The organism is Enterobacter sp. PTB (genome assembly GCF_051130085.1).
In the GTDB taxonomy this organism is placed as follows: Bacteria; Pseudomonadota; Gammaproteobacteria; order Enterobacterales; family Enterobacteriaceae; genus Enterobacter; species Enterobacter ludwigii.
The window spans coordinates 1-57671 of record NZ_JBDKEE010000023.1; the positions used below are offsets into that span (position 1 = coordinate 1).

48 protein-coding genes and 2 pseudogenes are annotated in these 57671 nt (G+C 52.6%); 29 read left to right on the forward strand and 21 right to left on the reverse strand.

Annotation, left to right across the window (positions count from 1 at the left end; translation table 11 throughout):
- From AAIR21_RS21770 to AAIR21_RS21795, 6 genes are all read left to right on the forward strand, one after another.
- The coding region (locus tag AAIR21_RS21770; protein ID WP_434682326.1) for an Ig-like domain-containing protein at positions 1–1271 on the forward strand (1271 nt) is incomplete at its 5' end.
- Between the two features lie 46 nt (positions 1272–1317).
- The gene (locus AAIR21_RS21775; RefSeq protein WP_160890636.1) at positions 1318–2226 is read left to right on the forward strand and encodes an OmpA family protein; all 909 of its coding nucleotides are present in this window, start codon (positions 1318–1320) and stop codon (positions 2224–2226) included.
- A gap of 216 nt (positions 2227–2442) precedes the next feature.
- Positions 2443–4725, forward strand: a complete 2283-nt coding sequence (locus tag AAIR21_RS21780) for a type I secretion system permease/ATPase (protein ID WP_196087665.1) — start codon at positions 2443–2445, stop codon at positions 4723–4725.
- On the forward strand, positions 4722–5957 hold the full coding sequence (locus AAIR21_RS21785; protein WP_020885110.1) for an HlyD family type I secretion periplasmic adaptor subunit: 1236 nt from the start codon (positions 4722–4724) through the stop codon (positions 5955–5957). Before AAIR21_RS21780 ends, AAIR21_RS21785 begins: the two co-directional genes overlap by 4 nt.
- A gap of 6 nt (positions 5958–5963) precedes the next feature.
- Positions 5964–7463, forward strand: coding sequence for a TolC family protein (locus AAIR21_RS21790; protein WP_183516575.1), 1500 nt, complete (start codon positions 5964–5966; stop codon positions 7461–7463).
- A 47-nt stretch (positions 7464–7510) separates the two neighbouring features.
- The gene (locus AAIR21_RS21795; protein WP_183516574.1) at positions 7511–8209 is read left to right on the forward strand and encodes a response regulator transcription factor; all 699 of its coding nucleotides are present in this window, start codon (positions 7511–7513) and stop codon (positions 8207–8209) included.
- A 66-nt stretch (positions 8210–8275) separates the two neighbouring features.
- Here AAIR21_RS21795 and AAIR21_RS21800 read toward each other — a convergent pair whose 3' ends face one another.
- A complete protein-coding gene (locus AAIR21_RS21800; RefSeq protein WP_183516573.1) occupies positions 8276–11221 on the reverse strand; it encodes a transporter substrate-binding domain-containing protein in 2946 nt (981 codons plus the stop codon).
- 481 nt (positions 11222–11702) lie between these two features.
- On the opposite strand from AAIR21_RS21800, the pseudogene AAIR21_RS21805 reads away from it, so the two are divergent.
- Positions 11703–12976 (forward strand): annotated as a pseudogene (locus AAIR21_RS21805) (tetratricopeptide repeat protein).
- Between the two features lie 66 nt (positions 12977–13042).
- On the opposite strand, the gene AAIR21_RS21810 reads toward AAIR21_RS21805, so the two are convergent.
- Positions 13043–13393 (reverse strand): Biofilm associated protein A, encoded by a 351-nt coding sequence (locus tag AAIR21_RS21810; protein ID WP_086532839.1) that lies wholly within the window; start codon positions 13391–13393, stop codon positions 13043–13045.
- 226 nt (positions 13394–13619) lie between these two features.
- Between AAIR21_RS21810 and AAIR21_RS21815 the strand changes: the two genes are divergently transcribed.
- The 3 genes from AAIR21_RS21815 (at position 13620) to AAIR21_RS21825 (ending at position 18259) form a co-directional block, all read left to right on the forward strand.
- Entirely contained in the window at positions 13620–17168 is a 3549-nt protein-coding gene (locus AAIR21_RS21815) for a response regulator (protein WP_183516571.1), read from the forward strand.
- A 201-nt stretch (positions 17169–17369) separates the two neighbouring features.
- Positions 17370–17819, forward strand: a complete 450-nt coding sequence (lysM, locus tag AAIR21_RS21820) for a peptidoglycan-binding protein LysM (protein ID WP_020885103.1) — start codon at positions 17370–17372, stop codon at positions 17817–17819.
- 44 nt (positions 17820–17863) lie between these two features.
- On the forward strand, positions 17864–18259 hold the full coding sequence (locus AAIR21_RS21825; protein WP_183516570.1) for a YidB family protein: 396 nt from the start codon (positions 17864–17866) through the stop codon (positions 18257–18259).
- A gap of 70 nt (positions 18260–18329) precedes the next feature.
- Here the strand turns inward: AAIR21_RS21825 and AAIR21_RS21830 are convergent, their stop codons facing one another.
- Positions 18330–19250 carry an AraC family transcriptional regulator gene (locus tag AAIR21_RS21830; RefSeq protein WP_040016856.1) on the reverse strand — a complete coding sequence of 307 codons (921 nt, stop codon included), beginning with the start codon at positions 19248–19250 and terminating at the stop codon, positions 18330–18332.
- A gap of 103 nt (positions 19251–19353) precedes the next feature.
- Here AAIR21_RS21830 and AAIR21_RS21835 point away from each other — a divergent pair, with 103 nt between their 5' ends.
- The gene (locus AAIR21_RS21835; protein WP_078774915.1) at positions 19354–20187 is read left to right on the forward strand and encodes an oxidoreductase; all 834 of its coding nucleotides are present in this window, start codon (positions 19354–19356) and stop codon (positions 20185–20187) included.
- Between the two features lie 73 nt (positions 20188–20260).
- On the opposite strand, the gene AAIR21_RS21840 is transcribed toward AAIR21_RS21835, so the two are convergent.
- The gene (locus AAIR21_RS21840) at positions 20261–20611 is read right to left on the reverse strand and encodes a helix-turn-helix domain-containing protein (RefSeq protein WP_032670748.1); all 351 of its coding nucleotides are present in this window, start codon (positions 20609–20611) and stop codon (positions 20261–20263) included.
- A gap of 332 nt (positions 20612–20943) precedes the next feature.
- Between AAIR21_RS21840 and AAIR21_RS21845 the strand changes: the two genes are divergently transcribed.
- Positions 20944–22119, forward strand: a complete 1176-nt coding sequence (locus tag AAIR21_RS21845) for an efflux RND transporter periplasmic adaptor subunit (protein ID WP_434682330.1) — start codon at positions 20944–20946, stop codon at positions 22117–22119.
- Between the two features lie 23 nt (positions 22120–22142).
- Entirely contained in the window at positions 22143–25295 is a 3153-nt protein-coding gene (oqxB, locus tag AAIR21_RS21850; RefSeq protein ID WP_020885098.1) for a multidrug efflux RND transporter permease subunit OqxB, read from the forward strand.
- Between the two features lie 69 nt (positions 25296–25364).
- Here the strand turns inward: oqxB and AAIR21_RS21855 are convergent, their stop codons facing one another.
- Both AAIR21_RS21855 and AAIR21_RS21860 read right to left on the reverse strand, forming a co-directional pair.
- A complete protein-coding gene (locus AAIR21_RS21855) occupies positions 25365–25841 on the reverse strand; it encodes an RrF2 family transcriptional regulator (protein WP_020885097.1) in 477 nt (158 codons plus the stop codon).
- A gap of 330 nt (positions 25842–26171) precedes the next feature.
- Positions 26172–27551: a PLP-dependent aminotransferase family protein gene (locus AAIR21_RS21860; protein ID WP_025204751.1), complete on the reverse strand. Its 1380-nt coding sequence runs from the start codon at positions 27549–27551 to the stop codon at positions 26172–26174.
- 102 nt (positions 27552–27653) lie between these two features.
- Here AAIR21_RS21860 and AAIR21_RS21865 point away from each other — a divergent pair, with 102 nt between their 5' ends.
- From AAIR21_RS21865 to AAIR21_RS21880, 4 genes are all read left to right on the forward strand, one after another.
- Positions 27654–28409, forward strand: coding sequence for an AzlC family ABC transporter permease (locus AAIR21_RS21865; protein ID WP_032677597.1), 756 nt, complete (start codon positions 27654–27656; stop codon positions 28407–28409).
- Complete coding sequence (locus AAIR21_RS21870) at positions 28402–28701, forward strand: AzlD family protein (protein WP_014168994.1); 300 nt, start codon at positions 28402–28404, stop codon at positions 28699–28701. Before AAIR21_RS21865 ends, AAIR21_RS21870 begins: the two co-directional genes overlap by 8 nt.
- A gap of 117 nt (positions 28702–28818) precedes the next feature.
- The gene (locus tag AAIR21_RS21875; RefSeq protein WP_047955182.1) at positions 28819–29301 is read left to right on the forward strand and encodes a glutathione peroxidase; all 483 of its coding nucleotides are present in this window, start codon (positions 28819–28821) and stop codon (positions 29299–29301) included.
- A 171-nt stretch (positions 29302–29472) separates the two neighbouring features.
- Positions 29473–30216 (forward strand): SDR family oxidoreductase, encoded by a 744-nt coding sequence (locus AAIR21_RS21880; RefSeq protein ID WP_183516662.1) that lies wholly within the window; start codon positions 29473–29475, stop codon positions 30214–30216.
- A 150-nt stretch (positions 30217–30366) separates the two neighbouring features.
- On the opposite strand, the gene AAIR21_RS21885 is transcribed toward AAIR21_RS21880, so the two are convergent.
- Positions 30367–30678, reverse strand: a complete 312-nt coding sequence (locus tag AAIR21_RS21885; RefSeq protein WP_025204747.1) for a hypothetical protein — start codon at positions 30676–30678, stop codon at positions 30367–30369.
- Positions 30679–31025: 347 nt separating this feature from the next.
- Between AAIR21_RS21885 and AAIR21_RS21890 the strand changes: the two genes are divergently transcribed.
- Positions 31026–31703, forward strand: a complete 678-nt coding sequence (locus AAIR21_RS21890) for a DUF1963 domain-containing protein (RefSeq protein ID WP_183516569.1) — start codon at positions 31026–31028, stop codon at positions 31701–31703.
- Positions 31704–31779: 76 nt separating this feature from the next.
- Here the strand turns inward: AAIR21_RS21890 and AAIR21_RS21895 are convergent, their stop codons facing one another.
- Both AAIR21_RS21895 and AAIR21_RS21900 read right to left on the reverse strand, forming a co-directional pair.
- Positions 31780–32286, reverse strand: a complete 507-nt coding sequence (locus tag AAIR21_RS21895; RefSeq protein WP_183516568.1) for an AAA family ATPase — start codon at positions 32284–32286, stop codon at positions 31780–31782.
- Between the two features lie 269 nt (positions 32287–32555).
- A pseudogene (locus tag AAIR21_RS21900) lies at positions 32556–33431 on the reverse strand (LysR family transcriptional regulator).
- A 128-nt stretch (positions 33432–33559) separates the two neighbouring features.
- Here AAIR21_RS21900 and gstA point away from each other — a divergent pair.
- On the forward strand, positions 33560–34165 hold the full coding sequence (gene gstA / locus AAIR21_RS21905) for a glutathione transferase GstA (RefSeq protein WP_183516567.1): 606 nt from the start codon (positions 33560–33562) through the stop codon (positions 34163–34165).
- A 332-nt stretch (positions 34166–34497) separates the two neighbouring features.
- Here the strand turns inward: gstA and AAIR21_RS21910 are convergent, their stop codons facing one another.
- Both AAIR21_RS21910 and AAIR21_RS21915 read right to left on the reverse strand, forming a co-directional pair.
- Entirely contained in the window at positions 34498–35277 is a 780-nt protein-coding gene (locus AAIR21_RS21910; protein WP_047955189.1) for an SDR family oxidoreductase, read from the reverse strand.
- On the reverse strand, positions 35277–35603 hold the full coding sequence (locus AAIR21_RS21915; protein ID WP_032681485.1) for a nuclear transport factor 2 family protein: 327 nt from the start codon (positions 35601–35603) through the stop codon (positions 35277–35279). Before AAIR21_RS21915 ends, AAIR21_RS21910 begins: the two co-directional genes overlap by 1 nt.
- An 89-nt stretch (positions 35604–35692) precedes the next feature.
- On the opposite strand from AAIR21_RS21915, the gene AAIR21_RS21920 reads away from it, so the two are divergent.
- Both AAIR21_RS21920 and AAIR21_RS21925 read left to right on the forward strand, forming a co-directional pair.
- Positions 35693–36019, forward strand: coding sequence for a winged helix-turn-helix transcriptional regulator (locus AAIR21_RS21920; RefSeq protein WP_014169010.1), 327 nt, complete (start codon positions 35693–35695; stop codon positions 36017–36019).
- Positions 36020–36600: 581 nt separating this feature from the next.
- Positions 36601–38181, forward strand: coding sequence for a phosphoethanolamine transferase (locus AAIR21_RS21925; RefSeq protein WP_183516566.1), 1581 nt, complete (start codon positions 36601–36603; stop codon positions 38179–38181).
- A 201-nt stretch (positions 38182–38382) separates the two neighbouring features.
- Here the strand turns inward: AAIR21_RS21925 and AAIR21_RS21930 are convergent, their stop codons facing one another.
- The 4 genes from AAIR21_RS21930 to AAIR21_RS21945 all read right to left on the reverse strand — a co-directional run bounded on the left by AAIR21_RS21930 (position 38383) and on the right by AAIR21_RS21945 (position 43672).
- Complete coding sequence (locus tag AAIR21_RS21930) at positions 38383–39279, reverse strand: PhzF family phenazine biosynthesis protein (RefSeq protein WP_068795188.1); 897 nt, start codon at positions 39277–39279, stop codon at positions 38383–38385.
- A 137-nt stretch (positions 39280–39416) separates the two neighbouring features.
- Positions 39417–39953, reverse strand: a complete 537-nt coding sequence (locus AAIR21_RS21935; RefSeq protein WP_044868879.1) for a GNAT family N-acetyltransferase — start codon at positions 39951–39953, stop codon at positions 39417–39419.
- Positions 39954–40208: 255 nt separating this feature from the next.
- Complete coding sequence (locus AAIR21_RS21940; protein WP_183516565.1) at positions 40209–43241, reverse strand: autotransporter outer membrane beta-barrel domain-containing protein; 3033 nt, start codon at positions 43239–43241, stop codon at positions 40209–40211.
- 116 nt (positions 43242–43357) lie between these two features.
- The gene (locus AAIR21_RS21945) at positions 43358–43672 is read right to left on the reverse strand and encodes a lipoprotein (RefSeq protein ID WP_014169014.1); all 315 of its coding nucleotides are present in this window, start codon (positions 43670–43672) and stop codon (positions 43358–43360) included.
- A 175-nt stretch (positions 43673–43847) separates the two neighbouring features.
- Here AAIR21_RS21945 and AAIR21_RS21950 point away from each other — a divergent pair, with 175 nt between their 5' ends.
- The 3 genes from AAIR21_RS21950 (at position 43848) to AAIR21_RS21960 (ending at position 46658) form a co-directional block, all read left to right on the forward strand.
- A complete protein-coding gene (locus AAIR21_RS21950) occupies positions 43848–44480 on the forward strand; it encodes a LuxR C-terminal-related transcriptional regulator (protein ID WP_040016872.1) in 633 nt (210 codons plus the stop codon).
- The gene (locus AAIR21_RS21955) at positions 44477–46264 is read left to right on the forward strand and encodes a hybrid sensor histidine kinase/response regulator (protein ID WP_025204730.1); all 1788 of its coding nucleotides are present in this window, start codon (positions 44477–44479) and stop codon (positions 46262–46264) included. Before AAIR21_RS21950 ends, AAIR21_RS21955 begins: the two co-directional genes overlap by 4 nt.
- Before the next feature lie 76 nt (positions 46265–46340).
- On the forward strand, positions 46341–46658 hold the full coding sequence (locus AAIR21_RS21960) for a YebG family protein (protein ID WP_014169017.1): 318 nt from the start codon (positions 46341–46343) through the stop codon (positions 46656–46658).
- Positions 46659–46810: 152 nt separating this feature from the next.
- On the opposite strand, the gene AAIR21_RS21965 is transcribed toward AAIR21_RS21960, so the two are convergent.
- Positions 46811–47647: a MipA/OmpV family protein gene (locus AAIR21_RS21965; RefSeq protein ID WP_183516564.1), complete on the reverse strand. Its 837-nt coding sequence runs from the start codon at positions 47645–47647 to the stop codon at positions 46811–46813.
- Between the two features lie 205 nt (positions 47648–47852).
- Between AAIR21_RS21965 and AAIR21_RS21970 the strand changes: the two genes are divergently transcribed.
- A complete protein-coding gene (locus tag AAIR21_RS21970; RefSeq protein WP_020885069.1) occupies positions 47853–48530 on the forward strand; it encodes a response regulator in 678 nt (225 codons plus the stop codon).
- Positions 48530–49924, forward strand: coding sequence for a sensor histidine kinase (locus tag AAIR21_RS21975; protein ID WP_068795127.1), 1395 nt, complete (start codon positions 48530–48532; stop codon positions 49922–49924). Before AAIR21_RS21970 ends, AAIR21_RS21975 begins: the two co-directional genes overlap by 1 nt.
- Before the next feature lie 86 nt (positions 49925–50010).
- On the opposite strand, the gene AAIR21_RS21980 is transcribed toward AAIR21_RS21975, so the two are convergent.
- The 4 genes from AAIR21_RS21980 to AAIR21_RS21995 form a co-directional block, all read right to left on the reverse strand.
- Entirely contained in the window at positions 50011–50793 is a 783-nt protein-coding gene (locus tag AAIR21_RS21980) for an alpha/beta fold hydrolase (RefSeq protein WP_434682344.1), read from the reverse strand.
- A gap of 99 nt (positions 50794–50892) precedes the next feature.
- Positions 50893–51276, reverse strand: a complete 384-nt coding sequence (locus AAIR21_RS21985) for a RidA family protein (RefSeq protein WP_020885066.1) — start codon at positions 51274–51276, stop codon at positions 50893–50895.
- Between the two features lie 107 nt (positions 51277–51383).
- A complete protein-coding gene (locus AAIR21_RS21990; protein WP_183516561.1) occupies positions 51384–52841 on the reverse strand; it encodes an MFS transporter in 1458 nt (485 codons plus the stop codon).
- A gap of 49 nt (positions 52842–52890) precedes the next feature.
- Positions 52891–53637, reverse strand: a complete 747-nt coding sequence (locus AAIR21_RS21995) for a glucose 1-dehydrogenase (RefSeq protein ID WP_183516560.1) — start codon at positions 53635–53637, stop codon at positions 52891–52893.
- 113 nt (positions 53638–53750) lie between these two features.
- Between AAIR21_RS21995 and AAIR21_RS22000 the strand changes: the two genes are divergently transcribed.
- On the forward strand, positions 53751–54620 hold the full coding sequence (locus AAIR21_RS22000) for a LysR family transcriptional regulator (RefSeq protein ID WP_020885063.1): 870 nt from the start codon (positions 53751–53753) through the stop codon (positions 54618–54620).
- 19 nt (positions 54621–54639) lie between these two features.
- Here the strand turns inward: AAIR21_RS22000 and AAIR21_RS22005 are convergent, their stop codons facing one another.
- On the reverse strand, positions 54640–55548 hold the full coding sequence (locus tag AAIR21_RS22005; protein ID WP_020885062.1) for a LysR family transcriptional regulator: 909 nt from the start codon (positions 55546–55548) through the stop codon (positions 54640–54642).
- A 124-nt stretch (positions 55549–55672) separates the two neighbouring features.
- On the opposite strand from AAIR21_RS22005, the gene AAIR21_RS22010 reads away from it, so the two are divergent.
- Entirely contained in the window at positions 55673–56410 is a 738-nt protein-coding gene (locus tag AAIR21_RS22010) for an SDR family oxidoreductase (RefSeq protein ID WP_183516559.1), read from the forward strand.
- Positions 56411–56642: 232 nt separating this feature from the next.
- Entirely contained in the window at positions 56643–57557 is a 915-nt protein-coding gene (locus AAIR21_RS22015; RefSeq protein WP_049022504.1) for a LysR family transcriptional regulator, read from the forward strand.
- Positions 57558–57671: the final 114 nt, after the last annotated feature.

A 57671-nucleotide genomic window follows, 5' to 3' on the forward strand; every position in this document is an offset into this window, starting at 1 on the left:
CTTATTCAATCGACAGGGCCGGAAACCGTTCGGCTACCTCGTCGAAATTTGGGATTACTGTAGATACCGTCAACGCCGCGCCGGTGATCACCAGCGTCACGGATAACGTCGGTCCGGTAACGGGCAACGTGGCCAACGCGGGTTCAACGGATGACAACACGCCGACGCTGAACGGTACCGCTGAAGCAGGTAGCACAGTGTACATCGCGGTGAACGGTTCTACGTACAGTGTCACCGCCGCCGCTAACGGCAGCTGGAGCTTAACGCCGTCTGCACTGCCGTTGGGGAACCACACGTTTAGCGTGTTCTCTATCGATAAAGCAGGGAACCAGAGTGCGGGTGTTTCACGCAGCCTGACAGTGGTTTCTCCGAAATCGAGCGGGTTCGAAGATTTTAACACTGTACCGTTCCAGAACTTTGGAAAGGGTCTGGTCACACTGCCAAGTGGTCTGAAATTTACGTTAAACGATAAATATTACCCTGGTTATGGTGCGGCGATTTATCAGTGGGGCGTTTCATCCAGCAGTCGTGTATTAGCAATGACCGGCGACATCACCATGCATTTTGACGGGGTAAATGCTGTCAGCATGAAACTTTCTGGTGCGAACGATTCCGTCCAGTCTAGCGTTGTGAAGTCAACATACACCGTTTACGACACGGCAGGGAAAGTGATCTCTTCAGGATATCTGCCAGTTGGTGAGTCAACCTTCTCTGTTAATGCCCCGTCGGGACGTGAGATTGGTAATATCGTCTTCAGTATGGGGCGTGGTGCAAGCAGTGGTTTGTCGGGTGGCGGTAACACCATCAATACCGATCAGTACTGGATTGATGATGTCCGCTGGACAGTGAACACACCGCGCTCAGCATCCAGAAGCATGATGATGAACGCCGAAGAGCAGCATGACGATAACGCCAGTGTTGTTAGCACCCTGAACGATCGTGAGATTAACCTGGATAATCTCCAGCACAAGACGATTGATATTACCAACAGCAAGCAGGACAAGCTGAATATCAGTCTGCACGACGTGCTGACCCACGCTGAAAAAGACCTGTTTATCACAGATGGTAATAAACAGCTGATGGTGCAGGGTAATAAAGGCGACGTGGTAAACCTGAGCGATCTTCTGCCTGACAACTGCGATCCGGGCAACTGGACCAACGCCGGTAATGTGAAGGTATCGGGTGTTGAGTATCAGGTGTTCCACATGGAAAGCCAGGATGTCGAGCTGCTGGTACAAGCTGGCGTAACCGTCAACGTGAATAATCACTAACTTAAACTTTTCCAGGCCTCCTTTCGGGGAGGCCTCTGGAGGATTTATGACTTTTTTCAAGACCTCTTTATTTGCGGCGCTGTTTACCTCCTCCGCATTTTTCATTCACACCGCCACCGCTGCGGAGAATTTTGGCAAGGTGTATCAGCCTGTTGCACCCGTCGCTCAGACTCAGGCGCAAATTGTTTACTACCGTGACGCCAGTAACACCACCGGCGGGGCGGCACATATTTATGTGGATAATGAATTCCACGATGCGCTGCTGCCTGGCGGTTATACCGTGTTCTGTCTGGCGCCGGGTAAGCATAATCTCGGCGCATACCAGAACGATGCACCGCAGTATCGTGGTAAAGAACAGGGTTACAACGTCGAAATGAACGGCGGGCAAACCTATTTCGTGCGCGTCAACCACACGATGAATGCCGTGCCGGAAGCCCGTACGCGCGAGCAGGCGGAGAAGGATTTATCGGGGCTACGTGAGCAGACCCATGTGCTTTCTCGCGCATCCAGCGTGGAAGCCTGTAAGACTCTGGCCGCACCTCAGTACAAAGATTACACCCTGTCTGGCGATATTATGTTCCGCTTTGGACAGTCCGGTGAAAAGGGCGTTTCCGCTCAGGGCCGCCAGGCGGTGAAAGACCTGGTGGCGACAATAAAACGTGAAAACGTCGAGCTGAAACAAATTCAGGTGATTGGCCATACGGATGCTATCGGCAGCGATCGTAGCAACTACGCGCTGGGGCTGAAGCGTGCGCAGACGGTACGTACGATGCTGGCAGAAAATGGCCTTCCGGCGCGTTTGATGGTGGCGTCCAGCGTCGGCAGTAACGAGCCGGTTGTTAATGACTGTGCCGCGTCCGGCAAGCGTGAGTTGGTTTCCTGCTATGCGCCAAACCGCCGCGTTGTTGTGCGTGTAAGCGGCGATCAGAACGTGACTGCACCTGAGCAAAAATAATCTTGCGTCCTGCCTTCCCGCAATGGGAGGGCATTCTCTTTTCCCTCGTGTATCCCTCATCAAACCTGTTTCGTGACAAAAAATAACCCGTTCCATTGAGACAGGTCTCATTAATTTAAGACTGTTCCGCGTGACAGAATATTCTTAATTTAAACCAATAAATCAATTTAATTCATTGATTTAAATATAAATAATCAATCAGGAAAAACGCGAAATATGGAATCCTCAACTGCAAATTTTCAGGAGGAACAGCTGCTTGCCGCCGCTCGCGATAACCGACAAAGTGATGATTCTCTGCTCAGAAGTATTGCCTGGGTGTGTGAGCATTATGGTCTCGGTAAAAGCGATGATGTTTTGCTGGCGGGTCTGCCTGTCGAACAACTCCTCACTCCCTCTTTAGCGCTTGATGCGCTCAAAAATGCCGGTGTGACCGGAGGGCTCATCAAGCGTAATAGCGCAGAACTGCCGGAGCAGATCTTCCCGATGATTTTGCTGCGTAAGGGCGCTGGCGGGATGGTGCTGCTGGGACGCGAGCGTCGTAAAAATGCCGAAGACAAATGGGATCTGTTCTATTCCCTGGTCATGCCGGATGTCTCTGACGAGCCGGTTGAACTGAATCATGAAGCGCTTAACGAGCTGTATGTTGGCTACGCGATCGCGGCTAAACCGACTGCGCGTATTGACAGTCGGGTTAGCGATATCGCGCCGCCGCAGCCGAAAGGCCACTGGCTGTTCAGTACGCTGTGGCGCTACCGTCGTTACTATCGTAGCGCCGCGCTGGCGTCGGTGCTGGTGAACGTGCTCGCGCTGGCCACCGTGTTCTTTACCATGAACGTTTATGACCGCGTGATCCCTAACCAGGCGTTTACCACGCTCTGGTCGCTGGCGATTGGCGTGCTGGTGGCAATGATTTTTGAAGCCGTAACCCGTAGCGTGCGTGCTCACCTGCTGGATACCGCAGGAAAAAAAGCGGATCTGATTGTCGGCAGCGTGCTGTTTCGTCAGGCGCTGGCGGTAAAAATGGAGCATAAGCCCGCCTCCTCAGGCTCTTTTGCCAACCAGCTGCGCGAATTCGAATCCGTGCGTGATTTCGTCTCATCCGCGACGCTTGCAACCATTGCCGACCTGCCGTTCGTTCTGCTGTTTATTGGCATTATCTTCGCCATCGGCGGCCCGCTGGCGATTGTCCCGTTGCTGATGCTGCCAATGATCCTGCTGGTCAGTATGGTCATTCAGTGGCCGCTGGCCAAAGTGATGAAAGCCAGCCTGCAGGAAGCATCGCTGAAGCAGGGCGTCCTGATTGAATCCATCGAAGGGATGGAAACGCTGAAATCCGTGGGGGGCGAGTCCTGGATGCAGAGCCGCTGGCAAAAGTTCAGCGCCATGCAATCTTCCAGCTCGGCGGCGTCTAAGCACTACTCTACGCTGGCGATGAATTCGGTGAGTTTCCTTCAACAGCTGCAGACGGTCATGCTGATTGTCACCGGCGTGTACCTGATTGATGCCGGCACCCTGACGCAGGGCGCGTTAATCGGTACGGTCATGCTGGCCGGTCGTGTGACCGCGCCGTTAAGCCAGGTCGTCGGTTTAGCCGTGCGTTATCAGCAGGCCAAAGCTGCGCTGACTTCGCTGAACAAGCTGATGGAGAACCCAACCGATCGCAGCAGTGAGATTGACTACATCAAACAGCCTGAGTTGAACGGTGATATCGAGCTTAAAGGCATTACCTTCTCTTATCCGGCACCGCCCATGCAGCCGAACCCGGATATCCTCAAAGGCGTGAATCTGACGATAAAACCGGGCGAACGTGTAGCGATCGTCGGGAAAATCGGCAGCGGTAAATCCACGCTGCTGCGCATCATTGCCCGCCTTTACACGCCGGTGAAAGGGCAGATTTTCAGTAGCGGTCTGGACGTGAATCAAATTGAGCCGTCTGACTGGCGAAACAACGTAGGGTTTGTGGGGCAGGATGCGCGTCTGTTTTACGGCACATTGCGCGAAAACATCATGATTGGCCGTCAGAATGCGTCGTCTGATGAGTTTCTTAAGGTACTGCGTTTAACCGGGCTGGACCACATTGCCGCGCGCCACCCGCGTGGCATTCATATGCCCGTTGGCGAGCAGGGCAACAGTTTGTCCGGCGGCCAGCGTCAGCTGGTTTCCCTGGCGCGAACGCTGTTGGCGCGTCCTAACCTGCTGCTGCTGGATGAACCGACCAGCGCGATGGATGCGCAGACCGAAGCCCTGTTCCTGCAACACCTGAAAATCGCGACTGCCGGACACACGCTGGTTGTTGTCACCCATCGCCCGTCGCTGCTGGCGCTGGTGGACAGAATGGTGATTATTGAGGACGGAAAAATCGTCGCGGATGGTCCAAAACAGCAGATTCTGGCTGCGCTCAACGGCACGCCGGCAGCGCAACCTGAGCAGACGCCCGCTAACGACAGTACGCCAGCGCAAGCTGTGCCAGTAAAAGAGCAGGCGGAGGCCAGCGCATGAAATTTCTAAAACAGAAGAAAAATAAACCGCTCTCAGCGCGTGATGCCGCCTGGATGAGCGATATCCAGGAGGCGCTGTTCTCCCAGACCACGCCAAAATCGCGACTGGTGTTATGGCTCATCCTGGCGGTGTTCATCGGCTTCTTAACCTGGGCGCATTTCGCCAAAGTGGAAGAGATCACCAAGGGTGATGCGAAGATCGTCTCAAAAAGTCGCGAACAGATTATCCAGAGCCTCGAGGGCGGGATACTCGAAGAGTTGAACGTCCGAGAGGGCGATATCGTTGAACCGGGGCAGGTGCTGCTGAAAATCGACCCGACGCGTGCGCAATCGAGTTATCAGGAGACGCTGCGCAAGGTAGTGGCACTGGAAGCGACCGTTAACCGCCTGCGTGCGGAAGCGTATGGTCTGCCGCTGACCTTTAGCGACCGCGTGAAAAAGTATCCTTCTGAGGTCGAGCTGGAAACCCGCGCTTACAACAGCCGTAAGCAAGCGCTGGAAGAGGGTGTGGCTTCGCTTGAGAAGAGCTATCGTCTGGCGCAAAACGAAATTGCCATGTCTGAGCCGCTGGCGGCGCGCGGCCTGCTTTCCGAAGTAGAGCTGCTGCGCATGCGCCGTCAGGCAAACGACCTGCAATCGCAGATTGTTGAGCGCCGCAACCGCTATCAGGCGGATGCCAACGCCGACCTGATCCGTCAGGAGCTGGATCTGGTGCAGGCTGAAGAGAGTCTGACCGGTCGCGAAGATATTGTGAACCGCACAACCATTACCGCACTGGTAAAAGGCACGGTCAAAAATGTGCGGGTTACCACTATTGGCGGGGTTATTCAGCCTGGTGAACACATCATGGAGATCGTGCCGCTGGAAGATCAGCTGCTGGTGGAAGGGAAGATCAAACCGTCTGACGTGGCCTTCCTGCATGCCGGTTTGCCTGCCATGGTGAAAATCACCGCTTACGATTTTGCAATCTATGGCGGCCTGAAGGGGCAAGTGTCTCTCGTCAGTCCGGATACGTTAAAAGATGACGCTAAAGCTGCGGCGGGCCGTCCTGATGATACGTATTACCGGGTGATGGTCTTAACCGACAGCAGCACCCTCAAAGCAGGGGATAAAGCCCTGCCGATTATTCCCGGCATGATTGCGACCGTGGAAATTCGTACGGGCGAAAAAACCATTCTCGATTACCTGCTGAAACCTATTTTCAAAGCGAAAGAAGCCTTCCGGGAGCGTTAATTTACGATGAAAAAGTATTCTCCAGTACAGCGTCGCCTGGCGGCGACGCTGACGGTCCTCTCTTGCCTGATTTCAGGGAAAAGTGTCGCCAGTAGCGAGGGCTTATTAGCCTTTCAACCTGTCGCTCCGCAGGCAAAATCCGGCATGGTGATGGCCTCCACCCCGCCTGCACCTCTCGCGCCACGGGTGGCGCAGAAAAGCGCGGTGGATAACCATGCTACTAGCACAACCCACACCGCGTTTGCGAAAAGCAACGCGACAAACGTTGATCGACAGACCGCCCGTGCGCCTGGCGAGAATGAAATCCGTCTGCTCTTTAATAATGCGGTTAATACTGCACTGGGTATGAGCCCTGAGGTTCGTGGCGCACAGTTCAATACCGAGGCGGCACAGGCCAACGTTGATGAAGCGAAAGGGCAACGCTGGCCGCAGGTGGATGTCGGGACGCGTTCAAAAAGCGTCCAGTTCGGTGGCGGAGAACGGGGCTACAGCGACAGTCGTCCGGCGGTGACCGTGAATGTCGCAACCACATTGCTCGATTTTGGTCGTACCAGCAACACCATTAAAAGCCGTGAAGCGCTGCATCTGGCCGCGAAAGAGAATACGGGCGCACAGGCGGAAAACATTGCCTGGCAGGTCAGTAGTGCACTCATTGAGTTGAGTAAGCAGCGCCAGATCATTGTTCTCAGCCAAAAGTACGTGGCGCGTATGAATGAACTGGTCGAAATGCTGGACGGCATTGTGAAGGTTGACCAGGGGCGTCGCAGTGAACTGACGCAGGCCAGAGGGCGTTTTTTACAGGCGCAATCTTCTTTAGATACGGCCATATCGCGCGCGCGTGATACGGAAATCATCCTCAACCGCCTGCTGGGGGATACGCCCGTTCCTCTGCCAACAGCAGCGGTGTGGAACCTGAAGCCAGGGGAGCTGAACAAGCAGTTATCCGCCATTGAAAGCCATCCCACCATTCGACAGGCGCAGGCAGAGACCGCATCAGCACTGGCGGATGCGGAAGCGGCGCGCTCTGCCGCCTACCCAACGGTGACGTGGAACGTTGGCAAAAGTACCGGGCGCGATGAACTGGGACGTGAACAGGCGTGGGAAACCAATGTAAACTTAAGCTGGCCGATTTTCCGGGGCGGTTCACAGCGGGCCGCTGAGCTTTCTGCCGCACGCCGTGCAGATGCCAGCAGAGAGGCCATTGAACAGCAATCCCGCGATCTGGATAACCGGGTACGTGCTGCCGATCAGGATGCCCATAGCATGCTGGAGCGCGCGGAGTTGTATCATAACTTATCGATTGAATCCGATCGTATTCGTCATGATTTCTTCGATCAGTGGTATCACCTCGGTCGACGTACTCTGTTAGATGTGTTGAGTGCAGAAAGTGATTTTTACGGCAACCAGGTCGCGGAAGTGACTAACCGTTTTGATGGCTATTCCGCTATTTTTCGTAGCTATGCCAGTTCCGGTACTTTATTGTTATGGTTACGGAATAATAATTAAGTCTTTTTTAAAGATGGCTCACACTGCAGGCATAAAAGAGAATATGTATGAACCCGTTTTCAGGTAAAAAAATATACGTCGCTTTACTCGACGATCACCCGATTGTCCGTAAGGGGATGGAAATTATATTGAGCCAGGAGCCTGATTTCGAACTAAAAGGCAGCTTTGCCACTCGTATCGAACTCATGAATTTTTTACGCAACAACCGTGTTGATGTGTTGGTTCTTGACTATTTGCTTGGTGATGAAGAGATCGACGGTTTACCGATGATCAAACAGCTCATGAGCACCTTCCCGTGGCTGAAAATTCTTCTTTCCTCCACGCTGGAAAACACGGCGATTGTGCGCATGGCGTTAAAAATTGGCGTGCGTGGGCATGTCGGTAAAAGCCGTGATTTATCGGAAGTGGTGAATGCGGCGCGCCAGGTCGCGGCGGGGCGTATCTCCCTCTCAGAAAGCATGGAGAAAGAGTTCTACCTGATTTCCGAGCCTTGTGCAGACACGAAATCGGGTTCAGAGGGTGACAACGCGCCGCAGGTGATTGAGGGCATTGGCCGCCTGGATCAGCTGTCTCCCAAGGAGCTTGAGGTGCTGCGACTCTTCACCGGTGGAATGTCTGTCCTGCAGATTTCAGAGAAATTCAATCGTAGTCGTAAGACGGTCAGCGGTCAGAAGAAATCGGCCATGAAAAAGCTGGGCGTGAAAACGGACTCTGAACTGTTTCTTTGGCACGACCAACTGCTTTAATCCCATTACAACAGATTCATTTGAGACATTATCAGGAGCCTTTTACAGGCTCCTTTTTTATTTCAGTCAGACGGTATCGTCCGATGCTTTGTGCTCAATGGGATGAATATTTCGCAGTGCAGCCGCGAGATGATTGATTGAGCAGGGCTTGAACAGGCAATCATTCATACCAGCCTGTAAACAACGCGCCGTGATCTCATGCATGGCATTGGCGGTAAAGCCGATAATCCAGGCCGCGGCCCTGTGCTGCTCCTGCTCACGCGTGCGGATTATGTCAGTAAGCTGATAACCATTCATGCCGGGCATGTTGCAGTCGGTAATGATCACGTCGAAATCTGTTTTTTCCCAGATAGCCAGTGCCTCATTTCCCTCTGACGCAAGATACGCATGCTGTCCTAACCAGGCCAACTGTTTAGCCAGCAGGATCCGGTTGGCAGGGTTATCGTCCACGACCAGGATCTTCAGGGCCGGAATTTTGTCTTCGTCTTCGTGCTGCTGGACATCCACGGCCGCCGCCGTTTTTACTTTCGGCAGTGTAAAGGTTGCTCTCACCGTGGTGCCCACGTTTTTCTCACTGGTCAGCATAAGCGTGCCGCCCATGCTTTCGCAGATGGTCCGGCTGATATAGAGGCCCAGCCCCGTTCCTGCGCGGCGGTTGTCTGCCTGACTAAAGGGCCTGAACAAGGCTGCCTGCTGGCTGGCATCGATCCCCACGCCGCTGTCCTTGACGTCAATGATGTAGTGAACGCTGTCATTTACCGGGTCTTCAGCCTGCTGCAGCGTCAGTGATACGCCGCCGACGTCGGTAAACTTAATGGCATTACTTAACAGGTTCGACAGAACCTGCTTGATGCGTAAGGGGTCGGCACAGACATCGATTATCGGTTCCGTCGGGAACGCGCGGGTGAGTTCGATATTTTTCTCAATGGCCACGCCCTGGAAAACCCGCATCATATTGTTAATCAGCGTACCGAGGTTCGTGGCTTCAGGATTGAAATCGAGATGCCCCCCCTCAATACGGGAAATATCCAGAATATCGCCAATTAATCCCACCAGTCCTTCTGCCGATTCATACGCCACCTCGAGCGCCTGAATATCTTGCTCACCACGGCGTCCTTTTTTCAGCACGATATCCAGCATGCCAATAATGGCATTCATCGGCGTGCGGATTTCATGACTCATGGTCGACAGGAAGACGGATTTTGCGCGGTTAGAATCCTCGGCCCTGTCTTTGGCTTCCTTAAGTTCAACCAGCAGCGCTTCACGCTCGGTGATGACCTCGCGTAATTGCACAAGCTGGGTGTTCATCTGACGACGAAGTGCCGCTTTACGCGCGATCTGTCGACGCAGGTAGAGTGCCCAACCCAGGGCCAGAATAATTAAGACGGCGCTAAAGACGGCGGTGGCAATCAACACTTCCCGATAGCGATACCAGAAGCTGTCGACAACCACCAGTTCGTTGGGGCGCCAGCGGTTGGCCAGATTTTCCAGCTCAACAGGGGGAATGCTCAGCAATATTTTATCTAAAATCCCCTGAAGTTCCGGATTGGACAGCCCGACCCCGAAAGAGATCCAGACGGGGGCGTCACCCACAATCGACACCACTTTAAGTTTGTCCTGAAAGTTGGTGAAGATTTGATAGTCACTCATGATCAGAATACCCACCGCGGCATCCGCTTTCCCCTCAAGTACGGTGGAAAGCAGCTGTGATTCATTGCCCACGTGAACAATTTCAATTTCCGGGTAACGCTGGCGCACCATACTTTCCACACCAATGTTTTTTACCATCGCCAGCCGTTTTCCACGCAGGTCTGCCAGCATATGAATGTCGTTACGATTTGTCGCTGTTGCCAGGGAAAAGGCGCTCCGCAGATAGGGGCGGGTGAAAAGAATCTTATTTTTACGCGCTTCACTGGGGGTGATTGAGGCGAGCATATCCGCGCTTGACTCGTTCACCTGTTGAATCAGTTCCTCGGTGGTGCTGCCCGTTTCAAAACGAAACTGTAAACCGGTTCTGAGCGATACAACGGAAAACAGATCGGCGGCAATACCGCGCAGCACACCTTTATTATCAATAAATGAGACCGGGGCTGCATTGTCCTGGCTGTAGATCAGAACGTTAACGATGGGATGTTTCTTGATCCACGCTTTCTCTTGCTCGGTAAAAAGAAGGGATTTCGACCCCTGTGCGAGATCAATGCGATCGGGCTGCCAGAGACGATAAAGCTCCTGCTTTTCATCTTCTGGCACGGCCTTGATTGCGGCATTAATCAGTGTGAGCAGTTGTGGTTTTTTTTGACTGACGGCAAACCCCACTTCACGGCTGGTCAGGCGTGAGAATCGCTCAACATGAATATTGTTCAGGTAGTTGCGGCTGAGCGAGTAACTGTTGCCCAGGTAAACCCGCGACTGACCAAACGCCACCGCGCTCAACGCTTCCTGATAACTGTCGAACAGGCGAAAACGGGCGTTAGGGTAGGCGGCCTGAGCCTGTGACAGGGGCAAATAGTCCCTCGGCATTGCGACGTCGGTATCACGTAGATCCTCTGCCAGAGGGGCGGTATCGCTATCGTTGAGCCCCAGCACCGGTTTATCGCTGGCATAAGGTAAAGAAAAGGCAAAGGCATCGTTATCCGGGAAGGCGGCCACGGACGGGATCAGGTCAATATCGCCACGTGCCAGCGCCTGCCACGCCTCTTCAGAGGAGCTAAACACTTTTATCTTAACCGGGAGGTTAAGTTGCCAGGCGACCAGTCCCGTATAATCCGCGCTCAAACCTTCATACTCATTGCGAATGTTACGCATGCCAAACGGTGGGGCATCATAATGGGTCACGCCCACGTTCAGTTGTCGTTGTTGTTTAATAAACGCGGCTTGATCGGCGGTAAGAGATAAACGCTGTAATCCCTGGACCGGTGTTCTCATCAGGATCTTATATTCATCGCCTATCGCTGAAGGCATTGAAAGCGAGAGTGAAACCAGCAGCACAAAAAGGCGAAAATAGTGACGCATATCTCTTTAACTGACTCCTGAAGACGAAGTGAGCCTGGGAATATTTTCCCCGGACATCGGGTGTGCTGTGAATGAAACATCATAAACAACCTGTACGGGCTAGCCCATAACTTACTGTATAGCCGATGAAAAGACATCCTTCATGCCTGACCTCAGCAATACCGGGGTCGAATTATACCGATGTCATCTTCATTTATGTGTGCGCAGTATGATGAAACAGACGATAAAGGGTTATAAGACCTGACTTGGTTATTTTTTTTAATGAAATAACATCTCATTATAAACGGTAATGGTATTAATTAAGTTGCTGTAAAATACTCAGCTTAAGTGAAATTGAATAAGAGGCGGAAATCGCTTTTTACCTGCCAGGACCGGGGCTGTACTCTCTTCAGGGAATATCAAGACGGGTCTTATCGTGAGCCACCCGTAACAATGAAAAAATCGGCTTAATTTTTCTGATTAAATAATTGAGCGGATTTTTATGCGCCCGGTACCTCAACGTCGACCTGTTAACCACGCCGCAATAAGCCAGCAGTTACATTCCCTGGCGGAGATTTATCGCCAGTCTATGGCTGACGGGGATTACGCCAGCGCCTCTCGCTGCTGTGAAAAAGCCCTGGCCGTATTGCCCAAAAATATGTCAGTGCAAAGTGACTATGCGCTAAGCCTGATGCGTCAGGGAAAGTACGATCAGGCGTATAAAGTGTATCGTAAAATATACCAGTCGCCGCAGCGTCATGAAGCCTCTGAAACCTGGCTGGATGGTTTTGCAGAACTGTGTGGGCACATGGGCAAAACCCAGGAGATGCGCACCTATGGCCTTGAGTCGCTGACGCTGTCGGATCAACGCTTTGGTCACGGCAAATGCTGGCCGCTTCCCTCAACGCCGCCGCGTCCTTTTGATGCCACGCAGCGCGAAAAAAATATTATCGCCTTCAGCCTGTTCGGCGATCGGCCGCGCTATTGCGAAACGCTGATTAAAAACATTGAAGCCGCAAACTCGCTGTTTCCTGGCTGGTGCTGCCGTGTGTATCTGGATAATTCTGTGCCGCAGCACGTCTGGCAACGTCTGCAGGCGGGCGGTGCTCAACTGGTCGATATGAGCCACGAAAAAACCATCTATCCCACGTTATGGCGTTTTCTGGTGATGGACGACCCGACGGTTGAGCGGTTTTTAGTTCGTGATGCCGACTCGTTGCTCTCCGAACGCGAGCAGGTTTGTGTCGAGGCGTGGCTACGTTCGCCCTGGTACTTTCACCATATGCGTGACTATTTCACACATACCGAGTTGTTACTCGCCGGGATGTGGGCTGGATGTGGCGGCATCTTCCCGAACGTTGCAAGAATGATGCGTGAGTTTGTCGTGCAGTACCGGGGCAATGCGCGCTTCACTGACCAGTATTTCCTGAAGGCGGTGCTGTGGTCCACCGTGCGGCAAAGTCTGCTTAGCCATGATGATATTTTTGGTTTTCATCATGCTGAACCCTGGCGGGGCATCCTCCTGTTCGCTGGAAGGCAGAACACTTCCACGTCGGGAGCAATGCCGGGTTTACGATAATGGCCGGGCCAAGCCATAAACAAGACGGGGAAAAGCAGGCTGTGCTGCTGAAAATGGACGGTAATGCCTGGCGGTATACGGCAACCGTGCAGCAGGGGCAGTGGAAACTGCCGATGCCTTTTTTTCTTACCGAGGGGTTTCGTCAGGGAGACGTTAAGGTCGAGATAGTGAACGACGACGATCGTCAGGGGAGCTGAGACAGATTGCGGGACTCCCGGAAACGCAGCGTCCCGCGTGTCGCCAGGACCGCAGGACGCCTGCATTTACATATTATTGAGGGCGACCTGCATACCGACCTGAACCAGCAGTTCCGTTTCCATACCTGAATGCTGATATACGGCATATTGCACGCCATCGACAGTTACTGAGCCCCGGGCTTTCGTCCATTCACCCATTTCCGCGCCTTCGGGAAGTAGGTCCGAGAGGTTAATTACATCCCCTGCATCACCTTTTATCATCAGTTGCTGGCTGGTATCGTCGGTAAAAAGACGCGCTTCATTCTGAATTAAAACGTCGTCGAGCGTTATTTCCAGCACCACCGGAAATGGCGTATCGCGGTCCCCATCCGTGAGGGCCTCTGGCGCGATATCGCGATTATCAATATTGTTGTTCATCACGGATTAACCTGTTCAAACGTAAAAAAGTACTTTCCTGGTAAAGTGGAGGAGAAATTTTTACCGGGACGGAACAGGCGCGACAATAAGTCCGGTCTTATACTGTCGGGATCTTGCCTGCCACTGAGGTATCTGCGCAGAACAAGACAAAGCTTACTCAGGGTAAGCCGGGTCATCGGTATAATTTTATTTTCCAGCATGTTTTATTCAGGGAACGACTCGTACGATGCGTTTTTTATCAGCCCGGCTATTGAGCCTGCTTCTTACCGTGTGTTGTGTAGGGCAACTGCACGCCCAGCCACTGGAACTGCAGCGTCGCGTTCAGGTTAACGCGCCGCATGTCCAGTTCAGTGAGGCGGCGCAACGCTGGCTGGACAGCCATTCCACGCTGCATGTTGGGGTTTGGGGGCAGGAGCAACCGCCGTTAAGCGAAGGGATGGGCCATGGCGTCTTTGGCGGCATTGCCGCTGATTACCTGGCAATGCTGGAAGACAGCCTTAAGGTAAAAATTAAGCTGCATTACTACGAAAACAGCAGTGAAGCGTTACTCGCGCTGAAGCGCCAGGAAATACAGATGGTGGCTATCTGGAATCCGGAACTGTGGCCAAGCCCGGACCTGCAAGCCTCACCGCCCTGGCTGCTGGATAAAGCGGTTTTGATGACCCCAAAATCACAGGGTGAAACGCCTGTCGATCTGCGAAATAAAGTGATTGGCGTCGTCTCAGGAAGCCAGGCCAGTGAAGCGCTTCGCCGCCAGTATCCGGACAGCACCCTGCGCTTTCAGTCGTGGTATAACACCGCCGTCAGCGCGCTGGCCTTTAAGCAAATCGATGCGCTGTGGATTAACCGGGCCAGTGCGGAATATCTTACGCAATACCATCAGGTCAGAGACCTGAGCTGGACGTTCAGCCCGACGATACCTAATCTGAACATGAGTTTTGGTATCGACCGACAGCTACCGCTGCTGGCGGAATCCATCGATACCGTATTTAAACATATCTCGTTAGCCAGCCGTTTACGCATTGCGACCAGCTGGGGTCTGAACCGGAGCTTTGTTATCACCGCCAATCCACTGGGGTTAGATCCCGACGAGGAAAGCTGGCTACGCGAGCACGGGCAAATTCAGGTCATTATTGACCGCCGTCAAAGGCCTGTCACGTTTGTCAGCGAAGGTGAACCTCAGGGGCTGGTGGTCGATCTGCTTAACCAGTTTAACGACCAGTACGGCATTCGCTTTTCCTTCCTCAGCGTTGAAAGTGATGCTGAACTTCTGGCAATGAAGCGCGCTCACCCTGACGCACTGTTTGTTGAACAGGTTATCGATACGCCGCAGCAGACCAAAAGCGGTGCAGCGAAAACGCCTCCGTTGCTTACCACGCCCGCCGTGGTGGTGATGGATCAGGGCATCAAGCGCCCCAGTGATTTCTCACAGTTGAAAGGCGAGAAAATTGCCATTCAGGCGAATGACCCGCTGTTGCCCTGGCTGGACACCTGGTATCCCACCATTAAGCTGGTGAAAGTTCCGCATATGGACGACGCCCTTGAACGCTTAAAACGTGGAGAAGTCCGTGGGGTGATTGCACCGCAGTTTATTGCCAGTTATCTCGTGACTCTCCACCATCCAACCCGTTTTCATCTGGCGGTGACCCTTCCTGTGACACCCGTCGATCTGGTGTTGTCGGCGCAAACGGACAGCAGCAAGCCGATCAATATCCTGAACAAAGCGCTGGCCGATATGCAGCCACGGGCACTGATGCAAATGGCGGGTGACTGGCGTCAGGCGGCGATAGAAAACAGTGAAACCTGGAATAAAAGCACGTTCGTGAACTCGCTGCTGTGGGGCATATTGCTCTTTCTGGTCGTGGTGGGCTGCTGGCTGTGGATCCAGTATTTGCGCCGTGCATTACGCCGCGGCAACGTCTGGCAGCAGAAGCTGGCTGAGCAGCTGAAATTTACCCAATCACTGATAGACGCCTCTCCTGTTGCGCTCTATGTCCGCGATCGTCAGGGGAATTTACTGCGTTATAACCAGGCCTGGAGCGATACTATTGGCCTGTCAGGGCAGGATCTGAAAGGTCTGCCGATCACCGCCATCAATACGGTTGAGCCTTCAGAGCTGGCGGCGATCGAAGCCCGCTATCGCCAGGCATTGCAGGATGGTCAACCGCAGAAATGGTCCGCCAGGTTTCAGGTGGGTGAGCAGCCACGATACTTGCAGGGGTGGGTCGTGCCGTGGCATGACGGGCAGGGCGAGATTGGCGGGTTAATTGGCGGCTGGCTGGATATCACCGAAAAAGAGCTGTTGATTGCTCAACTCTCTGAAACAAAAAGTAATCTTGAGCAGGCGATTGCCAGTAAAAATGCCTTTATGCTGAGCATGGGGCATGAGGTTCGCACACCGCTTAACGTGATTACGGGTCTGCTGGAACTGGAACTTCAGGCGCTGGACGAGCGCCATGAACGCAACGAGAATCTGAACCTCATCTGGGAGTCCTCCCTTAATCTGCTTTCGTTAATTGGCGACATGTTCGATGTTTTCCGCGCCGATAACCCGCAACTGCTCGGCTTAACGCGCAGCACGAACCTGCCGCAGCTGATTGACAGCACGGTCGCCCTCTATCGTCAGCAGGCAGAAGCGAAAGGTATGAGCCTGAACGTGCTGATCGAGCTTTCAGCGCAACGCTACGATACCGATCCGCTGTTAATTATCCGCATTCTGTCGAGTCTCCTGCGCAATGCCATCAAGCATGCTGACGGCGATGCCATTGATATCGAGGTGTATGAGGGAACCCGCGACCCACAGGTTGAAAGCGTCCGGCTGGTGATTGAGGTGTGCGATGGGGGGCCGGGGATTTCCCAAGGAACCCAGGCGCAAATCATCGAACGCGCGAACAACGTGACGCTTAAATCGGAGTGGGCCGATACCGGCTTTAGTTTGCCCGCCTGTCTGCATATGGCGCGCGCTGCCGGGGCGGAGGTGCGCATTGAGAGCGAGCCGCACGAAGGATGTGTGGTGAGTTTCCTCTTTAATGCGACACCCTCAGCGAAAATAGCCCTGCATCATCCGGCACCGGACAGCGTAGCCAGCCTGCATATTCTGGTGGTAGATGATTATCCTCCCGCGCGTCAGACCTTGCAGCAGCGACTCGAATCATGGGGACACCGCGTCTCTTTGGCCACGCAAGGAGAAGAGGCGCTGGCAATGTGGAAAGTGCAGCCAGCGCGTTATGCCGCCATTATTACTGACTGTACTATGCCGGTGATGGATGGTTACGAATTGACCCGGCAGATCCGTGAGCATGAACGACGGGAAGGGCGTGAGGCGATCCCCATTTTTGGTCTGACGGCCATGAGCGGCACAGAAGCGGCCGCAAGCTGTATTGATGCCGGGATGGATGAATATCTGGAAAAACCGCTAACGCCGCAAAAATTGCAGGAGATGCTGGAGCGGTATTTCGCCAGTGCCGGAAAGACGGACGCCACCGTTGACGATAAAACACGCCAGCTTCAGCTCGAAATGATCGCCGTGAATCATGACGACGCCGAACACCTTAAACAGCGACTTGAACAGCGAGAGCGCGACAAGGTTGGCCGCATGGCGCACCGGATTAACGGCGGTGCGCGGTTGATGAATTTTACCTCGCTGAAAGAGGCCTGTGAGGCGCTGGAACTCGCCTGCAACAACGAACAAGGCTGGGAATCCATCGAACCGTTGGTCAGCCGTGTGCTGGAAGAGATGGAACGGTTTAACGCGTGGCTGGAACGCCAGACGTGAGACGTCGGCAAAAGGGAATGTTGCGGCATAACGGCGATACCAGGGCAAATATCCTGCACCCTGACGCTTATTGGATATACTTCATGTGGCAGGTTGTGCTGTTTCTGGATTTTTCAGCCAGAGCGGAGACACCGCATCGTACATCCTGCAACGGGATCCAATGAAAATGTTCACCATGAAACAGTTATGGAGGTGTGGAAGATGGGATTATTAAGTTTTGTGAAAGAAGCGGGCGAGAAAATCTGGGATGCCGTATCCGGCGGTAGCAAGGAAGATCAGGCCGACAAGCTGAAAAAACATATTGATAGTCTTAACCTGCCTGGTGCCGAAAAGGTCAACATTAATGTCGCGGACGACGGTACGGCGACGGTGACCGGCGACGTGGGCTCCCAGGAAGATAAAGAAAAAATTCTGGTGGCGGTAGGTAACGTCACCGGGATTGGTCAGGTCAATGATAGCGTGACCGTCACCCAAAGCGGGGTGGAAAGCCGCTATTACACGGTGAAATCCGGCGATACCCTGAGCGCCATCTCAAAAGCGATGTATGGCTCTGCCAATGAGTATCAGCGTATTTTTGAAGCCAATAAACCGATGCTGACGCATCCCGACAAAATCTACCCGGGTCAGGTACTGATTATCCCGGCTAAGTAAGCCGTCAATCAGGACGTGTTAGCGATGTTTGTAGGGAGTCTGTGATGGGATTATTAGATCAAATCGGCAGCCTGGCCGGCGGGCAGGGCGGTAAGACGGAGCAACTCCAGGCGATCATGACCTGGATTGAGCAGCAGGGCGGCATTCAGGGGATCCTCGAAAAATTCCGCAATGGCGGCCTGGGCGGCGTTGTCGAGTCGTGGCTTAGCCAGCAGAGTAATCAGTCGGTCAACAGCGAACAGATCACATCGGTGTTTGGATCGCCTGCGCTGCAGGATCTCGGCGCAAAACTGGGCGTGGATTCTCAAACCGCGTCGACGCTGATTGCTGAATACCTGCCTAAAATCGTCGATGGCCTTTCACCGCAGGGCGAAGCCCCGGCCCAGGGCGACCAGATGTCTGCGGGACTTAATCTGCTCAAAGGTAAGTTCCTGAGTTAGTGCAATCCGCAGCGTCATGACGCCGTGTACATACCAGGCCTGAATACAGGCCTGGTATGTAGTATCAGGCTTAATGGGAAGAGACAAATATCGACGCCTGCTGCACAGGCGGAACGGCGAAATTACGCTGCATGCGTTTTATTTCCTCTGCGGGTGGCAAACCAAACAGCCGCTTGAATTCACGATTAAACTGCGACGGACTTTCATAACCGACGGCGTAGCTCGCAGCGGCGGCGGTAATATGCTGACGCACCATCAACATCCTTGCCTGGTGCAGGCGCACCGATTTCACATACTGCATCGGCGGCATACGGGTTATCGCTTTGAAATGGGTGTGAAACGTCGGCACACTCATTCCGGCCTCCATCGCCAGTTGATTAAGCGTTAACGGCTCAGCGTAGGCGGTATGGATGTGCTGCAGTACTTTGCCAATTTTGCCGAACTGCCCCTGTAAGGCCAGCGCGGCGCGCATGGCCTTGCCCTGGGCGCCCGTCAGGACGCGGAAATAGAGCTCTCGCACCCGCGCCGGGCCGAGGATCGCCGCCTCAAGCGGATTGTTCAGTACTTCAAGCAGGCGCAGCACGGCCGTTTTTACCGCGTCGTCCATCGGGCTCGACATCATGCTTTGTGGCGCAGCGGGAGGATGTGGGGCGTGATGCTGCTCAATCTGCAACATCAGTTCAGCGGCAAGCTGAAAATCCAGATGCAGATATATCGCCAGCAAGGGGTGTTCTGCCGATGCGTCGGTTTCCATCACAAACGGCACCGGAACCGACACGGCCAGATAGTGCTGTTCATCATACAGATAGGTCTGCTGACCGAAAAAGCCGCGTTTGCTGCCCTGGCAGACAATTACAATCCCCGGATCGTAAAGCACGGGCGTTCGCGCAAGCGGGCGGTCGGCACGCAAAATTCGCACATCAGGTAACGCCGTCAGGTTGTACCCCTCCTGCACCGCCAGTGCTTTTACTAAGGTAATCATCCCGGACATCACTGCACCTCATAAAATCAGGCAATAAAAAGAGAAGATACGGCCTAAAAATACGGCAGGGCAGAGAATACCATGCAACCTTCACTGTTCATGGGAGTAATTTATGGCATCTGCAAAAACAATCTTAATCACCGGCGTTAGCAGCGGCTTTGGTCGTGCTCTGGCGGAGGAAGCCCTCGCCGCAGGCCATCGGGTCGTGGGGACCGTGCGCACCCCCGAAGCAAAGCAGGCATTCGAGACACTCGATACGCAGCGGGCATTCGGCTGCCTGCTGGATGTCACGGACTATGCGCACATTGATGAAGTGGTTACGCAGAGTGTGTCTACCGTCGGCCCGATTGATGTCCTTGTGAACAATGCCGGTTACGGTCACGAAGGCATACTGGAAGAGTCCTCGCTCGCAGACATGCGCCGCCAGTTTGAGGTGAATGTGTTTGGCGCCGTCGCGATGATCAAAGCCGTGCTGCCGGGCATGCGCCAGCGTCGTCACGGCCATATTCTTAATATCACCTCGATGGGCGGTTTCATCACTCTGCCCGGCATCAGCTATTACTGTGGCAGTAAATTTGCGCTCGAAGGCATATCAGATACGCTGAGCAAAGAGCTTGCTCCGTTCAACATACATGTCACTGCGGTGGCACCGGGCTCGTTTCGCACCGACTGGGCAGGACGCTCGATGGTACGCAGCGCGCGCAGCATCCCGGACTATGACGCGTTATTCGATCCTGTCCGCCAGGCTCGTCAGGAAAAAAGTGGTCAGCAACTCGGCGACCCCGTAAAAGCGGCGCGCGCCATGCTGGCTATCATTGAGAGCCAGAACCCGCCGACGCATTTATTGCTTGGCAGTGATGCTTTGAGTTTAGTGCGGGAAAAGCTTGCACGTTTAGGTGAGGAAATCGATCGCTGGGAAGCGTTAACACGTTCAACGGACGGCTGAGCGGCGAATACGGGGATATGATTACAGGCCGGTTTGCCACCTGCCTGTACGGGTCGCGGCGAAAGCCGCGACACTAGGTTGATTGCTGGCGTTCAGGGCAGACGGTACTGCGACGCCATGCCCCGGGGGCCTGGCCATACTGACGCTTAAAGCTGCGGTTAAAGGACTGCTGGGAGTCAAAGCCCAGCGCGATCGCCACGTTCAGGATCGGTTCATCGCTGTGGGTTAAGCGCTCGACCGATTTTTGCAGCTTTTGTGCACGAATATACTCGGCCAGCGGATACCCGGTATGTTCCTTGAAGATCCGCTGGAGATGCCATTTCGAGTAGCCGGCGCGCCTGGAAACGGTGTTAATGTCCAGGCGGCTTTCAAGGTTGTTGTCGATCCAGTCGAGTAGATCATGAATAAATGCGTCAGTGTTCATGGTTTCCCCCACGCCGCGTTTTAAAAAGCATTTTTGTCTGTTGCATTTAAAGATGACTCGCTCTGACATTAAATGCAAGTTTTATTGTTGCATTTAAATCCTTGCCGAAAACGCGCCTTTTGCCCCTGAGCCAAATAGCACATAAAGTGTATTAATTATTCTTGCACTAAATCTGACGCCTTCCTACAATCGCCGCGATAGTGTATTCGCAACTGTTACAGTTTTGTGGCGATGAACGACACAAATAGTCTCAAGCCAGTCCGGACAAAGGAAGTGGCGCCGCGTCTCCCGCAGCGTCTTGCCCGGCGGCCACCATTACCGGAATAAAAATAATGAGCCTGCAAAAATCCTGGGTTAACGTTCATCTGACGGCGCTGGGAGCGATGTTCCTCTCCATGCTGCTTGTCGGATGCGATGACGGCGTGGCACAAAATGCCGTCCCACAAGCGCCCGCTGTGAGCGCCGCTGACGTGGTAGTGAAATCCATCAGTCAGTGGGATAGCTTTAACGGCCGGATTGAAGCGGTGGAAAGCGTTCAGCTGCGCCCCCGTGTCTCCGGCTACATTGATAAAGTGAATTACACCGACGGCCAGGAAGTGAAAAAGGGCGAGGTGCTGTTCACTATCGATGACAGAACCTATCGCGCTGCGCTGGAACAGGCGCAGGCCACCTTAACGAGAGCCAAAACGCAGGCCAGCCTGGCGCGCAGTGAGGCTAACCGTACCGATAAACTCGTCAATACCAACGTCGTCTCCCGTGAAGAGTGGGAGCAGCGCCGTTCGGCCGCCGCTCAGGCGCAGGCCGACATTCGCGCCGCGCAGGCAGCAGTTGACGCGGCACAACTTAACCTCGATTTCACCAAAGTGACCGCGCCTATTGATGGCCGCGCCAGCCGCGCGCTGATCACCAGCGGTAATCTGGTCACTGCGGGTGACAGTGCCAGCGTCCTCACCACGCTGGTCTCCCTGAAAACGGTTTACGTCTACTTTGACGTGGATGAAGCAACCTACCTTCACTATCAAAATCTTGCCCGCAGCGGGCAGGGCGCGTCCAGTAATCATCTGGCACTCCCGGTTGAGATTGGTCTGGTGGGGGAGGAGGGTTATCCCCATCAGGGCAAGGTGGATTTTCTTGATAATCAGTTAACGCCGAGCACCGGCACCATCCGTATGCGCGCGCTGCTGGATAATGCGCAGCGTCAGTTCACGCCAGGACTGTTTGCCCGCGTACGCCTGCCGGGCAGTGCTGAATTCAAAGCCACGCTTGTCGACGATAAAGCGGTGCTGACCGATCAGGACCGAAAATACGTTTATATCGTTGATAAAGAAGGTAAAGCGCAGCGCCGCGATATCACGCCGGGACGTCTGGCCGCCGGTTTACGTATCGTGCAGCAGGGGCTGAACCCTGGCGATAAAGTCATCGTCGACGGTTTACAAAAAGTGTTTATGCCGGGTATGCCGGTTAACGCGAAAACCGTTCCGATGACCGCCAGCGCCGCGCTTAACTGATCCCTTACCCGAGAATCCGACATATGGACTTTTCCCGCTTTTTTATCGACAGGCCGATTTTCGCCGCAGTACTGTCGATTCTGATTTTCATCACAGGATTAATCGCTATCCCGCTGTTGCCGGTGAGCGAATATCCTGACGTCGTACCGCCAAGCGTGCAGGTGCGTGCGGAGTATCCGGGTGCCAACCCGAAAGTGATTGCAGAAACCGTGGCGACGCCGCTGGAAGAAGCCATCAACGGCGTTGAAAACATGATGTACATGAAATCCGTTGCAGGCTCTGACGGCGTACTGGTAACCACCGTGACGTTCCGCCCGGGTACCGACCCGGATCAGGCGCAGGTTCAGGTGCAAAACCGCGTGTCACAGGCCGAGGCGCGTCTGCCGGAAGATGTACGACGTTTGGGTATTACCACCCAGAAACAATCACCGACGCTGACGCTGGTGGTGCATCTGTTTTCGCCGGGCGGCAAGTACGATTCACTGTATATGCGTAACTACGCCACGCTTAAAGTGAAGGACGAACTGGCGCGTCTGCCGGGCGTGGGTCAGATTCAGATTTTTGGCTCTGGCGAATACGCGATGCGCATCTGGCTGGATCCCGACAAGGTGGCAGCCCGCGGGTTGACGGCCTCGGATGTCGTGACGGCGATGCAGGAGCAAAACGTTCAGGTTTCCGCCGGACAGCTTGGCGCCGAGCCGCTGCCGAAAGAGAGCGATTTCCTGATCTCCATTAACGCCCAGGGGCGTCTGCACACGGAAGAAGAGTTTGGCAATATTATTCTGAAAACGGCGCAAGACGGCTCGCTGGTACGCCTGCGCGACGTGGCGCGTATTGAAATGGGCTCTGGCAGCTATGCGCTGCGTTCCCAGCTCAACAACAAAGACGCGGTCGGGATTGGTATCTTCCAGTCCCCGGGTGCGAACGCCATCGATTTGTCTAACGCCGTGCGCGCGAAAATGAACGAACTGGCCACGCGTTTCCCGGAAGATATGAAATGGGCAGCACCGTACGACCCGACGGTTTTCGTTCGCGATTCCATTCGCGCGGTTGTGCAGACCCTGCTGGAAGCGGTGGTGCTGGTAGTACTGGTGGTGATCCTGTTCCTGCAGACCTGGCGCGCGTCGATTATTCCGCTGATCGCGGTGCCGGTATCGGTTGTGGGGACGTTCAGCATTCTCTACCTGCTTGGCTTCTCACTGAATACCCTGAGTTTGTTCGGGCTGGTGCTGGCTATCGGTATCGTCGTGGATGACGCCATCGTGGTGGTGGAAAACGTCGAGCGAAATATCGAAGAGGGGCTTTCTCCGCTTCAGGCGGCGCATCAGGCGATGCGTGAAGTTTCGGGGCCGATTATCGCGATTGCGCTGGTGCTGTGCGCGGTGTTTGTACCGATGGCGTTCCTCTCCGGGGTAACCGGCCAGTTCTACAAACAGTTTGCGGTGACTATCGCGATTTCGACGGTGATTTCCGCCATCAACTCGCTGACGCTCTCGCCTGCACTGGCAGCGCTGCTGTTAAAACCGCACGGCGCCCCGAAAGACTTCCCGACCCGGCTTATCGATCGTCTGTTCGGCTGGCTGTTCCGTCCGTTTAACCGCTTTTTCCACCGTAGCTCTAATGGTTATCAGGGGCTGGTGGGGAAAACGCTCGGACGCCGTGGCGCGGTGTTTGTTGTTTATGTGCTGCTGCTGTGCGCGGCTGGCGTCATGTTTAAAGCGGTCCCCGGCGGGTTTATACCTACCCAGGATAAGCTGTATTTAATTGGCGGCGTGAAAATGCCGGAAGGTTCTTCACTGGCCCGCACTGATGCGGTGATCCGCAAAATGAGCGAAATCGGGATGAATACCGAAGGCGTGGATTATGCGGTCGCTTTTCCTGGGCTTAACGCGCTGCAGTTCACCAACACGCCGAATACCGGGACGGTCTTCTTTGGTCTGAAACCGTTCGATCAGCGTAAACACACGGCGGCGGAAATTAACGCTGAGATCAATGCCAAAATCGCTCAAATTCAGCAGGGCTTTGGTTTCTCCATTTTGCCACCGCCGATTTTAGGGCTGGGGCAGGGGTCGGGCTATTCGCTGTACATCCAGGATCGCGGTGGTCTGGGCTATGGTGCGCTGCAAAACGCGGTGAACACCATGTCCGGTGCGATTATGCAGACGCCGGGGATGCATTTCCCGATCTCAACCTACCAGGCTAACGTTCCGCAGCTGGATGTACAGGTTGATCGAGATAAGGCGAAAGCGCAGGGCGTGTCGCTGACCGATCTGTTCGGTACGCTGCAAACCTATCTGGGATCGTCTTATGTGAACGATTTTAACCAGTTCGGGCGTACCTGGCGCGTGATGGCGCAGGCCGACGGGCCGTTCCGCGACAGCGTGGAAGACATTGCGAATTTGCGCACCCGTAATAATCAGGGCGAAATGGTGCCAATCGGCAGTATGGTGAATATCAGCACCACCTACGGGCCGGATCCGGTGATCCGTTATAACGGTTATCCGGCGGCGGATCTGATTGGCGATGCCGATCCGCGCATTCTCTCTTCGGCACAGGCGATGACGCAACTGGACGGAATGTCTAAGCAGATCCTGCCGAACGGGATGAATATTGAATGGACGGACCTGAGCTTCCAGCAGGCCACTCAGGGCAACACGGCGCTGATCGTCTTCCCGGTCGCGGTGCTGCTGGCTTTCCTGGTGCTGGCCGCACTGTATGAAAGCTGGACCCTGCCGCTGGCGGTGATCCTGATCGTTCCGATGACGATGCTGTCCGCGCTGTTTGGCGTCTGGCTGACCGGGGGCGATAACAACGTCTTCGTGCAGGTGGGGCTGGTGGTACTCATGGGGCTGGCATGTAAAAACGCGATTCTTATCGTTGAGTTTGCGCGCGAGCTGGAGCTTCAGGGGAAAGGGATTATGGAAGCGGCGCTGGAAGCGTGCCGCCTGCGTTTACGCCCGATTGTGATGACCTCCATCGCCTTTATTGCCGGGACGATTCCGCTGATCCTCGGCCACGGCGCAGGCGCAGAAGTGCGCGGCGTCACCGGGATCACGGTGTTCTCCGGGATGCTGGGCGTGACGCTGTTTGGTCTGTTCCTGACGCCGGTGTTTTACGTGACGCTGCGTAAATTCGTTACGCGCGGCAAACCGGTCAACGACGTTTTACCTGCCTAGGTTTTTACAGGGCACAAAAAAACCGCCTTCTCGTTAAGGCGGTTTTTTTTCGTATCAGGAAGGGCATGACTACGCTTTTTTATGCAGGCCTTCAATTTCAGGCACCGGATCGCACCCGCTGGTATCGGCTTTTTTGACCTTTTCCAGCGCGCTGGCCACGGTATGTTGAGCCAGAACCTCTAACGAAGCCTGCTCCGCTTCATCGGCGATAGATTTAAAGTACCAGCACGCGTTGGCGCTGACGACGCAGCGAGCCGGTACGTCAGGACGCGACGCCCACAGCTTTTTATCTTCTATGACAGAAACATAGATATCACGCAGGGTGATCTTATCCGCCGGACGACCAAGATGAATAGAACCGTTACGGCCAAGGGTTGAGACGATAATGCCGTCACGCGTAAGCGGAACCATTAACTTGCGGATAAAGCTCGGATTTGCTTCCAGTCCGTAGGCCAGAATCGCACTCGTCGAACGTTCACCCGATTGCTCCGCCATCGCTACGCTGAGAACCATCTGCAAAGCTGTCGGGAAGCGGTAATCTAACATTTCTTTGTCCTGGGTTGCGGTGAATCTTGTTCTTTTTGGCACCGCAGAGGTGAATAATCAATAAGTAACAATATAACAAATACGGCAATTTTTTTGAAGCAGACAACGCCTGACCTGGCCCGTAAAAAAGCGTTTACGCTTCGCGTCGAATGGCAGCATAAGACCCATCCATACGCTTTACCGATTGTATAAGCATTGTCTATTTCATCATGGCGACTGATAAAAATATTATGAAAAAATGCTGATCGAATCGCCGCTGATTTTTTGAGCACATAAAGGGAATGACATTACCCTCGTCAGAAGAAACAGGAGTCAGACCTATCCTGTCATTCATACATTAAAAAGCGGGAACGGGTCTGGTTTCTGTTTGAGTTGCCCGGCAATCTCGTTGAGTTTCAAGAGTGCTTGCTTTAACTGGCTGAACTCCGTTCCGCCAATACATAACCTGACGCCGTACTGATCCGACTGTTGACCCACTTCAGTCGAGGCCGGTGCTGTCACTTTGATGCCTGTCGCCAGCGCTGCATTGTAGAAAGAGTGCGCATCATCGCGTGAAAACGGTAACCAGAGATGAAAGCTGGGCAGCCCCGAGCGATAAACGTGCTCTCCTAAAATGTCGATAGCGAGTTGGTAACGACGCCGGGTTTCGTGTTCAATTGCGAGGGTGACGGTTTCTGCTGTGCCATCAATCAGCCATTGCTCCATGATGGAGCTGCTTAGCGGAGAGACCATCATCGCCGTTGCCCTCAGCATGGATTCTGCTCGCGAATACAGCGCCTCCGGTACCAGCAGCCCGCCAATCCGCAATGCTGGATTAAGGATCTTAGATAAACTATTCACATATAAGGTGATATCGGGGGCTATTTTGGCAATCTGTGGCAATTCTGTCGTGCTCATCAGCCGATAAACATCATCCTCAATAATCTTTATGCCCCTTTCCCGACAAACCCGAACCAGTTCCTGACGGCGGGCCAGGCTCATAATGCGTGTGGACGGACTTTGTAAGAGCGGCGTGACATAGACAGCACCGCCTTTTTCCGCATTTTCATCGAGGATCTTTTCCAGAACAGAGACATCCATGCCTTCGTCATCCATCGGGATCCCCACTAATGTGAGCTTCAGTAAATGCGACAGCTGAATCAGCCCTGAATAGGTCTGAGCCTCAACGTACAGTCGGCCAAAAGGTTCACAGACCGTAGACAACGCTACAGAGAGCGCATGCTGAGCACCGTTCGTTAAGATGAGACGCTGGTAATCTGCCGGGACACCCAGACGACTGAACCACTGCGCAAGAAGCCGCCGGTGTTCATCATGGCCCGTTGCCGGGGCGTAAGTGTTAAACATATCCATGTCAGGACGCCGGGCGAGGGTGGTGAGTGTCTTACTCAGTGACCGGGAGGTCAGTGCTGCCGGCGGGGTGTTTTGCGACAGGTCGATGAAGGTTCGGCTTCTGGAATTGGCCAGCGCGACAAACATTCCGCTGCCCTTAACGCTTCGAACCAGACCCCGTCTCTCCAGGATCCCATAGGCTTTCGTTACAGTACCCACCGCGATACCAAGCGTATCTGCCAGTTCACGATGTGCCGGAAGGCGCGCGCCGAGCCTCAGCAGGCCTGAAAGAATATCGTCTGACAACGCCTGGACCAGCCGATCGGTAGGGGAGGAATTGCCTTCTGCAAGACGGGGTTGCCACGGAGAACGTTCGCGCATGAGATAACCGTAAGTGTAATGTGACACTATTTATATTTACTGATAGTGTCACATCTTTTATTCTGGCGCCAGTATTTGAAATAGACGAAATGAGCGAAACGCATGAGTGAACAACGTGTGGATGTCAGTTCTGCCAGACCATTACTGGATAAGAGTGAAACGAAGAAAAAAGAAATCCTTCGTGGCCTGAAAGATGGGTTACCCGTATTACTGGGCGTGATCCCGTTTGCGCTGGTGTTGGGTGCGCAGGCAAGCCATAAGGGGCTCACGCCTCTCGACGTTCCCTTGATGACAGGATTAAATTTTGCCGGCGGGTCTGAATTTGCCGCCATACAAATCTGGACGTCGCCGCCACCTTTTTTACTTATTATGGCCGTAACATTACTGGTAAACAGTCGTCATATTTTAATGGGGGCGACGCTGGTTCCCTTACTTTCTCGTTTTCCAAAACGAAAGGTCTTACCTGCGCTTTTTTTTATGACGGATGAGAGTTGGGCACTCAGTTATAATGACGCGCATTCCAGAAATAACAAAACGGCGCCGCTGTTCAGCATGCCATATTATATGGCGGTCTCTTTATCTTTCTATACGATGTGGGTTTTCTGTACCGCACTCGGCGCGTTAATTGGCCCGGTGCTGGGCGATGTTCACCAGTATGGTTTTGATATGGCCTTTCCGGCGGTCTTTCTTGTGCTGGTCAGAGGCATGTGGAATGGCATTCGTAAAGCTGTGCCCTGGATAATCAGTCTGGTCGTCTCCGTGGCGGTATGTCATTTTATTGCCGGCCTGTGGTACGTCATTGCTGGCCCTTTAGCAGGATTAGCCGTTGCCGCATTTTTAGGGGGAGAGGATGCCTGATTATCAGACCTTCATCGCCATCGTATTAATGGCACTCACCACGTATGCAACGCGTGTGACCGCTTATCTTATATTACGAAACCGGGTGCTTACGCCCAGGGCGATGACGGTACTTAAATCCTCTCCCGGTTGTGTCATGCTGGCTTTCATTGCGCCTTTTTTTGCCTCCGGAAATCCCGCAGATCTGATCGCGTTAGGGTTAACGTTGGTTGTTGCAATGCGCTTTTCAATGCCGGTGACGGTGATCTCCGGCGTGATGTTTGCCTTTATACTTCGCTATTATTTAGGGTAAGTTTCCAGACCTGCCGCGCAACCAGAAACAGAACCGACTTCTTAGGTCCCTTTCCCCGCCGCTGTGCGCGACGTGGTAATGTTGGCGTCGAACAGGTTCTGCGTTGAGGATCCCGCTATGACCACGTTTTATCAACTGACAGCCACCCGTCTGGATGGACAGCCTGTCGCTATGCTCGACTTCGCTGGCAAGGTGGTGCTGGTCGTGAATACCGCCAGCCAATGTGGCTTCACGCCACAATACGGCGGCCTTGAGGCGCTTTATAAGAAATACGCCGCCCAGGGGCTGGTGGTGCTTGGGTTCCCCTGCAACCAGTTCGGTAAACAGGAGCCCGGCGATGCCGACGACATCGCCAGGACCTGTCACGTTCATTACGGTGTGAGCTTCCCGATATTCGAGAAGATCGAGGTCAACGGAGCCGCAGCGCATCCGGTGTTTCGCTATCTGAAAAACGAATTGCCCGGCGTGCTGGGGGGACGAATCAAGTGGAACTTCACCAAGTTCCTGATCGGACGCGACGGTAAACCGCTCAAGCGTTTTGCGCCGATCACCACCCCCGAGAAAATGGAAGCCGCAATCCTTACTGCGCTTGAACGCTAAGTATTGTGGTCATGATGGCCTGAACTCAGGAGGGTATTCATTGCAGGGGGCGTTTATCGCGCATCGCAGACGCCATGCCCGCATCTAAAATAGCACTCACGGAAAGATGTCACTCCCTCTCCTCATGCTATATCTCCATAAACATACCCATTAATGAAAGGACGTATGGAGATGCTGAGAGGCAAAAGAGCGGTTATTACGGGTGGGGGCAGGGGATTTGGTCAGGCGCTGTGCGTATGGCTGGCGCGGGAAGGCGTTGAGGTAGAATTTTGCGCGCGGCGGGCTGATGATATTCAACAAACCTGCAGTCTTATCACTGCTGAAGGCGGTATGGCAAAAGGGTATATCTGTGATTTAACCCGGGCTGAATCCCTTTCTGCGTTTTCTTCACAGCTATTAACTTCAGACAAGCCCATAGATATTTTAATTCTCAATGCTGCCCAATGGTTGTCAGGAACGTTAGACGACCAGCCTGATACCGACATTATTAATACCGTCAGTTCCGGCCTGACAGCGTCGATTCTTCTGACGCAGGCTCTGTTGCCTGGGTTAAGACGTTCAGACAGTGCTGATATCGTCTCAATTATCTCTTCCTGCGGGATCCCGAACTTCACGGATTCAATTGCGCACCCCGCTTTTTTCGCCAGCAAACATGGGCTCAGCGGATTTACAACAAAACTCGCACAGCAATTGTCCAAAGAAAATATACGGGTTACCGGACTGTATCCTCCTGATTTCGAACTTACAGGGTTAGATTCGAGTGTCGATAGCCAATGCAGAATGGGAGAGCGGCTCTTGAACGGGCGATCGGTCTGGGAAGCGATTCGTTTTGTGTTGGTTCAACCGCGTAGTTGCCATATAAGTAGCCTCTACTTTCAAGGTCCAACCCGCGAAGACCTGAGTGATAGGGTCTAAATCGGGTGATGTTAAACAGAACAGTCTTCGCACGGAGCAGCATGTTGATACCAAATGAAACAGGCTGCTCTGTGCCCTAAATGGATGCGTTGAGTCAATATGGGGGTTATGACAATTCAGGGATAGCGACAGGATACCCGGAAGATGACATTAAAGGGGTGAAATTGCCTCAACAACATGCTGGAAAACGTAAGGGTCAGAAAGTAGCTTAAATTCTTCATCATCCGGGTAAGTGACCGCCACATGATAGTTTTCTCCAGCAAATGCCTTCACTGACTGCAGATCCTGCCAGTAAGTTGCCAGAAAGAAATGCTCCCAACTCCCCTGCGTTTCTCTGCGAACGAACGCGCCTTTGTTCCCCGATATGCTCCTGGAATGCTCTACCCCTGTTTTTTCAAGGTGTTTTGCAAAACCTTCCGCATGTTCAAGCGGAACACATCCATGCCAGGTCCTTACAATCATTAGTGTTCTCTCTTTAGGGATGGTGAGGGTATAACCATATCATCAGAAAGCACCTCATGGTGTGATTAACGAAGAACGCTATCTCGCACTTCGATTTATCGGACATTCTTCACCTTGCTTCAGACTGAATCTCATGACCACGATAAATTTAGGTCACTTCCGTTTTTTGCTCGTCGCTGATCGTACGGCTCTTATGTCGGTCCGTGTTGTGCAAGAAGCGGACCTCCGTTACTCTTCTGACGAGGAAGCACAGAAATATTTAGGTCTGTTGGGTAATAATTACGATATATAATAAAAACTTCTCTATTTCAGAATCCAAGAGTATGGGCATACGCAAGGATGCAATTATGAAATCCAAGAGTGCGTTAGTTTTAGAAGAACTCAGATCCAAATTACGTACTGCATCTGTGGCACAAGTCGGTGGTTTCCGCCCTACAGCAGACCCAATTACATCCTGGTTTTTAAAAGGAGTCGCTCTTCCAGGTGAAGGGTTGCCAGTTTGGAAGGGGCAGCCGATGTTTCCGCTTCTCCAGATTCGCGTAGATGAGCTTCCCGTGATTCCTGAACAACTGAAGGGGATCGCGCTCTTAGTGCTTTACCATAATATGGAAAGCCATCCATTTGATAAACCTCATGGCGAGGGGTGGCTAATACGAGAATACGCCACCCTTGATGGGCTTGAGTTATTGCCTGCAATTAACACTCCATATCGCGCATTTCCGGTTCGGTGGATGAGTGTCAATGATGATGCTCCGGGATGGGAGGATGCTTGGGATATTATCGACTTGTCTGACGTAAACGATGATGAGGATGCAATTGATAGATTCTATGATGGTTTTAACCGGTACAGGGGAACCAAGGTTGGAGGATATCCAATGGAGATACAACATGGTGTGGGGATTCAAGATTTTGTCTTTCAAGTGGGGTCAGAAGAAAAAGTAAACTGGATGTGGGCGGACAATGGTATCGGCTACTTTCACAAATCCCCAGAGGGACTTTGGACGTTTTCATGTCAGTTTTACTAGAAACTCAACGTCCTCTCATCGCTCAAAGCGGACCTTGCGGCTCGTATGCTGGTCCGCTTTGTGCAGAAAGGTAAATTCAGCTGTATTCAATAATATCAAACCCTTCATCAGCCGTTGGCTCTGCGAAAAAGCGCGTTATGGTTTCAAATTGTTGATCTGAGGCTGTAAATTCATGCATTCCTTCTGCATTACGGGCGCGCAAGCGGGATTTACATACTTCATCAGTAACTTTCAGATAATGCAGCCTGTTACTGGCACCTGACTCCTTAATGATGCTCATCATCCATTCACGATTGGTTTGTGTGTTTGCCGGAAAATCCAGAACTACGGATAAACCCGCTTTGAGTAGCGACACCAGATGAGGCTTCATAGCGTTTCTGAGTCTTGAGGAATACTGCACATAATCAGCTATAGATTGCATTTCATTGGCAAAGAGGGCAGCCAGCCAATAATCTTCACTGACAATTATGGTGCCGGGTAATGCACCTAACTTTGCTGACAATGTGGATTTGCCTGATGCAATTTTCCCACATAACAAGTGCAAAGTGGGTTTTTCTGACGTTGTGGCTGTAGCGATATCCATTATTTACCTCACGGGATTGTTACCGGTAAGGCCCGCCTTACCGGCGGGAAAATGGCGAACGTTATCCCACCTGAGTCAGACAGGTGATAATAATCATTGAATGGAATAGGACAGAGTGTGTTTTCATTGTCATTCAAGTTAACAGGGCCTGAATGCAAAATCAGCAATTTTTTTCCCTTATATACTGAATGTCCACTCCAGTGAGTTTGGCCGCTTTGTGCCAGAAGCGGACATTTAACAAGGCGCTGAATTGAATAACACCAGCTGGCTCATCTTCGCTTACGTAGCGCATTAAGTAGCGTCTGCGTTGCATCAGAAGACGCTCCAGATGACGAACAAACCAGCCCAAATTCCCGGTGTATAGCAGGCGTCAAAGGCACCACGCACAGGTTGCGCAGCGTCTCCGGCAGGGCTGATTCAGGTACAAGGGCGACGCCCATCTCTTCCCCGACTAGCTTACAGGCGCTAATCCAGTCGCGTACTGTCACGCGTATATCAGAAAGTTGCAAACCAGCCATTTCCATCAGGCTTTTTCCGTTAATGACACATCCGCCTGTGGCCAGAATAAAGGGCTGGTCTGCCAGCGCCTTTAGCGTTATGCCATAAGCCCTGGCATGATGTGCCAGCTGATGTTTAGCTGGTATTACCGCGACCCATGCATCCTGTCCTAATATAACCTCTGCACGCCCGGGACCGGGATTCATGACCACCCCAAGTTCTACGGTATCGGCGGCAAGTCACTCCTCGACTTCCTCGTCCGAGCCTTCCAGGACAACGATTTCAATACCCGGATGCAGGCGCTTAACGTCGCGCAGAAGCCCTGGCAACAATGTGGACGTCACTGAGGGAAAACTGGCCAGGCGAATGCGCCCCCGGTGTAAGTCTCGGCTCTTATCAGTCAGTATGCGGATGGCATTCAGCTGCGAAAGCATGTTTCGTGCATTTTCAATAACCTGCTCACCCAGCGCGGTAATACCGATATACCGTCGCTCACGCGTAAATACCGGGAATCCAAGCGAAGCTTCGAGCTGGGCGATGGCCTGGCTGGCACCTGACTGAGTCATTCCTATCTCTTCTGCGGCGCGCGAGATGTTGCCGGCATCCGCGACGGCCACCAGCAGGCGCCAGTGTAAAAGATTCATCATGATTATCAGTAGCTCAGCTAATAGTTAAATTCTATATCATTAATTTTACAGCGAAATACGCGTCAAATACAGTGAGTTCAGAATTGCTTCGAATTTCTCGATGGCTTTACACATTTAACGGAGACAACATGAAACTCTATTACGCCCCGGATACCTGTTCGTTATCACCGCACATTGTGCTGCGTGAAATGGAAATTGAATTTGAACTGGTGAAGGTTAACAACAAAAGCAAGCTTACTGCTGATGGTCGCGACTTCCGCACCATTAACCCTAAAGGTTATGTCGCTGCACTTGAATTGGATAATGGGCAGATACTCACTGAGGGGCCAGCCATAGTGCAGTACCTCGCCGATCTTAAACCAGAATATGGCCTGGCACCGCGCGCGGACAGTTGGGCTCGGGTGCGTCTGCAGGAATGGCTTAACTTTATCACTAGTGAAATACACGCTGGCTCGGCACCGCTGTTCAACCCCGCGCTGCCTGAGGACATCAAAGCGATTTTTCAGGATAAGCTCTTCCGACAGTTCGATTTACTCCAGGCGAGGCTCGACGAAAACACCTATCTGACTGGCTCATCCTTCAGCGTAGCGGATGCCTACCTTTTTACTGTACTGGGTTGGTGTAAATTCTTCTCAATCCAACTGGAACGCTGGCCAGCGCTACCGGCGTACATGGAAAAAATAAATGCCCGACCTGCTGTACAGGCTGCATTACTGGCTGAAGTGTCTCAGTAGGGTAGGTAATCGCTTATTGCTGGACACAACATGTTGAGTGTCTGCAAAGAGGTCGTCTGCCCTTTGTTCTACGCGGGCCTGAAGTTGCGCGTAGCGTTCTGCTCTTTAGCATGAGCAGATGCTGAAACCCATTCCCGGCGGCATTCACTGCTGCTTTCGTTTCATTATGGACTCAACGCCGCGCGACTTTTTGCCTTCATCTATGCCTCAAGTCAGACCTTGCGGCTCTTATATCAGGCCGCTTTATACCCTAAGCGGCCGTTACGCCTGGCCACTCGTTTGTCGTGAGGAAACGTTAAGGCTCAAAATAATGCACTGTTTCAGATATAAAATTATACCGTCGGGACAGTACCGCCATCGATCACATATTCCGTACCGGTAATAGTGGCAGCACAGGATGACGCAAGGAAGACGATGAGGTTCGCCACTTCGATGGGCTTTGAGGGACGGCCCAGCGGAATTCCACCGAGTGCATTCATGATGATCTGCTTACCGCCCTCGTAGTCCGTTCCAGCCTGCTGAGCAAGTCGTTCCGCCATCGCTACCGATGCTTCGGTTTCTACCCAGCCAGGCGCCACACGCACCACCCGAATTCCCTTAGGGGACACCTCTTTCGACAGGCTTTTGCTGTACGCCGACAGTGCCGCTTTGGCCGCCGCATATCCGGTGGTCGATTCCGGTAACGGCAGTTCACGCTGAATAGAGGTGACGTGGATGATCACCCCATCCTGTTGCGCCAGCATCCCAGGCAACAACGCGCGATCTAAGCGTACCGCAGGCAACAGATTAAGATTGAGCTCCTGTTGCCATTCCTCTTCCCCAAGGGCTGCAAACCCACCGCCGGGAGCGGTAGAACCGCCTGCTACGTGGATGATGATATCGACGCCGCCCAGGTGTTTCTGAACGGCGTCCACGACTAAATTACATCCCTGGATGGTGGTCAGATCCGCCGCCACGAAAGCGTCTGCGGTAGATTCTGCGGGCTCGTGACGCGCGGTGGTTAGCACCGTTGCCCCTTGCTGTTTTAAAAGGCGGACAACTGCTTTGCCGATCCCTTTGGTACCTGCGGTAACCAGAACACGTCTGCCCTGTAAATCAAGATCCATCAGCATCAGATTATCTCCAGAGTCGCAATCTTGTCGCCAGCGAGGCCGAAAGTATGTGTAAGCATCACGGGGCTGCCGGGAAAATTACCGACAACGTTCGAGGTGACTATTACCCGATCGCCTTGCGTGAGAACTTCAATGGGGTGAACGCTATAGTCGAACGCATCACGCGCCGCGCGTTGCCACGCTTCGATTGCCGCGTGCCCCCGATGGGTTTTACCTTCGTCGAACACGATGGCATTGAGGGTAAAACAGCGCTTAACGCTGGCAATATCGGCACCATTGCCGATCGCAAAATAGGTTGAAATAGCTTGCGGTAGAGATAATGACATGGCCCTTACTCCCGTTATTTACAGTACGGGAATTTTTAACATAGACTGTAAAATTGACAAGTACGCACAAAAAAGTGAGCAACTGAATTATGAGTAAGTTATATAGCCCTGAAACCGCCGCAAGCGGCGTGGAACAAGTTCTGCGAATGCTGGAAGGTCGCTGGAAACTCATTATTCTGTTTCATCTTTTCGACGGAAAGGTGCAACGCTATTCTGATTTTGAAAAACTGATCCCCGAAATTTCGCAGAAGATGCTGGCACAACAGCTGCGACAGCTGGAGGCCGACGGCATTGTGTCACGTAGGGTATATCCCCAGGTTCCACCGAAAGTCGAATATCGGCTCACTGAGTGGGGGCAGGCGCTGTGTCCGGCTCTCGATGCGATGCTGAAATGGGCAGAAAAACGCGAGGTTTAGGGGCTCGGGTACATTTTTGTTTATGATCGAAAATTGTTGATGTTCATTCCTTGCTGATAGCAGACCTTACGGCTCTTATTTGGGTCCGCTTTGTGCCGGGAGCGGACATTATTTTTATCGACTTATTCTAAATTCAATGCAAGGTACTATTATTGAATATATCGGCTGGGTTAAATTATGAACACAACCAAACCCATAACGGGCAATATTGTGAAACGAAGGAATATTTGCATATGGCCTCATGGCCGCATCCCTGCTCATAGGCTGTTATGCGGACGTACAACGCATTGAGTGGAGTAGGGAGCATGATAAAGAGCGAAGTATGAAAATCGAAATCTACTAATCCTCGTAGTACCGAAGATTGCCGGCATACTATAGACTCTGGCACCCGCAGCGTTTCATATTCTAAAAGTCCTCAAGAAAGCTAAACAAGGCGTCCTGATTCTGTGAACGCTTTGAGCTTATGGAGCATATTTGCATTAATTAATCAAGCTCAGCTGATTATATAATAAACAAGAATCACACTATTTTCTATATTTAAATAAAACGGATAAAAACCGAGCCGGTTTAGGTGCTATGAAATGTTATTAACTCTTAAAAAAATTTGTTATGATAATTTTAGATTTGTTTTAAGTGGGGTGTTTTTTATAATTTCAGTATCCATTGTTGTAATTGTTAATTTTATTGGTGCGCGTTATAATTTGGTCATTAATCGCACCTTGGTTTTTGCTTTTCTGTTATTAACACTTCTTTGCATCAATAGCAAAATATTAAAAAACCTTATTGGCTTTATAGCCTTAACATTAATCGCTGCTGATTTATCTCTTCAGATGTATGCCTGGAATCACTTCAATGCTAAATTTGACTATGGTTTTGCATTAAGTGTAATAAATACTACAGGTAGCGAAGCATTTTCAATGTTAGGCGTTTATTGGAGAAGTTGTGCAATTTTTATGGGGTTGCTGTGTTTATTTGTTTTAACTATCAACTGTAGCACAAGTACCCTGCCGTTAAAGTATAGGCGATACCCTGCAATATTATTCGTGCTTTTGCTAACTGGCTATACTGTACAGGGTATACTGCATCAATTACGAAAAAGCAATGTTGATAGCCTTGCTCAACGTGTTGTCAATTCAACTCCACTGAGCACGGCTACAGTCTTTATGCAAGCCATCTCTGATATGAGTATTGCCTCCAGTATTAATAATAATACACCTGACTATTCAATATCACTATCAGATACCGGAATTGATAATTATGTAATTATTATTGGGGAGTCTGAGCGCAGTGCAAATATGAGCATATATGGATATGAGCGAAGCACGACTCCTGAACTGGAAGCAGAAATGAAAAATCTTCTGTTGTTCCAGCATGCCATTAGCCCCGCGCCAGTGACCATTATGGCTGTGCCACTTGCGCTCACTGCTGATTCAGTACAGGAAGCAGATCCCGCTAAGTACAGTGACAATATTATTAGTATAGCGAACAAAGCCGGGTACGATACGTACTGGTTTAGCCACCAGGGAAAAGGGGGCGCATATAATAATGTGATTACAGGTATCGCTATGAAAACCAAACACCATCAGTGGATTGAGCAGGGGTTCGATGACTCTTTGCTCCCAGAACTTGAATCAACGCTGAAAACATCTGGTAAGAAATTAATTGTGCTACATCTATATGGTAGCCACGAACCAGCCTGCGCGCGCTTCCCAAAAGATGCTTCCTTCTTTAAAGATGGAAATAAAGATGATGATTGCTATGATAACTCTGTGCGCTTCACGGATTATGTTATGGGGAAAGTTTTTAGCCAACTTTCAAATACACGCTCTTCTGTATTTTACTTTTCTGACCATGCCTTAATACGCGACCCTTCACGTTCAGTGGTATATTACCATGCGGGGGCTAATCCACCCCGGGAAGCGTTATCTGTCCCAACTTTCATTTGGTATAGCCCTAAAGTTGAAAGAAAGAATAAGTTGATCGGAGACTACAATACGCCATGGTCTACCGATGATGCGAATACCCTTTCCGAATTATGGCTCGGAATACATCGGGTTGAAAATGATATCGTTAGCTTGCAAAAGTGGCTACAGGACTATCAAAAACCGATTGTAATTAAGGATACAACGGGTAAGAAATTTAATTGGACGGATATAAAGTAGTAGAAACGATGATTCGTGGTTAAAAATTATTCTGCCGATTGACTGAAAATTCATGACTATGGGAGCCAGACCTGAAGAGGTACTGGCTCGTACTCTAAATATTCATGACCAGCTCTCCATTGATTTATACACTATGCTCTGAGTCAATCTTCATCGGGTGTGATAAAAATTGCGACATCCGCACCTCATTCACCGCGGCCGTCAGGGCAATGTAAATGAGCCTTCCATGACAATAACGCTTTTTCCTCCTACCCGAACTGACGGGCTTTCTGCAGTGCCGTCATAGCCTGAAAATAATATGCTGGCGCGCCCCATATCAACGCCCTGGCTTACGCGAAGAGAGAGCTCTTTTTTATTGCGAAGCTGGGCCAGCAGGGCTGTCACTGCGCCAGTCGCGCTGCCTGTTGCCGGATCTTCGGTCATGCGTGGCGTAAACATCCGGGCCTGCAAATCACACGGGTCTTCAGGATCCGTTTCCAGCGTATAGGCGTAAATGGACACCGCGCCGTCGAGGGGCAAAATAGCCCGGAACCCCTGCAAATTGGGTACGCAACAGCGAAGCGCATTTCGGGTCGCGAGTTCGACAATCAAAAAAGGCAGGCCAACAGAGGCGACGACAGGCATATGCATTTCAGTGCGTATATCACTGGCTTCAAGAGAGAGGCAGGCCGCCACGTTTTCCGGACTGACTTCTGAGTGGCAGGATAAAGCTTGCGGAACAAGAAGCTCTGCACCCGTGACCTTTGCATTTTCTTTGATAATCCTGACAGGTACCCGCCCGGCGGCTTCTTCGAATATCAGCGTTTCAGGTAGCGATTCGCCATTCAGTTCAGCCTGATACGCCAGGACAAAAGCAGTCCCAATATTGGGATGACCAGCGAAAGGGATTTCACGCGTCGGGGTAAAAATCCGTACCCAAGCCGTATGTGATGGTTCTTCAGGAGGTAAAACAAACGTCGTTTCACTGTAGCCAAATTCTAAGGCGAGCAGCTGCATTTGCTCAGTGGTCAATCCCTCGGCATCCAGAACGACAGCGACCGGGTTACCGCAAAACGGTTTATCAGTAAACACATCTGCAATCACATAACGTCTTCTCACCAGGACCTCAACTTCCATGCCTTAAAATGAATTTATACTCAACGAGTTTGTCGTTTTAATATACGCTCACGTGAAAACATAACCCACTGGCATTTACCTGTATGCGTATTTTTCACCTTAACGACGGAAGGTGATGTTTACCTGATTTTGTTCATCCACTCCGTTAAGGTGAGTGAATACAAAAGGCTCGGCGGTGCGTCTTTAATATCATGTATATCTCTGACATATCTCAGTCCCGTTTTTTCAAGAACGTTCTGTGATGCCAGATGGTTAGCTCTGACAACGGCTGAGATCTCGGTGAGTTGCATATCATCAAAACCATACCTTACCGCGCGTGTAGCAAATTCTGTCGCCAGGCCTTTTCCCCAGGCATCTGTCGATAACCGATACCCAAGATTGTTAATCACACAATCGCCATAGCTACGGATGCTCAGACCACCAAATCCGATGATTTTTTCAGGAGAGCCAAGAAGCGATATGGCGAAGCTACCAAAGCTGTGAGTTTGCCAGTGGGCGAGCCAGCGATTGAGAACCGTTTTTGCATGATCAATATCCGGGTAGGGGCCTGCGGGGTTAAACGTGTTCGTCGCCGGATCACCATAAATTCTGTAGAGATCCGCTACGTCTGATGCCATTACCGGGCGAAGGCACAATCGAGTTGTTTCAATTCGCAAACAGACCTCCTGATATGTGTTGACGGGAATATGTCTTTCATTAATTGATGCTCTCTGATTAAAGCATATATGTGTTTTGACGTAATTCGACAGATCCGATTGTGTGCTGTCGTGGCGAAACGCACACGACGAATACCCTGGTGTGTTAACCAATGGGCACAGGTCAGCCTCACCAGACATCAGTATGCGATGGACAGAATACGGACAAAAAAAGACCCGCAGTATGCGGGTCTGTATAAATGCTGAAAAGGGTAATCAGAACGACCAGCGCAGGTTAGCGTTGACCGAATTGATGCGGGTGTCTTGACCGAGTTGCCCCTGATAACCGACATCCAGCGTCGCAGCGCGCGACAGCTGTACGCGGACGCCGATATCGCCCACCATCACGTCCTCATCAACGGCCTGGCCCTGGGTGATGAACGCGTCACTGCCGGCAAATGCCATCCGCGATGAGGTGTTTTTATCCCCGTAGGCGTGCTGCCAGCCCAACGAACCATACAGGTTAACGTTTTTCGGCAGCTCGGTGACACCGCGCATCCCGAGCGTGGAGTAGAAGGTGTTCATCGTTTCATTACGCACGCTCAGTGCGGCGGCACCGCCATCTTCCCTGAAACTGTCGGTATGCAGTCGAATCCAGGACAGGTTGATAAACGGTTCAACATTCATCGCCGGCTGGCCAAAACGGTAGCCCGCCTCGGTAAACGCCAGCAGCGAGTTGGCGTCGTAATCTGACTTCAGGCGGTCCGAGAAACCACTGAAATCAACGTTGCGCTCGCCTTCAATCTTGTGCCAGGTGTAACCCAGCGCGCCGCGCAGTGAGAACGCATTCTGTTGCCCTGCGGCATACAGGCCAAGGTGATAGTTGTCGGTATCCGTGGATGAACGGCGGCTATCAACGTCGTAATCACCACGGCTATAGCCGAAGTACCCCCCGACACGTACGTTATGGTCAGCCAACGTGCGATCCGCGCCCAGCAGGAAGCCGGTGGTGTTGCCGTCCAGCTTGCCTGCGTTACCGTTGCCGCTCGTTCTGCTCCAGGAACTGAAGGTCTGGCCCCATATGCCGTTATTTTGTTGCTCCGGCTGTTGTACCAGCGACATCGCTAACGGCGGTATCGGCAGACTGTCATTATCGAACGCGCGCTGCATGCGCTGGTTCAGTACGTTGAACAGCTGAGTGCTGCCGGCGATCAGGTTAGACTGTACCGACGGGTAAACTTCACCTGACAGCTGGTTGAACGCCTCGCGCGCTTGCGGTGCGCTGAGTACCAGCAGAGAGTTATACAGCGCCAGGGAAGGGCCGTTTTGTGTCAGCGTGGAAAGCGCGCCGGCGGTATTCCACTGGTTGCTGGTGTTGGCCACCGTCTGGAAAATACCCGGTTTACCACTTCCTGGATTTTCTCCACCCGGATTTTCACCCCCTGGGTTCTCGCCGCCTGGATTCTCACCACCCGGATTTTCACCCCCAGGGTTCTCACCACCCGGGTTTTCACCACCCGGATTTTCACCCCCAGGATTCTCTCCGCCGGTCTCTTTCTGCGCGATGGTGAGATCGACAGCGTCGGTGCTCTGTTTCAGTGCCACGTCCAGGAAGGCGGATTTGGAGATGGCCCCGGCGAACTGGCCGTCAATTCCCCCCTCGGAGGTTAGAATGCGATAGCTTTGGCCCGTTTTGTAGCTGGTCTGCGGATCCAGTGCGGTAACCTGTACTTTAGCCTGATCGCTGATGGTCGTTTTGCCAGACACCAGTAACTGATCGCTGCGGCCGTCACCGGCGATATCAACGTCATAGAACGATTCACCCACAAAGTTCAGGTAGCGTTTCAGCGTCAGCGTGCCGATAGTGCCATCACCGGGCGAGATATGGCCGCCGGAGAGGATCTCTGTCTGGCCCAGCGTGCCGTTACCGCCCAGCGTGCCGCCGGCTTTGATCGACGCGGCGCTGCTGTAACCTTGTCCGTTACTGACCTCCGATCCCGCCGTCGCGTTGAGGATGAGCGTGCCGCCGTTCTCGGCGCTAAGCGTCTGCACATCAAAAATATCGTCTTCGGGTTGGGTGTTGATATTGCTGGCAATAATGACTTTTCCACCGCGCGCGGTCACGTTCGCCTTGAGCCCTGAAAGATCGCCGTTCAGCGTGGTCTGGCCGGAGGTATTGATCACTTCACCTTCGCCGCTCATCTTGTTGCTGAAAACGTAATTTCCGTCGGTATGGTTGAAGTAGACATAGCTGCCGAATAACCCACCCCGAAGGCTGATTGCCGTCTTCGCATCAAGAGTGCCCGCGCCGCCCGCTGCGCTGAGCGTCGGCTCCGTTAAACCGGTGCCGGAGTCCATATTGCCGCGGCTGCCGATTATCAGCGCGCCCCGGTTCGAGCCGGAGCCCGTCATCCCCACTACCAGCTCATTACCGCCTGCGGAAAATGCACCGCCGTCCATGACCGACAGTACGCCATTGCCGTAATCGCCAACGCTAACGCTGCTGGCACTGGTAAAACGCGAGCCCTCGCCCGCGATAACCAGCTCGGCGGTTTTACGTGCGCCAGAGACGCCCGCCACCTGAATGTTGCCCACGCTAACCGCTCCGCCGTTGAGCACGTCCAGATCGCCATAAAGCGTGAGCGTACGGGCAACATTCCATTGCGAACCGGATCCCGTGACAGTAGCTTTCGGGCTCAGCTTGTCGGTTTCATCTGGGCCGGAACCATTGCCGATACGGGCATCGTAGGTGGTGTTGAGCGTCGCACCGTTTTCAATCGCCAGCGTGGAGCGGGCACCCAGGTCAGTGCCGACGCTGAGAAAATTACTGACGACGCGTGAACCGGCGCCCGTAGCGATAAGGTGGCTGTCGTAGCCACGGGTGGTACCGACCACGATCTCCTTCGCGCTGGCCAGCGCACCGTCTTCAACTCGCAGGGTGCCCAGGCCAAGATTCAGGCCACCACGCAGAATGTACTGATCGTTAACCGCGTTCAGCTCAGCATTTGGTCCGCGGACCGTGACCGCGCTTTCATAAATTTGTCCGTTGAACAGTCGACCGATATTGATGTTATAGGCAGTGATTTTGCCATTATCGATCAGCAGGTTCCCACGTTGGTTACGGCCGACGTAAACATCGCCGGTGTAACCTAAAGATTCGGTAACACGCGCGTCGCCGTCAAAAATGGCATCCGCTGCGCGAGCGAAATCGGCAGGGGAGAGCATCAACAGCGGTGCGGAAAATAGAGCGAGGTAAAGTCTGGAAAGCGGTGTCTTAACCGCTAAAGAATGCGATGTAGAGTTATTCACGGGCTATCTCCGTACTCATTAGCATGATGTCTGGAAAATCGTTTTTATATGAAACTCAAATGTGTCGGGAAATTTAAAAGGCGTTATTATTTGTACGCCTTTTGGTATTGAGGAAATTATTTATGCGTGACAACCGGCGTACAGGTCGGCGCGCTTAGCGTCGGCGCAGATCCTAAAATTCCAGGCATCATCATTGATGAGCAATCGAAAATTCGCCCTTTTTCTGTCGTGGCGCGATAAGAAAGTTTTTGGCCGCCCAACGCATCCGGCTGGGCACCATTCACGTTGGTCACCGTTATTTCGTCCGACGAGCCCAGCCCCAGCATTTTAGCGGTTTCCGCCTGCAGCAGTGGAATAGCCTGATCGGTTTTCAGGGTGGAACAACCGGCTAGCATCAACGTAACGGTTAAAGCGATTAGTGGTCTTTTCATAAATTATCCTTTATATCCAACCAGTTAAAATCACTGATTGTATTTATGTTTTCTATTACCCAAATCAGTGGGTAATATATTTCTCTTTCCTAATTGAAAAAACCCTCCTAAAGTAGGGTGGGTCGATAATAATTCATCTGTACTCTCAGATACGCGAAGGTGAAAGGAGATTCCTTTGGGGCAGAATTATGCGTTGGTCGTTGATGATCATCCATTGGTAGCAAGCGGCATCGCCAATTTTCTGATTACACATTGCCGGTTCAAACAGGCGTATGTCGTGACGAATGAAGAAGATTGCTACCGTCATATTAGGGAAAATGGCCCGCCACGTTTACTGGTAATCGATTTTTGGCTATCTTCCGGTACGGCGTTGAAATTACTCAAAGAAGTGAAACAACGTTACCCTCAGGTGCGCCTCCTGGTCGTCAGTGGGGATGAAAATAACGATATCTGGCAGAAAGTGCATACGGCCGGAGGACACGGTTTCGTATTGAAAAGCGAACCTCCTGAATTATTCTCACGGGCCGTTTTTGCCCTGGCGGATAATCTGACATGGTTTCCTTGTGCAAACGAATGTGCCGTTAAGACGAATAATGAGCAGTTAAGTAAATTTAACTTAACGCCGCGGCAAATTGATGTTTTGAATATGATTATGCGCGGCCTGCCAAATAAAAGAATTGCCGCCCAGCTTTCTATTTCTGAGCCCACGGTAAAAGAACACATCAGCAATATTCTGAAAAAGATAGGCGTTAACAGTCGGGTGGAAGCCATCACGCTACTGCATGGCAAACGGGAGCCGTCGGAATGAGGTTTTTCCAGGGTTCCCAGAACGATGGCATCTCTCCCCCCGCGCAAATTCGCCTGCTGAATAATACATTTCTGCGGCTGGTATTCAGCTTTAGCGCTGTGCCTTTTGTCGGCATTCCTTTCGCTATCTGGATCCATTTGCTGGGGGACGATCTGGGTCCAACCATCACCTGGATAATAATTTACTTGCTCTGTGCTGTGGCGATCCGAATAGTGCATCGGCGCTATCAGCAAGAGGTTAAAGAAAATGATGATGAGGCCGTCCTGCGACGCTGGCTTCCGCGCATTAATAAGGTGGCCTTTTTTCACGGGCTGGGGATTTCATCACTCTATTTAATTACCCCGCAGACGCAGAATTTTGACTTTTTCCTGCTCCTTAATATCAGCATTGCCGCTATTGTCGCTGCCAATGCGACGCATCTGACGCCGGTCATCAGCACCTTCACACGGTTTTTCTTTGCCTCCTGGGGAGTTCTGACTCTCGGTATCATCCTGCGACTGGATGACCTGATGTTCATCGTGCTGATGCTGAACCTGCTGTACGGCTTCGCAATCTACCGCCATGCGTTAACGTCCCACGCGTTCTTTATCCAGCAAGCACTGCTGGAAGAGCAAAGCTCACGCCTGGCGGAGCAGTTCCGGCAGGCCAAAGAAGAAGCGGAACAGGCGTTGCTCGATAAAAATCAGTTCCTGACGACCGCCAGCCACGATCTGCGCCAGCCAGTGCATGCCATGGGCTTTTTGATCGAAGCCATTATCCACAGAAACCAGGACGACAGCCTGACGCCACAGCTGCTTGACCTGCAACAGAGCGTTCGTTCGGTGCACCTGATGTTCAATTCCCTGCTCGATCTCAGCAAAATTGAATCTGGCAATGTGATGACCGCCCCTACACGCGTGGACATCGGCACGCTTCTCGACTCGGTGATCACCCTGTTTCGCGAAGAGGCCAACAGTCGCGCACTGCGGCTGCGAACCTGGCGGCCCAAACGTCGCCTCTTCGTGATGGGGGACCCGCTGCTGGTGCGTCAGTCCTTGATTAACCTGATACAAAATGCCCTTCGCTATACGCAACAGGGCGGTGTGCTGGTTGCCATCCGTCCGCGCGGTGTCGAGTGTCTGGTGGAAGTATGGGACACCGGGGTGGGGATTGCCGACGACGAAAAAAGCAAAATCTTCTCGCCTTACTACCGCCCCGAGCTGGCATGGAAGATCGACAGCGCAGGGCACGGGCTGGGCCTGGCGGTGGTTGCCCGCTGTGCCAAGCTGATGAACGTGAAGTATGGAATGCACTCCATTGAAGGCAAAGGTTCACGCTTCTGGATGCGCTTTACGCAATACACGGGTGACGTGAAAGCGGTGGATCCACTGCCCGCCGGTGACAACATCGCTACACCGGTACGCTATGCGCCACTGCATGGCTCCTGCCTGATCGTTGACGACGATCCGCTGGTGACGTCCGCCTGGGAAAGCCTGATGAGCCTCTGGGGGATTAACGTGCGCTGCGCGGCCTCGGCCGAAGACGCTTTTGCCATCATTGACGACGGTTTCACGCCATTTGCTGTACTGTGCGACCAGCGCCTGCGATCCGGCGAAAGCGGGTTCGACATCCTGAAAGCACTTTTCGAACGTCTGCCCGACATGAGCGGCGCGATGGTCAGCGGGGAGTTTAACTCGCCGGTTTTGCTGGAAGCGGAGCAGGAAGGCTACCTGGTGTTGCGTAAGCCGCTGGAGCCAGCCAAACTGCATGCGCTACTGACACAGTGGTCTGCGGGCTCGGGCTAAAACGAAAGTACAATTTGACTGCAACACAATTCTGGAAATGCTATACTGTATATAAATACAGTATGAGAGGTGCATAATGGCTGTTGAAACAAAATACGTTGTCGTACGAAAAGGTGAAGAGAAAATGACATTTGCCAGTAAAAAAGAGGCTGACGCTCACGACAAACTGCTCGACATGGCAGAAGCGTTCACCGACTGGCTGTTGCAAAGCGGCATGCAGATGGATGAAACGCAGGCTGAAAATCTTGGGCTGTATCTCGCCGAGCAGAAAGAGGCCGTGCAGCATATTCTGCGTACCAGCAAGCTTCCCGATCTCAATGCCGCCACTGCCACAGATAACCCAGAGCCAGATGCGGCTGGCAGTAAGAAAATCAGAGCCGTTAAAGCTGCCTGATCGCCAGAGTGCATCATTGATTCTGATGCCCCGAGTCAGGGGGGCATCAGGGCGTGTTGAGTGCCGCCCCGTTATCTGACAGGGGCGGAACGAAAACATATTATTGAGAGTTCAGCGCGAGAAGTCGTCGGGAAGCACTCATCCCATCACGATCAGAAGCTGTACGTCACTTTCAAACTTCCCGTGGGCGACGTTTTTCGTTGAACAATGGGGCTATTGCCTGCATCTCCCGTCAACTGCGTAATACCTGTTGCGACAGCTACGCTCCAGTCTGGGGTGAGCTTGTGGGTCCAGTCCACATTCAGCGAATAAGCATAAATACCGGATCCAGCATCATGTCGGGAAAACCCCGATGCTGCTGACTGTGCGGCATTCACCCCGTAGTATGTCTGCATGTATTTGCTGGATCCCCAACTGGTGGTCAGCGCCAGCGTCAGGGAATTTTTCGGTGATGTATAAAGCGGGCTGATAATCCCGAAATGCAGGGCCTCACCGTTGTTTCTTTCAGAAACCGGCACTTCAGCCTGCAATTGCACACTCAGCCAGTCGGTCACCTTATACCCCAGTCCGGGCACAATGATGGCCGATCCTTTGACATCACCCATACCCCGCAAGTCGTCACTGCCGGAGCTTATTGAATCGCTGTTCACGTCACGATCCTTGCGACCAGCGCGGTAGCTCAGCGCAGCGTTGTACTCCAGTTTACCGACACTGTTACCGTAACCGATACCCCGCGTGGTGCTGATAAAGACGCCATTTGCCATGGAGTAATCAAGCACTAATGCTGTAGTGGCGCGGTTTTTATCCGAACCAGAATAGCGAGGCGTAATATCCACACCTCCCCCCAGGGTCAACACGTTACCCTGGTTCTGTTTTGCCGCCAGTGTCGGGGTGGTCAGAAACGCCAGAACGACTCCCGGCACTATTTTTTTCAGGCTGCGAGGCAGGAGCAAAGGAGGAAACTGATGACGCACTGCGATGTTTCTCATTAAAGAAGTCCTTGTGGATTCAAATGATGACGATACAAGCGGTTATTCACGCCAGTTTTCTCAGTTTGAATACGCACCCTAAGGTTCTTATGAGCCGAAAATGAAGAAACGCTGAAGCAAGTACCGCTGCAGTAAACCTGATAGATTTATCGAAACCGTTTTTTTCTTAAGACGTTCTTCATTCACTGTTGATACCGTAACCAATGTGAAAATTCTACTAATCGAAGACGACCTGGATCTGGGCAATGGCGTGCGGATCGCCCTTGCAGATCAAGGATTTGATGTCATATGGGTTCGCCGCAAAGAGGATGCGCTGCATCAGCTTGATGCTTGCGTGCCAGAACTGATATTGCTCGACCTGGGACTGCCTGATGGCGATGGCATGGGCCTGATGACCTGCTTGCGGCAACAGTTCAAGGGGATCCCTGTCATCATCCTGACTGCGCGAGGCACGCTACAGGATCGCCTGTGCGGGCTGGATGCCGGTGCAGACGATTACCTTGTTAAACCTTTTATTCTCGCCGAGTTGTTGGCCAGGGTAAGAGCGCTTGCGCGACGCAGTTACGGTTTTCAGAATGAGGCGATAGAAATCAGAGGATTATCTCTGCATGTGCCAACGCGTCGCGTGACGGTGAGTGCCCGTCACGTGGAGTTGACGGCAAGTGAATACGCGCTGCTTGAAACGTTAATGTTGCGCGCTGACCGCGTGCTTACACGACGTTTTCTGGAAGAAAGAATCTTCGGCACCAAAGAAAATCTGAGTAATGCTCTCGACGTGCATATGGGGAATTTGCGTCGAAAAATCGGGGACGGTTATGTGCGAACGGTGAGAGGGGTGGGGTATGTCATTGATACTGTACCGATCTACAAAGGCGGTGATTGATGCGAAATATCTGGCGCACCCTGAGACTCCCCACGCTCGTTCGGCGAATCATCATCGCCCAGATGCTGCTGCTGACCTTGCTGTGGTGTCTTTTTTTGACTTTTGTTTTGTGGGAGGACTTGCGTAGCCCCCCGATATTAACGGGCAGTAAGACCTACGAAACCCTTTTTACGCTGGTGGACAGTATGGACGATCGCCCGCAGGAACGCACCGATGTGCTGAACACGTTCAGTAAGGCGTTGCGGGAAGGATATGGCGGAGGTGAAGATCCCGAACTGTCAATCAGCCTCATTATTCGCAAACATAACGAGATAATTTATTCATCTGATGGCGCACCAACAGGAGTCGTAAACACCCAACTGGGGGAATTACAGCGCATTGAGAGTGAGGGGCGCACCTGGACCAGCCGTACGCTAAAATCCGGGAACTCCGATGTGGAGGTGACACTTGTGACGCCTGCCGGAGGATGGAACTTCTTTATCTACCTGAACTCGCGTGGCTATTACATATTGCCGCTACTGGTATGCATTCCTTTTCTTTTATTTCCCGCGTGGCTGTCAATTCGCATTGCAATGCGGCCCTGGAGCAAGGTCGTAAATGAAATATCCTTGCGAACGCCAGACGATCTCTCTCCATTAAAAGCCATGCCAAAACACAGGGAGCTTCGTCAAATGGTGGACGCGATAAACGTGTTTCTTGCCAGGGTGCGCGAAAGCGCGGAAAGGGAACGGATTTTCATTGCTGATGCCGCTCACGAGCTGCGTACTCCTCTGGCTGCAATGCGAATCAACGTGGAGGCGCTGCAGTCGTATGTAAGCAATGAAACTCAACAGGAATTACTGGCGGGGATTATTCGCAGCAACAGCCGGGCTGCCCGACTCGTCAATCAATTGTTGCTGATGATGCACAGTGAAGCACGTATTGATACCGTTATGCAGCCAGTGCCGCTGACGACGCTCATTCAGGAGCGAATGGCTGCACTGGAACCGCTGGCTACGGAGCGCAGGATAGAGCTTGAATTCGTCTCTGATGATGAAGTCTGGATCACAGGCATCAGGGAGCGCCTGATGTCGCTGATTGACAATTTGATTGAGAACGCAGTCAAGTACAGCCCTGAGGGCGGACGGGTTGAAGTAGAGCTACGATCGCGGGATAAATCCACGCAGCTTCGTGTCTCAGATGCCGGGCCCGGTATTCGGCCTGAATTGAGGGAGCGAGTGTTCGACCGTTTTTTTCGCGACCCCAACCAGATGCAAAGCGGGAGTGGACTGGGGCTAGCCATCGTCAACGCGGTTGCGCAGCAACACAACAGCAGCGTAGGCCTGTGTACGTCTGCAGAAGGCGGGCTCCTGGTCACTGTCGATTTCCCAACTCCGATAGCCGAAAATGCGTAGCAGAGGCCAGAAGCAGACATCTAAGAAAAACGTCCTGGCGTTTGATTCGCAGAGAATAGGGGGACTCTGTTTGCATCAACGTTATTTTAAAGGCCTGTTTTATCGAGCCATCTGGACACACGCTGGGCCAATTCATCCGGTTTTTCCAGAGGAATAAGATGTCCACAACCGTCGACATAATCTACACAGGTTCCGGTTAGCCTGGCGAGTTCTTCTGCCTCTTCTGTTGAACGCAGCCGATCATGTTTCGCTGCAATAACATAGGTCGGGCATGAAATGGTTTTTAACGTTATTCGCTCGCGGTTTAGCCCTGACTGGACTCTGAATACATCGGCTCCCAGCCTTTTTCCCATATTACGGATTTTCTCAATGATGGCCGTATTACTGGCGAGATCAGCATGAAGTGATTTTCTAATGGCCGTTGTGCTCAGCCCACTAAAGTCTCTGGAGGAATTGATATTCGCTGCAGCAACACGGGTATTTATCTGTTCTGCCGAATCCTCTCGGAGAGACGTGGCAATGAGGATCATCGCCGCTGTCCGTTCCGGAAAAGCCTCATAAATAGCTCTGGCAACATAACCACCTAGCGAAAAGCCGGCCAGCACAAAACGCTCCGGTAGTTTCTGGACTATATTAGCGGCAATATCCTGGATTGTGGTTCCCTGGCCCAGGCTCGCAGGTATAAAGAGCCTGCGCTCGGGAAATGCGGTGATAAAATCGTCCCACAGTGTTTCATCAAGCATAAATCCCGGGATAAGTACCACAGGAAGGTTCTCTGCATTCATCGGCAAGTCCCATTTTCTGGCCGCAGTGCCATTGCCAGGGTTTCTGAATCTGTAAACATAGCCTATTGCAGTTGATGAAGACATTGTCGTCTCGTCGAGGTCTGCCGTTTGTTCGTAGCAGACCTTGCGGCGCTTAAGTCGATCCGGTTCGTGCCTGGGGTGGTTTGGGGACACACGGTGGCACTATTTTTTAGCCACAATCCGCATTTCCACCAGCGCATTTTCTGGAATGAACGCTGATACGCCTATGGCAGTCCACGCCGGGTAGGGTGCCTTTACATATTCATCTTTCACTTTAGAAAAAACGTCTATATGTTTTTTTAGATCAATATGAAAAGTGGTCATCTCAAGAATATTTTCATACCCTAAGCCTGCGGCTTTCAAATAAACACCAAGCTTATAAAACGCATCATGGAATTGTTCTTCCGGATGCTGACTTATCGGTTTGTCCTTCCGTGCCGCGGTAACACCAGAGAGATACACCGTGCCATCTGCTTCGATAACGGGGGAGAAGTGCCAGTCATCGAAATAGTGTTGGAATTCTTCAGGGACTATCGATTTTTTCATGATTTTTTCTCAGGTTGATGCAGGAGTACCTGCTACGGGTAAACGGCACGCTGGGGAGGAACATGGGCAAGGTTGTTCACGCCTCAGCCAGTTGATTGTTTGTTACGTTACTTGATAGACGCGCCGCTCGCAGCAGAAAATAAACCGGAGGCCTGCCGGATAAGTCGGATGCTTAGCGCGGCACCCGTGGCCAGGCATATCGCCATCGCCAGAAGGGCGACGATAAAGGCATGCGTAATATTTGCACCGCTTCTGCCGGTGTCCAGCATGCTGTAAAAAATGCCACCGATGACGGCGACGCTCAGTGCAGTGCTGATTTGGAGTGTCGAGCTGGTTACCCCGGCAATCATGCCTGAAAACGCCGGTGCAACGCGGCCTGTCACCATCCGGACCAGCGTCGGCATCGCCAGTCCCTGGCCGAGGCCGGTGATAAAAAGCAATACGGCGAGTGGCAGCATGGACGGTGCGCTACCCGTCATAGTATGGGCAATCAACCCTGCCAGGCCTGCTAACCCCAACGTCTCGCATCCCATCCCGATTGCGCTCAGGTAATTGCCGACAAAACGCCTCAGATAAGGTGTTAGCAACGGACCGATCAGAAAACCCACGCCAAAAGGCAGAAAAAGCAGGCCCGCAGTCAGGGCGTTTAACTGCAACGCCTCTTGTAGATAAACGGAGAACAAAAGAAAGAAGGCCCCGATAGAATAAAACAGCAAAACGATCGCCAGCCCCTGGCCCAGCCCCGGTGCGCGTAACACGGCCGGATCAAGCAGAGGCGAACCGCCGTTCTGGCTAAGGCGACGCTCATAACGCCATAACAGCGACGCCAGCAGCGGGACAGCCAGAAATGACAGCCATGTCCACCAGGGCCATCCCGCTTCACGGCCTTCAATTAACGGCACAATCAGCGCACTCAACGTGGCGGTCGCCAGTAACATGCCGACCGGGTCCAGTCGTTGTGCGGATGGCGCACGCGTCTCTTTCACCAGTGGCAATCCGAAGAGAATGACCAGCAGCGCCACCGGCAAGTTAACGAGAAAAATAGCCCGCCATCCCAGGTGAAACAGATCCGCTGAGATCAGGATACCGCCCACTACCTGCCCGATAACCGAGGCCAGGCCAAATACAGCGCCATAGATACTCAACGCGAACGGTTTTTCCGCTTCCGGAAAAATGGCCTGTACGGAAGCCAGTGCCTGAGGCGCCATAATCGCGGCCGTAGCACCCTGTAACACGCGTCCGCTAATTAGTACCCATGGTGACCAGGCTAAACCGCACAGCAGCGATGCCGCCGCAAAACCGATAAGCCCTATAAAAAACATCTTCCCACGACCATAAATATCACCCAGACGGCCGCCGGTAATTAAGGTTACGGCATACACGGCTGCATAGGACGAAATGACCAGCTGTTCAGCAGAGGAAGAGGCGCTCAGCTCGTCCTGAATAGCAGGCAGCGCAACATTGACGATAAAAAAATCGAGTGGGGGCAAAAATGCGCCAACCAGCAGGATGACAAACATTGCCCAGCGACGCGGCTCGGCTTGCGGGAGGATAGGGGGCGACATGGAACACTCCACAGGTAACGGTTATGTGCAGAGATTGAGAGGCAGGGCGTTAGCGCATGCCACCAGAGGCAAGAATCACCTCACCGGTGATCCATCCCGCATCGTCTGATGCGAGAAATGAGACGATCGGCGCAACATCCTGCACCTGACCGATGCGGCCGAGTGGGGTCTGTTTTTCATTCCATGTCTGGAAGTCCGAGTTCATCGCGCCTGCACTATGACTGCCTTCCGTTTCGATAAGGCCAGGGTTGACCGCGTTGACGCGAATTCCCCGGGGGCCGAGTTCTCGTGACAGTACCCCGGTAATAGCATCGATCGCCCCTTTGGTGCCGCTGTAGATGGCACTCTCGGCGATAAAGACGCGGGTGACGAACGAACTGATGTTAATGATGCTACTGCCTTTATTCAGATGCGGCGCAGCAGCGCCGGACATTAACAGCGGGCCCAGAACATTGATGTCGAATTGTCTGCGGTAGAGTGCCTCTGTGCTCTCTTCAATGCGGGCGAACTCATAAATGCCGGCGTTGTTCACCACAATGTCCGGCCGCCCGAAAATGTCGATGGCCGCGTTAACCAGCGCCTCAACCTCAGCCTGGCGGGTGACATCCGCCGCGACCGCTACCGCCTGCCCGCCGGCAGCCTGTATATCGGCAACGACGTTATCAGCACTACTTTTGCCTGACGCGTAATTGACAATGACCTTCGCGCCGTCAGCCGCCAGTTGACGGGCAATCCCGGCTCCGATGCCTTTGGAACCACCGGTTACAATCGCCACTTTGTCTTTTAATTTGTACATGTCATTCATTTCCTGACTGGGGGGTGAGGACGCTATAGTGATATCGACAAAGTTGTTTTGGAACTGCCACTTTTGTATATTCAATGTTCATTTTTGTACGGTGAGACACTGGCATGGAATGGGGCGACGTCCGGGTATTTCTTGCAGTTATGCGTAAGGGCTCTTTCGGCGAGGCGGCACGAAGCCTGGGTGTGAGCCATCCGACGATTGGTCGCCGGATAAAGGCGCTTGAGGAAGAGGCGCAGCAAGCGCTATTTCGCCGGACACAGGATGGTCTGGTTCTGACCGACGCCGGCGACAGGGTGCTGAAGCTGGCAGAAGCGATGGAAAACTCCGCGCTGGCGATGGAGCGGCGTCTCGCCGGTAATCACGAACGTCTTGAAGGGATATTGCGGATCTCTTCAGCAGAGTGGTTTGCCAACTATGTTCTCGCACCGGTCCTGGAGGAACTGACGCGCCGCCATCCGGCGATTGTGCCGGAGCTTATCGCAAGCTACCGCTTACTTAACCTGTCGCGGCGTGATGCCGACATTGCGTTTCGCATCGTTCCCTTTACCGAACCGGATATTGTCCAGCGCCGCCTGATGCGCATCCCCTATGCGCTATATGGAACGCCGGAAATCGCCGATATCGCCCGACACGATCCGGCCGCAGTGGGGCTTATTCTGATGAACACGGCACAATCCCACTTCTCTGACGTCGCCTGGCTGCTCGACAGGTTCCCCCAGTCACGACGTGTGTTCACCAGTACCAGCCGGGCCGTACAGGCACAGATGTGCCAGCGTGGAATGGGCATCGCCGTGTTACCGCGCCCGCTTGGTGATGCCATCACCGGCTTAGCGGCTATCAGCATGCCGGAGCCACCGCCGTCCAAAGATATATGGGTAGGGTATCACTCTGACCTCCGGCATATGGATCGCCTGCGGGTTATGCTGGATATCGCCGATGCGATGCTTGCCGATCCCGCGGCGCCGTCAACGTGAGCGACGGTTTACGCAGCCATTAAGCGTTCACCTCAAAGCGTTCCCGGTAGAGAGAAACCAGCCAGTCTACAAAAATCCGGACACGGGGAGACAGCTGTCGGTGCTGTGGATAGATAGCCGAAAGTTGCATGGCCGGGCTTTTCCAGTCGCTTAACACTTCCTGTAGCAGGCCATCCCGAAGGGCATCGTCCACATGATAACGTGGAAGCTGAACCAGCCCACATCCACGCAACGCGCAAATAACGTAATTTTCTGCGTCATTCACAGTCATCCAGCCTTTGGTCGGATAGCTTTTCTCTTTACCGTTAACAATGAGTTCCAGAGGGTAATTCTTACCCCGGCTGGTGGAAAAGAAATTGACGCTCTGGTGAGAAAGCAGATCGTCAGGGGTCATCGGTCGGCCGTGCTTACGAAGATAGTCCGGACTGGCGCAGATAACCTGAGGCATCTGGGCTAAAGGCCGGGCAATTAATGATGAATCAAAGAGCTTGCCCGCGCGTACGGCGCAGTCAACGCCTTCCCGAATCAGATCGACCAGACGATCCCCACTGCTGATAACCAGCCTGATGGCGGGATAGCGGGCGTGAAACTCGTCAATACGGGGCAGTACAATGCGGGTCGCATGGGCCCCGTGAAGATTCACGCGCAAAATCCCCTGTGGCCTTACGCCGGAATGACGCAGGGAAGACTCCGCATCGTCCAGTTCAGAAAGAATATGCACGCAGCGTTCATAAAATGCCTCGCCATCCAGCGAGGCCCGCACGTGTCTGGTCGTCCGCTCCAGCAGACGACACTCCAGGTTTTTCTCCAGGCTTTTTATTGCATTGCTGGCCGTCGCTCTGGGGATCCCTAGCTGGTCCGCGGCCTGACTGAAGCTTTGAAGCTCTACAATGCGGGTGAAGAGCAGCATGGTATCAAATTTATCCATCACGGATCCTGAAGGCGATTATTAACGATAATGGAATTATGTTATCAAATATCACCCATTTATCTCTCCCGCTAAAACATTAATATCTCCATTCAGACCCCTTTCACTGAAACCGGAGAGAACGATGGACAAAGTCAATAAAACCGCCCTTGTTACGGGCGGTTCCCGTGGTATCGGCCGCGCCATTGCTGAGCGTCTCGCGCGGGACGGTTTTACCACTATCGTGAATTACGCAGGTAATGCCGAGGCGGCTGAGCAAACCGTGCAGAGCATCGTTGCTAGAGGTGGCCGTGCGACGGCGATTCAGGCTGATGTTGCCAGCGAAGCGGATGTCAGCCACTTGTTCCAGCAAGCGAAAGCGGTTACCGGCAGACTGGATGTGGTGGTGCACAGCGCGGGGATCATGCCAATGGCGAAGATTACCCCTGCCGGTCTTCACGATTTTGATCGTGTCATTCATACCAACCTGCGTGGCGCATTTCTGGTGCTGGCAAATGCTGCTGAAACCGTGAGTGAAGGCGGCAGAATCATTGCCCTTTCGACGAGCGTGATCGCCAAATCCTTCCCGGCTTATGGTCCCTATATCGCCTCAAAAGCAGGCGTGGAAGGGCTTGTACACGTGCTGGCAAACGAACTGCGGGGCAGAAATATCACCGTTAATGCCGTTGCTCCGGGCCCCACCGGGACTGAGCTCTTCTTTAACGGTAAGAGCGAAGAGCAGGTTGCGGCCGTTGCAAAACTGGCCCCGCTCGAGCGCATCGGTACCCCAGAAGAGATCGCCAGCGCAGTAGCGATGATCGCCGGTCCGGACGGGAGCTGGATCAACTCGCAGGTTATTCGTGTAAACGGTGGCTTCGCCTAATCCCCCCGACAGGCGGATGCATACGCTTTCGGGGTAAATGAGCGATGAGGCCTGCACGGTCATGCCGCGCAGGCAATAGTCAATATCGTCAATACACCTGCGGGAAACGTCCCTTCCGGGTTGATATTGATCCGACTGATGAGAGTGCGGCGGTGGTCAATGCCATTGCCGAGCGCATCCGCCAGCAATTTTTACAGCTGGCCTGCCGATAAGATATTTGGATTTAAAGAGTATGAAGAAAATGACCTCCCAGAACTTTTCCTGGGATGATTTGAAAACCGTTATGGCTATAGGTGAGCACGGTAATCTGTCACGCGCCGCAGATGCTCTGGGCATCAATCATTCCACCTTGTTTCGTCGGTTGGGGGCCATTGAGACGTCGCTGGCATTAGCCCTCTTTCTGCGTCGCCGCACCCACTACGTTCCGACAAAAGCCGGAACCGCGCTGATCGCCCTGGGACACCGCATTGAAGAGGATATCCACTATGTTCTACAGAACATTGAAGAGGATGAATGCGGTTTTTCGGGGGAGATAAGGGTCACCACGTCGGATGCCCTTTTGCAGGATTACCTTAACCCGCTGATCGCGTCATTTAGCCGGGTAAATCCCCACATTACCTTTCAGGTCTCGACAGGAAATGAATCCGTCAATTTGTTCGATGGCGGGGCGGATATCGCGTTTCGAGCCACCAGAGACATTCCGGAGCATCTTTCCGGCCGTAAGGTGGGATCGGCGTTCTGGGCAGTGTATGGTTTACGTGAACAATGGGAAAAAAAGCAAGTCAATGCTATGGCGCTCACGGAGCATCGCTGGGTCTCCTTCCATTACGCAATGTCTAAGTTAAACGCCTTTCTGTGGATTGAAAAAAATATTCCCGAGAAAAATATCACCTTTCGCGGCGACTCCGTTCTCAGTGTTGCGTCGGCTATCTCAAGCGGGATTGGGATCGGTTTGTTACCCTGCATGCATGGCAATCAGATAGATAAACTGGCTCAGATTAGCCCCATCGTGGAGGGACTGGGTGAAGACATTTGGCTGCTCGCGCATCCTGATGTGAGGAAATCAGCAAAAATAAGGGAATTTATGAATCACTGTTCCCACTATTTAGCAGAGAACAGAAAGAGAATATTCGGACAAACATGTTAATTCCTTTTTTCATATAAAATTCATTAATATTTCACAGCGTTCATTTTTGCAATAAGCCCTTTGCAAAAATGAACGGACAAAAGAATATTTCGTTTTGTATAGTTTTCCCGAGTT

What these genes read in the sequence shown, in the direction of transcription:
- AAIR21_RS21775 (WP_160890636.1), top strand. Translation starts at nt 1,318, where the DNA reads ATGACTTTTTTCAAGACCTCTTTATTTGCGGCGCTGTTTACCTCCTCC.
- AAIR21_RS21780 (WP_196087665.1), top strand. Translation starts at nt 2,443, where the DNA reads ATGGAATCCTCAACTGCAAATTTTCAGGAGGAACAGCTGCTTGCCGCC.
- AAIR21_RS21785 (WP_020885110.1), top strand. Translation starts at nt 4,722, where the DNA reads ATGAAATTTCTAAAACAGAAGAAAAATAAACCGCTCTCAGCGCGTGAT.
- AAIR21_RS21790 (WP_183516575.1), top strand. Translation starts at nt 5,964, where the DNA reads ATGAAAAAGTATTCTCCAGTACAGCGTCGCCTGGCGGCGACGCTGACG.
- AAIR21_RS21795 (WP_183516574.1), top strand. Translation starts at nt 7,511, where the DNA reads ATGAACCCGTTTTCAGGTAAAAAAATATACGTCGCTTTACTCGACGAT.
- AAIR21_RS21800 (WP_183516573.1), bottom strand. Translation starts at nt 11,221, where the DNA reads ATGCGTCACTATTTTCGCCTTTTTGTGCTGCTGGTTTCACTCTCGCTT.
- AAIR21_RS21810 (WP_086532839.1), bottom strand. Translation starts at nt 13,393, where the DNA reads ATGAACAACAATATTGATAATCGCGATATCGCGCCAGAGGCCCTCACG.
- AAIR21_RS21815 (WP_183516571.1), top strand. Translation starts at nt 13,620, where the DNA reads ATGCGTTTTTTATCAGCCCGGCTATTGAGCCTGCTTCTTACCGTGTGT.
- lysM (WP_020885103.1), top strand. Translation starts at nt 17,370, where the DNA reads ATGGGATTATTAAGTTTTGTGAAAGAAGCGGGCGAGAAAATCTGGGAT.
- AAIR21_RS21825 (WP_183516570.1), top strand. Translation starts at nt 17,864, where the DNA reads ATGGGATTATTAGATCAAATCGGCAGCCTGGCCGGCGGGCAGGGCGGT.
- AAIR21_RS21830 (WP_040016856.1), bottom strand. Translation starts at nt 19,250, where the DNA reads ATGTCCGGGATGATTACCTTAGTAAAAGCACTGGCGGTGCAGGAGGGG.
- AAIR21_RS21835 (WP_078774915.1), top strand. Translation starts at nt 19,354, where the DNA reads ATGGCATCTGCAAAAACAATCTTAATCACCGGCGTTAGCAGCGGCTTT.
- AAIR21_RS21840 (WP_032670748.1), bottom strand. Translation starts at nt 20,611, where the DNA reads ATGAACACTGACGCATTTATTCATGATCTACTCGACTGGATCGACAAC.
- AAIR21_RS21845 (WP_434682330.1), top strand. Translation starts at nt 20,944, where the DNA reads ATGAGCCTGCAAAAATCCTGGGTTAACGTTCATCTGACGGCGCTGGGA.
- oqxB (WP_020885098.1), top strand. Translation starts at nt 22,143, where the DNA reads ATGGACTTTTCCCGCTTTTTTATCGACAGGCCGATTTTCGCCGCAGTA.
- AAIR21_RS21855 (WP_020885097.1), bottom strand. Translation starts at nt 25,841, where the DNA reads ATGTTAGATTACCGCTTCCCGACAGCTTTGCAGATGGTTCTCAGCGTA.
- AAIR21_RS21860 (WP_025204751.1), bottom strand. Translation starts at nt 27,551, where the DNA reads ATGCGCGAACGTTCTCCGTGGCAACCCCGTCTTGCAGAAGGCAATTCC.
- AAIR21_RS21865 (WP_032677597.1), top strand. Translation starts at nt 27,654, where the DNA reads ATGAGTGAACAACGTGTGGATGTCAGTTCTGCCAGACCATTACTGGAT.
- AAIR21_RS21870 (WP_014168994.1), top strand. Translation starts at nt 28,402, where the DNA reads ATGCCTGATTATCAGACCTTCATCGCCATCGTATTAATGGCACTCACC.
- AAIR21_RS21875 (WP_047955182.1), top strand. Translation starts at nt 28,819, where the DNA reads ATGACCACGTTTTATCAACTGACAGCCACCCGTCTGGATGGACAGCCT.
- AAIR21_RS21880 (WP_183516662.1), top strand. Translation starts at nt 29,473, where the DNA reads ATGCTGAGAGGCAAAAGAGCGGTTATTACGGGTGGGGGCAGGGGATTT.
- AAIR21_RS21885 (WP_025204747.1), bottom strand. Translation starts at nt 30,678, where the DNA reads ATGATTGTAAGGACCTGGCATGGATGTGTTCCGCTTGAACATGCGGAA.
- AAIR21_RS21890 (WP_183516569.1), top strand. Translation starts at nt 31,026, where the DNA reads ATGAAATCCAAGAGTGCGTTAGTTTTAGAAGAACTCAGATCCAAATTA.
- AAIR21_RS21895 (WP_183516568.1), bottom strand. Translation starts at nt 32,286, where the DNA reads ATGGATATCGCTACAGCCACAACGTCAGAAAAACCCACTTTGCACTTG.
- gstA (WP_183516567.1), top strand. Translation starts at nt 33,560, where the DNA reads ATGAAACTCTATTACGCCCCGGATACCTGTTCGTTATCACCGCACATT.
- AAIR21_RS21910 (WP_047955189.1), bottom strand. Translation starts at nt 35,277, where the DNA reads ATGCTGATGGATCTTGATTTACAGGGCAGACGTGTTCTGGTTACCGCA.
- AAIR21_RS21915 (WP_032681485.1), bottom strand. Translation starts at nt 35,603, where the DNA reads ATGTCATTATCTCTACCGCAAGCTATTTCAACCTATTTTGCGATCGGC.
- AAIR21_RS21920 (WP_014169010.1), top strand. Translation starts at nt 35,693, where the DNA reads ATGAGTAAGTTATATAGCCCTGAAACCGCCGCAAGCGGCGTGGAACAA.
- AAIR21_RS21925 (WP_183516566.1), top strand. Translation starts at nt 36,601, where the DNA reads ATGTTATTAACTCTTAAAAAAATTTGTTATGATAATTTTAGATTTGTT.
- AAIR21_RS21945 (WP_014169014.1), bottom strand. Translation starts at nt 43,672, where the DNA reads ATGAAAAGACCACTAATCGCTTTAACCGTTACGTTGATGCTAGCCGGT.
- AAIR21_RS21955 (WP_025204730.1), top strand. Translation starts at nt 44,477, where the DNA reads ATGAGGTTTTTCCAGGGTTCCCAGAACGATGGCATCTCTCCCCCCGCG.
- AAIR21_RS21960 (WP_014169017.1), top strand. Translation starts at nt 46,341, where the DNA reads ATGGCTGTTGAAACAAAATACGTTGTCGTACGAAAAGGTGAAGAGAAA.
- AAIR21_RS21965 (WP_183516564.1), bottom strand. Translation starts at nt 47,647, where the DNA reads ATGAGAAACATCGCAGTGCGTCATCAGTTTCCTCCTTTGCTCCTGCCT.
- AAIR21_RS21975 (WP_068795127.1), top strand. Translation starts at nt 48,530, where the DNA reads ATGCGAAATATCTGGCGCACCCTGAGACTCCCCACGCTCGTTCGGCGA.
- AAIR21_RS21980 (WP_434682344.1), bottom strand. Translation starts at nt 50,793, where the DNA reads ATGTCTTCATCAACTGCAATAGGCTATGTTTACAGATTCAGAAACCCT.
- AAIR21_RS21985 (WP_020885066.1), bottom strand. Translation starts at nt 51,276, where the DNA reads ATGAAAAAATCGATAGTCCCTGAAGAATTCCAACACTATTTCGATGAC.
- AAIR21_RS21990 (WP_183516561.1), bottom strand. Translation starts at nt 52,841, where the DNA reads ATGTCGCCCCCTATCCTCCCGCAAGCCGAGCCGCGTCGCTGGGCAATG.
- AAIR21_RS21995 (WP_183516560.1), bottom strand. Translation starts at nt 53,637, where the DNA reads ATGTACAAATTAAAAGACAAAGTGGCGATTGTAACCGGTGGTTCCAAA.
- AAIR21_RS22000 (WP_020885063.1), top strand. Translation starts at nt 53,751, where the DNA reads ATGGAATGGGGCGACGTCCGGGTATTTCTTGCAGTTATGCGTAAGGGC.
- AAIR21_RS22005 (WP_020885062.1), bottom strand. Translation starts at nt 55,548, where the DNA reads ATGGATAAATTTGATACCATGCTGCTCTTCACCCGCATTGTAGAGCTT.
- AAIR21_RS22010 (WP_183516559.1), top strand. Translation starts at nt 55,673, where the DNA reads ATGGACAAAGTCAATAAAACCGCCCTTGTTACGGGCGGTTCCCGTGGT.
- AAIR21_RS22015 (WP_049022504.1), top strand. Translation starts at nt 56,643, where the DNA reads ATGAAGAAAATGACCTCCCAGAACTTTTCCTGGGATGATTTGAAAACC.